Below are 44,988 nucleotides of genomic sequence, written 5' to 3'. Positions count from 1 at the left end.
AGATATCTTTGTCCGCGTGCATGACTATCGTTGCGGTGATCAACGAGCAGTCATGATTTACGGGGATCTTTTATGGTGGAACCGAGAATTTATATCTATGGCCCGCCCACGACTGGCCGCAATGCTAGAGGTAAAAGAACAACAAATTCTGTTTGTTGCCTCACACAATCACAGCGGACCGGGGACTGGAAATAGTTTCACTCCACTTTTAGAAACAGCGGATCCGGAATACATTGATTTTTTATATGCCCAGATAGAATCAGCGGTCTTGGAGGCTTGTGAAAACGGGGAGTCCGTCATTGGCACAGTGCATCGTGGCCAGTGCGCATTGAACGTATATCGCCGAGTGCATACACCCCAAGGAATTGGTATGTGTCCCAATTATGAAGTGGATGCAGATCACCATCTGACGGTGGTGAAATGGTCTAGGAAGGACGGGAGCGTAAAGGGATTGTTGGTACACTATCCCTGTCATGCCAACCTTTCTAATGGAAATGAGATTCATCCCGATTATCCGGGCGTAGCGCTGCGCACGCTAGACCAAATGTATCCAGGTAGCGTTGGTTTGTTTTTGCAGGGCTGCACTGCGGATTTGCGCCCGAACAGTGTGATAGGCGGGCAATTTGTCCCGCAGAGCTACGCAGGTGTACAAAATTTTGCACAGCAGTTTGTCAATCAATGCGAAGCATTGCTCAAAGCGGCCGGCGAAAACATGCAGGACGGGGTATCTGTTTATCAATACACGGAGAATTTGCCGTTGGAGCAAGAGAATTTGCTGGAAAAGATTGAGCAGGCACGCGAGGGCGACGAAATCCATCGTCAGTGGGCATCTGCTGTTGTTTCAAACCACTGCCGCAACACGGAACTGCTGGAAATTTCCAATCTCCGGTTGGGAAGTTTGTCGATATTTTTGTTTAATGCTGAGATGGCGCAAAAATATGCTGCCATTGCACGCGAGGCCGTATCCGGTGCATTGAGCGTGGGATATTGCAACGGAATGATTGGATATCTTTCTACAGAACATCAGATATGTCATGGCGGATACGAACCTCAGGGGTCAGCTTTGTATTTTGCATTGGCGGGGACTTATTCAACCCAAATCGAAAGTTTAATTGCAAATGGCATTTACACATTGGCAAAGCAACATTGAAAGGAGATAAAAAATGGAACAAGGACTTTTAACAGATCTGTATTACGATGAAATCTTTAAGATCATCAATGAGATTCGCGCAACTGAACGTCAAAACATTTTGAAGGCAGCTCGGATGATTTCCGACCATGTCAAACAGGACAAGCTGGTTTATGTGTTTGGACCAGGCGGCCATTCCAACTTGGCGGCTATGGAAGTGTTTTTTAGGGCCGGCGGTTTAATGCACATCAGCGCCATTCTCAACCAGGAAACGATGCTCAGCGTTGGTGCACTGAAATCTATGCAGGTCGAACGCCTGCCCGGATATGGAAAAATTGTAATAGAGGACTATGGCATTGGGCAAGGAGATTTATTGTGGGTTGTAAACGCCTACGGAATCAATTCTGCGACCATTGATGCGGCGTTGACCGCTAAGGCTCATGGCGCAAAGGTCATTGGAGTCAGCAGCCACGAACATGCAGAGACTTGTCCGCTGGATCATCCCGCGCGGCATCCGAGCAAAAAAAATTTACACGACATTGTGGATTGTAGCATTGACTGCAAAGTTAAGTTGGGCGATGCAACGTTGGAAGTGCCCGGTTTTGCTCAGAAGATTGGAGCCTTATCAACGTATGCCAATGCGTATATAATGAACTGTGTTGTGATTGAAGCTGTCAATATGTTGGTCAATGAAGGGGTCAATCCTCCTGTTTGGCGCAGCGGAAACTGTCCTGGCGGTGATGAATGGAACAATCAATTCTTGGATCGGTTCCGCGGTGCGGTTCGTTGTTTGTAATAGCGTAAAAGGCGAGTGATCACATGAAAGTATGTTATCAAAATGCCCGTATCATTCTTCCGGATGCCGTGCGTAATGGATGCCTAATGACTGAAAATGGGATGATTTCGCAGGTTGCGTTTGGCTGTGATGCACGGTTGGAAGGTGCGGACCGAACGGTGGATTGCGCGGGGATGTATCTGTCCCCCGGGTTTATCGATATACATGTACACGGTGCGGGCGGACATGATTTTATGGAAGGTGGGGACGCAATTTATGCTGCTGCCCGTTGCCATATGCTGCATGGCACCACCAGCATTGTGCCTACCACGTTGACAGGAAGTCGCCAGGATTTACTGAACTTTGTGGACTCTTTCAATGAGATAGAACTGGAACGTGAGGGCTGTCCGCATATTTTGGGGTTGCATTTGGAGGGCCCCTACTTTGCTGCAGCCCAGGCAGGAGCACAAAATCCTGCGTATCTGCGTTGCCCTGAACCAGATGAGTACGAAGAGGTATTGCGCCGCACAAACCGTGTGCGCCGTTGGTCCTTTGCCGTAGAACTAGATGGTTCTGACCGGTTTTTGCAAGTACTCCACCGACATAACATTGTCACCAGTATTGCGCATTCGGATGCGGACTGCCGACAGGTCATGCATGCCCATGATTTGGGATTGCGCTGTATGACGCATTTTTATTCGTGTATGACCAGCGTGCAGCGCAAGCACGCTTACCGATGCGCAGGTGCGGTGGAGGCAGGCTATCTGCTGGATGAAATGTTTGTAGAAGTGATTGCTGATGGCAGTCACTTGCCAGCCGAGTTGTTACAGTTGATTTATAAAGTGAAGGGTGCTCGGCGAATTTGTTTGATTACGGACAGTATGTGTGCGGCCGGTATGCCGGATGGCGAGTACTCTTTGGGTGGCGTGCCCTGCATCAAGGAGGATGGCGTGGCCAAACTATTGGATCGGAGCGCTTTTGCCGGCAGTGTGGCTACCACCGATATGCTGGTACGGACTTTTTTGCAACTGACCGGAGCGCCTGTGTGGGATGTAGTGCGTATGGCGTCTTTGACCCCCGCCGAACTAATGGGGATTGACAGCCATACTGGTTCCATCCAAGTAGGGAAAGCTGCAGACCTGCTGGTATTTGACGAAGAAATTCAGGTTTTTCATGTGGCCGTAGGCGGCCGAATCGAGTTTTCCCGCTTGTAAAAAGCGCAAATCAAAACAGCCGAGAAGTTTGAGACTTCTCGGCTGCCTTTTTATTTTGATACACAACCATTTAAACAGAAACACGGTTATAACTGAGAAGAAGGGGTTTCAACGTGTTCATTGGCTTGGATGTGGATATAGCGGGCTTTCCACTTTGAGTAAAGAATCGTTTGACTTGAATAAAGTCCTTGATAACCAGAAAACAAATTCCCCACAGCGCAGGCAAGTGCAAAATATACGAGCCCGTCTGCACCAAATAATTCTACTGCAAGAGCGGTGGCGGCGATGGGACAATTGGCAGCGCCACAAAAAACTGTAACCAGGCCGATAGCCGCGGCAAATCCGGCAGGAATTCCCAAAAGTGGACCAATCGCACATCCGAAGACCGCTCCAATGAAAAAGGAAGGAACGACCTCGCCGCCTTTGAAACCAGCGCCTAGAGTAATGGCGGTAAATAAAATTTTCCATAGAAAATCAAATGGAAGTGCCTGACCTTGCTCCACAGCGGCAGAAATCACATCCATTCCCGCTCCGTTGTATCGGGTTGTGTGGCATATGATTGTAAGCAAAATAATTGCGAACCCACCCACGAGAATGCGTATCCAAGGATTCGGGACAAATTTTTTGAATCCGTGTTCTGCGCCGTGTACTGCCGTACAAAACAATATGGATATCAGGCCGCAACCCATGCCAAGAATGGATACTCGGAGAAGCATCCAGGCATCCAGTGCAGGGGAAATCACAGAAAAACGAGTGGGTGCAACACCCAATATAAGGGAAACTCCGTACGAGACGATTGAAGCGCCTAAACTTGGAAGATAATTGGCGTGATAAATTTGTCCCACACTTACAACCATGACTGCAAACAGTGCGGCAGCCACAGGAGTACCAAACAGTGCCGAGAAGAAAGCAGCCATGCCGGTCATAGTGACCGTGCGTAAATCGCGGTCATCCAGATGAAATAGGCGTCCGGTGTGAAAACCAATGGTGCCACCCATTTGAAGTGCCGCGCCCTCGCGCCCGGCCGATCCTCCGCAAAGGTGCGTCAGAATGGTGCTGAAAAAAATTGCAGGCAGTAAAAAAAGAGAAATTCGGTCGCCTTGGTGAACTTGGTTAAAAATATCGTTGGTTCCTTGTCCTTCGGTACGAGTGATTCGATAGATTGCCACGATTAAAAGACCGGCCAGAGGCAAAAGCCATAGCATCCATGGATTGGCAGTGCGCAATTGGGTAGCGGTCTCCACACCTACATGGAAAATAGTGCCGAGTACACCACTGATTACCCCAATCAGCAGGGATAGTGAAACCCATTTTGCTAGCATAACGACATACACTCGCCATAAAGAGAGGTATGTGCAAATCAATTCTTTTTGCTTTTTCAACAAAGTCCGCCGCCTTTTGCATTTGCTGTTTTTGTATGCGCTTATTACCTTGGATACATACAAAAGCCGATTCCGCGTGGGAATCGGCAAGAAAAGCATCGTTGTTTTTCATTTTTGAAAAAATATGCTTCAAAAAAATTATAGTCAAACGGTTCGGCTTTGTCTAGATGAAAACGTTCCTTTACGAATTGAGTAAAATGTTTTAGGTGGAAGTGCTTAGTTCTTTGTAGGTGCGCCGGATTAGAAAGATGGACAAAATAAAGGTGAGAATATCTGATACGGGCATAGAATACAAAACGCCGTCCAAGCCAAACAAATACGGAAGAAATAGTGCGAATCCCACACCGAATACGACTTCACGAACTGTAGAAAGTAACGAGGAAGCCAGTGCTTTGCCCAGTGCCTGTAAGTAAATAAATGCACCTTTGTTGACACAGGCTAAAATCATCATACACAGATAAATTCGGAAGGAGCGGATCGCAAAAGTTGTGTAATAAATGCTTTCATTGGATGCACCGAAAATGCCAATCAATTGCTCGGGAAAAAACTCTACAATGAGAGTCGATATGGCACCGACAGCGGCTTCTGTGATCAAAAGGAGGGTGAACAAGTGACGTGCACGATCTTTATGGCCGGCCCCAATGTTATACCCCACAATAGGAATGCATCCTGCGGCCAGACCCACTGCAATCGAAATAACAATTTGAAAAAATTTCATTACAATGCCCACTACCGCCATGGGGATCTGTGCGTACTGTGGTTGCCCGAAAATCGGGTCAAGTGCACCATAAGTTCGAATCATATTATTAATGGCAGCCATGGCGGCTACCAAAGAAATTTGGGATAAAAGACTGCAAAGGCCTAAGGGGAGAAATTTGCACAAAAGTTTCCGATGCAATATAAAACTTCTACGAGTCAATTTTACCGCTTTTGTATGAGCCAAATATTGTATAGAAAGGACCGCGGTCAAAACTTGTCCTAAAACGGTAGCCAGCGCCGCCCCCATCATACCCCACTGAAATCCAAAAATAAATACTGGATCTAAAACAATGTTGGTACCTGCACCAGCAAGAGTGGATATCATTGCAAATTTGGGGCTTCCGTCCGAACGGATGATTGGGTTCATGGACTGACCAAACATATAAAAAGGGATGCCAAGAGTGATGTAAAAAAGGTATTCTTTCGAATAAGCAAATGTTTCCTGGTTGACTGTGCCGCCAAATAAAGTCAAAAGTTCTTCATCGAAGACAAGGTAAATCGCGGTCAATACAATGCTGCTGACAATGCACACGATAATGGCATTTCCAATGCTGCAATGAGCGTTTTCCTGTTCGCCTGCGCCTAAACAAATACTTACAAAAGCACAACAGCCATCTCCAATTAGTACAGCGATTGCCAGAGCAATCACAGTGAGCGGGAAAACTACGGTATTGGCGGCGTTGCCATAGGACCCCAGATAATCGGCGTTTGCAATAAAGATTTGGTCTACAATATTATACAAAGCTGCCACTAATAAAGAAATAATGCAGGGCAGCGCATATTTCTTCATTAATTTTTTCAAAGGTTCGGTACCCAAAAAAGCATTTGATTTTTCTTCCATTCAAATTCACCTTTCAAAAAAATAGCAAGCGTGTGGGCAATGCTGGATTTATGCCATTGGCCACACGCTTTTGAGAGTCATATTTTATTTCAAGTAGTCCCCCACAGGATTTCGATTGTATTGTTTGACGAGTTTTATAATCATGGATCCGTCCGCCTGACGCGTCTGCTGCAGAATTTTATAAAGGGTCCCTTGACGGTTCAATGTTGCTTTGTATGTTTCCACTTCGGCGTCCACAAGTTGCACTGCTTGTTCGTAAGGAACCTCATCTTTCAATTTGAAATGCAATGTCTGGCACAGACAGGCTGATTTAATTCGTTTCATAGTCTCCTCCTACTCATAAAAAATAAAAAACGTGCAGCATCAACCGGATTTACGCCGTTTCATGCTACACGTTGCATCACTTATTATAACAGTAAAAAGAAAGTTTTTGCAAAGGATGATTTGAACAAAATTCTCAACCGATAAGAAAGATTTTTTAAACAATAACTGCCAAAACAAAAGGGTGCTGTAGCCTTTAAAAAAATATTTTTGGTAAAAATGAGTAAATCTTTTCGGAACATCGGTTTATGGGAGATAAGAGAAAAGAAACCATTAAAAAGCGGGGAGCACTTTTGAAACGCAACCCCGTTCTTTATTTAAAGTAGGCCGAATGCTAAAATGAAACGTTGCCGCTTTTTTAAGAATGCGGGACGCTCCCAAAAAAGCCGCCCAATCAGTCGAAACGGATGGCTCAAATTTTGAAAATATGCCGTATCACAAAAGAAATAGAGGCTGATATTATGCAAAAATATTCCAGCACACACAAAACAAGAAAATTTTTATTGTGCAGTTCCGTCTAGATATTCCGCACAGGACAGTGCAGCAACAAGCCCGTCACCAACTGCTTTAGCCACCTGCAAGGGTTTTCCGCACATATCCCCTGCGACAAACAAGCCCGGAATAGAAGTTTGTTTTTTAGAATCCGCTGAAACGAAGCCTTCTTCGGTCAGAGAAAGACCGGGAACCAATGCCCCTGCGGGGACGCTGGCACGCAGAATAAACACACCGGCGACCGGAAGTTTTTGGTCGCCTACGTTCACGTGTTCAACGGTTTGCGCACCTTCTACGGCATCCACTCGACCCTGTAAAAATTCGATGCCGTCTGCAAGCGATTCCGGTTTCTTTTGGGCAATATAATGCACATGACATCCGATAGATGCCAAAAAAGCAGCCTCATCGGGTGCGTCGGGCCCAAGTCCCCACACTGCAATTTCCTGGCCGCGATAGAGCATTCCGTCACAGGTGGCACAGTAAGAAACGCCGCGGCCGAGAAATTCTTCTTCGCCGGGAACAGTCTTAGCCTTGGAAACGCCACAGGCAAGAATCACGCTGCGACAAGTAAGAATTTCACCGCCTGCGTTGACTAGAAAAGTATCGCCCAAGGGCATGATATTACCAGCCTGCGCTGTGCGAATCTCCACTGAAAGATGATGTGCATGGCGAAGGAATTGGTCCATCATCTCTGAACCAGTCAGGCCGGGGAGACCTAAATAATTGTCCACTTGTTCAGCTTTTCGAAGAAGATTTTCGCCTGCGCTGAGAACCAAGGGTTGTTTTCCGCGTTGACGCAAATTAATGGCGGCGGAAAGGCCGGCCGGCCCACCGCCCACAACAATGCAGTCCCATACTTTTTCCATTGTATTCGCTCCTTTATCGGCCTGATGTTATAACAGTTCGACCAAATCATAAATTTCCCAGTCCGGATGTGCGGTGCCACAATTCACCGCTCGTGCACGATTATACCAGCAGCAGGGTAGTCCCGCGCGGTTGGCTCCGGCAATGTCACTGGTCAGAGAATCTCCTACGACCAAAACACGGGAGCGGCACGTGCCTGCTGCTTTGAGGACTTTTTCGAAGTAAAGGGGATCCGGTTTTTGTACGCCAAGGTCTTCCGAAACAAAGACATCCTTAAAAAAAGGTGCTAAACCGGCTTTTTCAAGTCGGGGCCATTGAATGGATGCCGTTCCGTTGGTGATAATGTACAAATGACACGTTTGGGATAAAGTACGACATACTTCCAGTGCGTGAGGTTCCAAAATCAAACGTTCCAAACTTAGACGATGATAGCATTCAAAAAAGTCGGATGTATCTGCTGAAAGTCCAAGTTCCTGAATCAGGCGCGCAAAACGTCCGTGCTGCACCTGACTTTTAAGCATTTTTCCATTTTCGAATTCCTTCCACATTTCCCGGCTAATGGTCCGGTAACGTTTCAGTACGTCCTGGTCGTAAGGCAATTGTTTTTCGAGAAATAATGCCTTGAGCGTCAATGCTTCATTTTGCGTAGTGTCAAACAAGGTATCGTCCGCATCGAACAAAAATGTATCGAACCGCCCAGTCATTGCAGAACCTCTTTTCGAAAAAGCGATTATAGGTATTATACCAGATTTCCATAGTTTCGCACAGGTGAAATCCTTGACAGTTGGTTTATCGTTCGATAAAATAGCGGTGTATTAGGCATTGCCTCGATCCACGTTTGTCAGGGAAAATACTGGCAGACGTTTTTTTATTTTTAAGGGAGGAATCACTTTGAAAAAGAGAGCCTTCGCGGCGGTTTCGGTCATTGGTGGGAATTTTTTATATGCATTGACCGTAAAATTGTTCCTTTTGCCAGCAGGGTTGGTGACTGGAGGGACTACTGGACTTGCACTCACAGCAAACTTTCTTATGGGCATTTCGATTTCGGCGTTTGTGCTGGTGTTTAACATTTTGATGTTGATTTTAGGATGGTTGGCTTTGGGGCGGAACTTTGCTTTTACAACGCTTGCCAGCACGTTTCTATATCCGTTGGCGCTGGAGTTTTGGGGACGGCTGTTGAGTGATTTTGTACTGACCGAAGATTTATTTTTATGCACCGTATTTACCGGAATTGGAATTGGTATTTCGTTGGGTATGGTCATCCGTGCGGGTGCTTCCACTGGAGGAATGGATATTCCACCTTTGGTGATAAACCGTTTTTTTCATCTGCCGGTCTCCGTCAGTATGTATGCATTCGATGTGTGTATCCTTTTGTCACAGGCGATTTTTCAGCCACCGGAGAAACTTTTGTACGGCATTGTATTGGTAATGATTTATACGTTGGTGTTAGACAAAATGCTTCTTATGGGAACCACTCGTACGGAGATCAAAGTGGTGAGCCAAAAATCTGAAGAGATTTGCAAGGCGATTTTGAAGCAGATGGACCGCGGCGTTACCTTGATAGAAGGAGAAAGCGGCTATTTACATCACAAAACACAGGTGGTGCTGAGCGTAGTATCCAACCGGGAATTGCCAAGAGCGGAAAAAATTATTCGAGAAATTGATCCGGAGAGCTTTCTGGTCGTGAGCCGTGTCAGCGAGGTAAAGGGACGTGGATTTTCCTTGAAAAAGCATTACAGATAAAAAAGACCTGCCTTCGGGCAGGTCTTTTTTTCTTACTTTAAAATACGTGGCAAAACATTTTCCCCTTTTACATCGGCGGGAACATTTAGGTAAGCACATACCGTAGCGGCCACGGCGCCAAATCCGGAAAGCGTGCCAAGATTCGTTCCGGGAACAATGCTGTTTCCGAACATCAGAAGAGGCACATATTCACGGGTATGATCGGTAGTGGCGAGGTAACCCGGGTCGCATCCATGGTCTGCAGTAATGATCAAAACATCCTCGGATCGGAGCATAGGAAGAAGTTTTCCAAGTGTTTGGTCAAATGTTGTGGCCGCCTGAGCATATCCATCGATATTTCTCCGGTGACCATAGACCATATCAAAATCTACTAAATTGACAAAGGCGAGCCCATGAAAATCCGTCTGTGCCAATTCCAGAAGTTTCTGTTCTCCTTCGGCGTTTCCACCTGTCGGGAAGGTTTGGGTCACGCCGCTGCCCGCGAAGATGTCATTGATTTTTCCAACGGCAATTACATCGCATCCTGCTTCGGATAAATAGTTCAGCATAGTTTTGCCTGGAGGAACCAGAGAAAAATCGTGTCGGCGGGGAGTGCGTCGAAAATCTTCTCGGCAGGTGCCTTCAAAAGGTCTTGCAATGACGCGACCCACTCCATGTTTTCCAGTGAGCATGGCGCGTGCCATGCGACAGTACGAATAAAGTTGTTCGACGGGGACAACGGATTCGTGAGCCGCAATTTGGAATACTGAGTCGGCGGACGTGTAAACGATAAGAGCCCCGGTTCGAAGATGTTCTTCCCCGTAATCCTGAATAACCTGTGTGCCGGAATAAGGTTTGTTGCACAGTACGGCGCGACCGGTTTTTCTTTCAAATTCTTCAATCACTTCCGGCGGGAATCCGTTTGGATAAGTAGGAAGCGGCGAGGGGCTTTCTATGCCTGCAATTTCCCAGTGCCCGATGGTAGTATCCTTTCCCATCGAGCGTTCCTGCATTCGACCGAATGCCCCGATGGGGGATGGATAGGCGGGCAGAACGTCCACACCGTCCAAATTAAACAGGCCCATGCGAGTCAGATTGGGACAGTCAAATTTGCTGCTTTGAGCAATGGAGCGCAAAGTGTTCGAACCGCAGTCACCAAATGCGGCGGCGTCGGGTTCTTCTCCAATGCCGAAAGAATCAAGAACTACCAGGAATACGCGTTTGGCCATATCAGATACCTCTCTTTCTTTGTCAAGGACAGAGATTTTTCACACTTGGTATAAAGTCACTCCCCGTTCCAGCAGAATGCTTTTCCACTCCGGTGCCAGACCACTGTCCGTAATTACAATGTCAATGTCTGTCAAATCACAAAAATAGGCCGAGCGAACGACACCAAATTTGCTGGAATCCGCCACCAGAATGTGTTGTTTGGCAGATTGCAGAATGGCGCGTTTGATGGGAACTTCGTAATTATTTGCGCAACTGATGCCAAGATCTTCATGAACACCAGCCGCGGAAATAAACAATTTGTTGGCGCGAATGCTTCGGATGAAATTAACCCCTTCTTCGCTGGCGAATAATTGTGTGCGCGGATAGTAATATCCTCCCGCTAAAGCAATGTTTACGTTCGGATTATGGCAAAGAAGCTCCAATGTATTTCGCGTGAAGCAAAGCGCTTCAAATTCCAAGTCAGAAGGAATGTGACGTGCGATTTGTTCGGTGGTGGTTCCTGTATCCAGAATAACGCAGTCATGAGGTTCTATCATGGAAGCGGCAAAGCGTCCAATCAGAGATTTTACTTCATTCTGGACTTGTGTCTCATTCAAAAGATCATATTCTCGTTCCTGAATTTGTGCACAGGCACCAGGATTCGAAATCAGTACTCCGTTTACATTTTTTATGAGACCGCTTTTTTCGACGGATGCAAGATCGCGGCGTACTGTCATTTCAGAAACATGCAGCATTTTTGCTATTTCTTTGATGGGAATGTACCCTCGTGAATTGATGACCTCAACCAATCGGTTCATCCGCATCTCTCTTTTTCCCATTTCTGTTCCTCCCGCTTATATCCTGTTATTAATAATAACATTATATTTATTAATTTTCCATAAAATCTTGTTATTTTTTAAAAAAATAACATTTAGTGTTAAAAATGTTAAAATATCGGTCGATATAACAAAATGAAATTCCAAAATATTGTGACAGTGTTAGAATTTTATCATTTTGTATTGCGCGAGATAACCGTAACCGGTATAATTGTGACAAAGCAAACAGAAAATTTTGAAAGGCGGTGCTTTTTTTGTGGAAAAGGGGGAAATCTTGACAAAGGTAGACCACACTTGTTTAAAGCCTACGGCTACCTGGCAGGACATTCAGACCTTGTGTGAAGAAGCGATTCAACATAAAACAGCTTCGGTCTGCATTCCACCTGCTTATTTAAAACGGGCGCGTGCAGCTTTCCCAAATTTAAATCTGTGTACGGTTATCGGGTTCCCGCTTGGATACAACACCATGGCCAGCAAAGTTTTTGAGACAAAAGATGCTTTGGAACAGGGTGCGGATGAAATCGACATGGTGGTCAACTTAGGGGATGTCAAAAACGGTGACTTCGACGCAGTAACAGAGGAAATCAAGGCTGTCAGAAAAGCGGCAGGCGAGCATGTATTAAAAGTGATTATAGAAACATGTTATCTGACGCAGGAGGAAAAGATTCAACTTTGTGATTGCGTGACGCAGGCCAAAGCGGATTATATTAAAACTTCTACAGGATTTGGGACAGCCGGAGCACAGCTTGAAGACATCCAATTGTTCCGAGAGCATATCGGAAAGGATGTAAAAATCAAAGCTGCAGGCGGTATTCGTACGAGAGAAGCGATGGAAGCCTTTTGTCGTGCGGGATGCGACCGTATTGGGTGCAGTGCTGCGGTGAAGGTACTATGCGCAGAGGAATCTGCTGAGAAATGAAATGCAACATCCATGAAATAACAAAAGAAAGGTTGGGGATTTTACCATGGAACTGGAAAATGGACTGATGTATCATATTCGTCTTAAAAAAGGAGATATTGGTCGGTATGTATTGCTGCCGGGCGATCCGTTCCGTACGGATCTGATTGCAACCTATTTTGATAATCCCAAACTGATAGCTCACAATCGTGAACACAAAACATGGGTTGGTACTTTGGATGGTGTGCCTGTAGCGGTTACGTCCACTGGTATGGGATGCCCGTCGGCTGCAATCGCATTGGAAGAATTGATCAAATGCGGCGCAGATACCTTTATTCGTGTGGGAACAGCAGGACGTGTATGTGATGCGGCTTTTGATGAGACGCTGGACGGAGTAATCAATACGGCCGCTGTGCGTGATGAAGGAACCACCATCCATTACATTCCTATTGAGTATCCCGCCGTGGCGGACCGTCATGTAGTTGATGCACTGTCTGTTGCAGCCAAGAACCTGGGATACAATTACGCCGAGGGAATCACGCAGTCGAAGGATTCATTCTATGGACAGCATGAACCAGAGAATATGCCGGCTGAGGCACGTTTGAAAGAGCGTTGGGAAGCATGGCGGCGCGGAAATGTAATGACTTCTGAGATGGAAGCAGCGGCTTTGTTTGTAATTTCTTCCATTCGCGGTTGTCGTGCGGCCTCCATCATGTCGTTCAACGATATGAAAAAAACCGTCGAAGTAGCGCGTGATGCTCTCAAGATTCTTATTCATCAGGATCAAGAAAAGAAATAAATCCGAAAGGGAGGAAATCAGCGATGGCCTTTAATAAACATGCGTCGCCAGATGCGAAACAGTACCATATTCAAGTGGCACGAGGCGAGGTAGGGCGTTATGTGTTCCTTCCTGGCGATCCGTTTAGAACGGATTTGATCGCAGGTTTTTTGGATGACGCAAAGTTGATTGCACATAACCGTGAGCATAGGACCTGGACGGGTTTGCTGTGCGGAGAAAAGGTTTCTGTCACATCTACCGGAATGGGATGTCCGTCTACGGCCATCGCAGTTGAAGAGCTCATCAAGGCAGGCGCGGATACCTTTATCAGAATCGGAACCGCCGGTCCCGTACGGGATCCGGCGGACGACAAAATGTACGATGGCGTCATCGTTACAGGCGCAGTTCGGGACGAAGGAACAACGACACATTACATCCCAATCGAATATCCGGCTGTGGCTGACCGCCATGTGGTAGAAGCCTTGTCGCAGGCGGCCAGGGCACACGGAAAACACTTTGCAGAGGGAATTTCTCAGTCGAAAGATTCCTTTTATGGTGAGGTCGATCCGGATTCTTCGCCAGTCGGTGAGCGTTTGAAGGAACGCTGGAAAGCTTGGCAGCGCGGAAATGTGATGTGTTCTGAGATGGAATGTGCGGCTTTGTTTGTAATTTCAAGTATTCGTGGAAACGGGCCAGCGCCATCATGAACTGGGGAGATATGAACGAGACCATTCAAATCGCCTGTGATGCGGTGCGTTTGCTGATTGAGCAAGACAAAGCAAATTCCGTGCGGAATGATTAGGGGGAAATCATGAGGAAACCAATCATTGAATTAAAAGATTACAGCTACCGCTATGCGTCTACAGAAGAGCTGGTACTTAAAAATATTACGGTTACCATCAACGAAGGGGATTTCGTAGGCGTAGTAGGGTGCAACCGTGCGGGAAAGTCCACACTTTGCAAATCCATTGTGGGAATTCTGCCTTTTGTATCCGGCGGTGATTGGAGCGGAGAAATTGTCATCGATGGTAAAAGCTTAAATGAGACGCGTGGAAATGGCACCACGGATGTAATCGGAATTGTTTTCCAAGATGCGGAAAGTCAGTTCACGCAGCAGACCGTGGAAGATGAAATTGCTTTTGCAATGTGCAATTTCGGCTATGACCGTACACTAATGCGGGAGAGAGTAAAATTTGCGGCAGATGCTTGTGGATTGACTAGTATGCTGAATCGGTCGCCTTATCATCTTTCCGGTGGACAACAACAAAGGCTTGCAGTTGCAAGCATTCTAGCCCTCCAGCCCAGAGTGATCATCTTGGATGAATCTACTTCTCAGTTGGACCCCATTGGCAGGAATGAAATTTTCCGTTTGGTGGGTCAATTGCACGATTTGGGAAAAACGGTAATCATGGTGGATCACAACATTGAAAAGATTGCGGATACGGTAGATAAAGTCTTGGTTTTGCACGAAGGAGAGTTGGTGGCCTACGACGATCCCCATGTGGTGTTTGGAAACAAACAATTGTTGAATGAACATTTCGTGCGGGTACCTCAGGTGACAGATGCGGCCATCGAGTTGAAAAAGCAACTTGTCATCGGAGAAAAAGTGCCGATTACATTGGAAGAGGCCATACCGGTATTCCAACCGTTGGCGCGGGGAGGTGCATAAAAATGGCTCAAGTGGCAATTCGCACGGAAAAATTGGTTCACACCTATCCCCGTGGCAATGTTATGGCCCTGAAGGGCGTGGATTTGGAAATTTATGTGGGCGATGTGGTGTCCATTGTAGGGCAAAATGGAAGCGGAAAAACGACTTTGGTACGACATTTTAATGGCCTGCTTCGTCCTACATCCGGCAAAGTGTATTTGATGGGAGAGGATACTACCGGCCAGTCGGTGGCGCAGATGTCCCACCGGTGCGGCTATGTGTTCCAAAACCCCAATCATCAGATTTTCTGCACTACGGTACGAGAGGAATTGATGGTTGCTCCCAGAAACTTTGGCTTTACCGAAGAGCAGACGCAAAAGAGTCTGGAGCGTGTTTGTTCGCTGATGAATTTGGAGCATTTGTTGGATAAACACCCCATGACCATGGACTACACCACCAAGAAAATTATTACCATTGCATCGGTATTGATGTTCAGTCCGGAAGTTTTGGTTTTGGATGAACCTACTGGTGGTTTGGATGAAGTGGGAAGAAGAATGCTCACAAAAATCATCCGAATGATGCACGACAACGGACATACAGTTGTCATTATTTCGCACGATATGGATTATGTAGCAGAGAATTCCAGCCGTGTGATTATGATGGCGCAAGGACAAATTCTGGACGATGCTCCACCGGATAAAGTCTTTTTGGATGCGGAGCAACTCAAACGAGCGCAAGTCGAGCCGCCGCAGATTATGCAGCTCGATTTGGCCATCAGCGGAAAGAATGCGTCCAGTGCGGCGCTTTCCGTAGAGGATTTTGTACGCAAATACAAACGTTGATTTTGTTGGATTTTGCATCCGGTGTGAGGATGTAATAATAAAAGGAGGAATAACAATGGCTAATATGAATTCAGTGGATTCGTCGAAAGGTAGACTGCGCGGTACTTATATCGCAATTATGATCCCTCTGGGCGTGGCCATCAACTACGTAGGCGGACAGATTGCAACAAGTCTTGGATTACCGATTTATCTGGACTCCATCGGAACTGTGATTGTAGCGGCAATCATGGGCCCGTGGGTGGGCGCTCTCTCTGGTGCTCTGTTCAATGTAATCAGCTCTTTGATCAACGGAAACATTCTGGCATCCTTGTTTGCTATTTGTAACATTGGCTCTGGCTTAATTGTTGGTTTTATGGCTCGTTATAGGAAATACAATACAATTCCTCATGTGGTCATCGCCACCGTTTTGGTCGCATTGTGGAATGCTATCGTCGGTTCGCCTATTGCGATGGTCGTTTATGGCGGCGTCGATGGAAACACCGGTACCAACCTGATGATTGCTGGTTTGCAGGCCTTGGGCAACGATTTGATGGGCGCCGCATTCTTAGCACGTATTCCTGTCAACCTCATTGACAAAGGCATCGCCTGCTTCATCGCCTGGATCATTCTGCGCAAATTGCCCGAGAATATGCGTTCTCTGTCCGGAAGTAAGAGCACAGCGCAGACTTCAAACGCAAAGTGATTCGCTCCTGTGCCGGGGCAAGAGATTTTTGATGGAAGGAAACTGACATGCTGCAAGAACGTAACTTCCCTACTTTTTTGACAAAGCTCACACCGGCGCCGAAACTGTGGTTTTCGCTGGGATTGATTTTGGCGAATATTCTTTTGAAAAATCTGTATTTTTCGATTGCCATCATCATTATCAGCGTAATCATGATCATTCGGGAAAAACATACTGGACTGTTCAAGTTGATTCTTGTAACGATGTTCATTATGGGTGTTTCCATGTATGGTATCCATGGGGCAATGGCTCCGGTGATTGATCCTGCAACGGATCCGGTACTCTTTGATATTTTTGGCATTAACTATTATGCAAAGGGATTTGCCTATGCCTCTCGTTATTTCATGCGCGCTATTCCGCTCATGTGCTCGTTGTTCTTGATCTTTTTGAGCATCGATATGACGGATTTGGGCGTTACCATGTGCAAAGCCGGAATTCCTTACAATTTTGTGTTTACTTTTGTAGATTCGTTCCAAGTAATCACTCTTTTGCGTAAGGATATGGAACAAATTCGTGATGCGCAGCGTGCCCGTGGTTTGAATACGGAGGGAAATCTGATTCAGAGATTCAAGGCGTTTGTCCCGATTATTGTTCCGGTGGTAGCAAACTCAATCATTAAGGTACAGGATCAGGCAGTTGCAATGGACACAAAAGGATTTAATTCCAATTGTAAAAAGTCCATTTACCGGGAACTTGTACCCTATAAATGGGATCCCGTCTGTAAATGGTTGGGCATCTTTATGGGTGTGTTTGCCATTGTTTACAAAGTGCTGTCGGCAATGCAAATTATTCCTGCATTCCTGACCAATATCATTTGAGTCACAGATGACGCGGGGGCATGTGTGGGCGACCGCCCTGCATGCCCCTTTTTAATTTAAAGAGGAGTAAACAAAAATGTCCAATACGCCACCGCTGCAGGATGCTCAGCGCATTTACCTAAAAAAGGAATCCTTTTACAAGCGCAATTTTCTCACGTTGATGGGAGAATCATTTTTCTTTGCATTTTCGCTCACATTATTCTCACCGGAGAATGTTTTGCCGGTTTATGTGGCGTCTTTGTCGGATAAATCGGTTTACATCGCATTGATTTCTGCATTGTATTATGGTATTTCTTACAGTGCAACGGTGTTTTCGTGTGTCATTGGCGTGAATGCAAAAAGTCCAAAGTGGATCAGCGTTGCCATATGCTTTTTGCAAAGAGTAGGCTTTTTCCTGATTTATCTGTCCACCTACTTAGTGAGCGGAAACGTGCAACTGGCGCTGGTTACCTTTTTTATTTCACTTGCGCTTTATGCCACAAGTTCCGGAATGTCAAATCCCCTGTTTGCACAGATGGTTGGTACCTCCATCCATCGGAATGTTGGAACTTTTTATGGCGCATACAATATGATAGGTTCGTGCAGTGGTGTGATAGCATCTTTGGTTCTCACCCAGTGCATGGCTAAATACTCGTTCCCGTACAGTCTGCGGTATGTGTTTTTGCTCGGATTGATTGCCGCGTTAATTGCCACCGTTGTGGTAAGTGTTGGAGTCAAAGAAGTCACAGATGACCGTGTTTGCGAGAAAATCCGGTTACGGGATATCTTTCCAATCGGTGCACAAATTTTGAAAGAAAACAAGGGGTTTCGGAATTATACAATTATAAAGATTTTGGTGGGTGCCGCCGAGTTTGCGATCCCTTACTATATCATTACCGCGAGTTCTCTGGAGAATACGCCTGCAGGATTTGTGGGGATCATGTCCACGATTTACTTGATTTCAAAAATGGTGGGCTCACTTGTATTGGGACGTTTGGCCGACCGTTTTGGGGCTATTATGGTTCTTCGATGTTCTTGCATCTGTGGTGCGGCTGCGGCCTTTTTAGCAGCTTTTGCATCGGATTATCGAATTTCCTATATCATGTATGGACTGCTTTCTGTGGCAGTGAATGGTATTATGATGTCCAGCAGCATTGCCTGTGTGTCTTATTCCAAAAACGTCCGGACACCTGTTTACATGGCGACTGTAGGACTTTTGTGTGCGCCGATGTATGTTATTACTTCTTTTTGCGGCGCAGCTCTGGCAAGTTGGTTTTCTTATACGGCGCTTTTCCTTTTGGCACTGACTGTTTATGCTGTGTGTGCACTGCTGTCTTTTCGTTTAAAAGATCGACCGTAAAATTAGAAAGGAGTGTACAATGCAAAAGATTATTTTCACATCTCATTGCTTGTTGAATACCGCAGCAAAAGTGGTATTGTACAACGAGGACGAAATTGCGGCGGAAGAGGCCCTGCGTCGTCGTTTCCTTAAAAAAGCCTTGGAGCAGGGAGTACAAATTATTCAGTTTCCCTGTCCAGAGTTTACACTGTATGGTGCCAATCGATGGGGCCATGTGAGTGACCAGTTTGACAATCCGTTTTTCCGTGCACATTGTCGAAATTTACTGGCTCCCTATTTGCAGCAGATGCATGAATATTTGGCACATCCGGATCGCTTTCAAATACTGGGAATTGTGGGAATCGATGGAAGCCCAAGTTGTGGTGTGGATTATACTTCCCATGGAAATTGGTATGGCAGTTTCGGTTCAAGAAAAGATCTGGATAAAACATTGCAAAGCGTGACGCTGGCCAAAAGAAAAGGCGTGTTCATGGATGAACTTTGTAAAATGTTAAAGGAAGAAAATTTGGATGATCGAGTGAAGGTTGTTTCATTATTTGCACCAGAGCCGGAAAAATGTATGGCGCTGCTCGACTGAAAATAAAAAGCAGGCATTTCCACAAGTTGGAAATGCCTGCTTTTTTTATTTAGAAAAGAACTGCAAAAAAGAAAAAATTTGTGTGTTTGCAGGAAAAAACGAACGATATTTGCTGTGGCCGATGAATGGTTCCAAGAGGGTAATTTGCTATACTTTAGTTTGGAAAATTATAAAATAAGGTCCAAAAAGGGTTGGTGGCGCGCATTGAAACAGTATACAGTAAAAAATCGCAACGTGATTCTTGTAGCGGGCGTATTAAATTTCATGTGCTTGGGACTCATGTATTCTTGGTCCAAATTTGCGACGGAAATTCGTGAGGAATTGGCGTTAGACCATTCACGCGTGACACTCGCCTATACAATTTGTATGGCTGTATTCACTGTCGGGATTCTTATGGACGGTATCCTTGGAAAAAAGTTGTCGCCTCGAAGTTGTTCTTTGATAGGAACATTTTTAACGGTGGCAGGATATGCACTGACTTCGTGGGTTCCGGTGGAAAATCCGGCCCTTTTGTATCTCACCTATGGTCCCCTGGTAGGTTTTGGAATTGGACTTGTATACAACGAGTGGCTTAGCAACATTGTGCATTGGTTCTCGGATCGCTCTGGTCTTGCCAGTGGATTACTCTTGCTCGGAATGGGATTATCTGGCGTAACAACTACGCCGGTTATGGCCTGGTTGGCACAAACACTTGGATGGCGCTTATCTTTCCGAGTGATTGCATTGCTTTTCCTTGTAACAGGTCTGTTTTTTCGCCGCTATCTGTTACCAGCGGATGGTGTGGAAAATTCAAATCTTTCCACATCAAGTCAGTCGGCTGGGTTGGAGATGAACAGTCGGCAAATGCTGTCTCAACCATGTTTTTGGTCCTTTGCATTATGGAAACTGATCATCATTGGACTGGGACAAGCCTGTTCGGGTCAACTGGCAGAAATTGTAGTGGATATGAATGGCGGAGATTTGCTGCAGCTAGCGGCCGTATCGTTGTTTGTGGTATGTAACGGTGTAGCAAGATTGTTGTGGGGTGTTAGCTGTGATCGGATTGGAAGACTTCGAACAATGCAGGTGATTGCTTTCCTAGCGGTGATTTCGACTGCTTTGCTTGTATTTGGGTTTGAGCAAAAGGAGTTGTGGATCACGGTGTTTGCGCTTTTAATGATTGCGCTGTGCTATGGCGGAGGTGCAACATTGGGAGCAAATTACATTGTGTCAGTATTTGGAAAAAAGTATTATCGTCAAAACAACGGTGTCAGCGCGCTTACGTGTCTGCCTGTAAATATCGGGGCCACTTCTGCAATCGGTGTGGTGCGCACAGTAAGCGGAAGTTATCTTCCATTTTTCATCGCCACACTGCCGGCGGCTTTTGCAGCGCTTTTCATGGCGTTTGCAAGTGCACATTTGATTCAAAAAATGAGGCAAAATACAATCCAAACTACAAAATAATTGTAGGAAAATAGGAAAATCTCTTTTTTGCTTGCAAGTTTTACAGAATGTCAAGGGAAAAGAAAAATGATACGATATTGATAGAACTATAACATTCGATGTGACGCGAAGAAAGGAATGAAGACATATGTACATGTGCGCGCAGTGTGGTGTTCGTGCATGCAAGAAAGGTGAAAAAGAACATTGGCCAAAAACTTGTCCGATGCATGAACAAGAATTGATGCAGCGAGCTTATGTAGAGTACGAAAAACCAGAAAATCATTCGTTTTATGTCACAAGTTCTGAGCTGGAAGCACTTGGCTATGGTGTATGGCCAAGAGTTCGCGAAACCATGGAGTTATGTCGACGTATGAACTACACCAAGTTGGGCTTGGCGTTCTGCGGTGGACTTCACAGCGAAGCAAAAACGCTGGATACCATTTTACGTAAAAACGGCTTTGAAGTGGTCTCGGTAATGTGCAAAACAGGAGGGATTCCCAAACAGAAGGTTGGAATTCCCGAAGAGCATACGCTTCATCCAGAGCGTTTTGAGGCTATGTGCAACCCCATTGCGCAAGCGATGCTTTTGGAAAAGCAGCAGACTCAGTTCAACATTGTGTTGGGATTGTGTGTAGGTCATGATTCGCTATTTTACAAATACAGTCATACGCTTACAACCACGGTGGTGGTCAAAGATCGCGTGCTCGCACATAATCCTGTGGGTGCTTTGTACTGTGCGTCCGGGTATTTGTCAAATAAAATACATCTTCCTGAAAAAAGTGAATAAAAATACTACATTTTAATGAGTTATCGAAAAAAATGTGTTAATATTAATACCAGAAATGTGAGTGAGAATTCATGTACAGCGAATTGAAAAAAGGCTCTGCTTTGAAAGGGCTAAAAGTAATCGACATGGGTCAAATGGTGGCTGCCCCTTACTGTACCGCAATGTTGGCGGATATGGGAGCAGATGTAATCAAAGTAGAGGTTCCGGGTAAGGGAGATATTGCGCGGAACAGTTTGCCCAAGCAGGATGGAGTAAGTACGTATTTCATCACTTTTAATCGTAGTAAGCGAGGGATTACGCTCAATCTTAAAACTGAAAAAGGAAAAGAAGTTTTACGCAAGCTCATTCAGCAGGCAGACGTTTTGGTTGAAAACTTTCGTCCGGGCGTAATGGAGCGGCTGGGGTTCCCTTATGAAGAGGTAGAGAAGCTCAATCCTCGCATTATCTATGCGGCAATTTCTGGATTTGGGCAAAGAGGTGAATATGCAAATCGGGCGTGTTTTGATCCGATTGCCCAGGCAATCAGCGGTATGATGAGTGTCACAGGTTCTACCGGCGGAGAACATGTTCGTTGTGGTGCTTCCATTGCAGATGTTTTGGCTGGGCAAAATGCTTGCTGCGCAATTTTGGCCGCACTTCGGTATCGGGATCAAACTGGCCAAGGTCAGTACATTGATGTGGCACTCGTAGATTCCTGCATTGTTGCGCTGTCCAGCATGAATCAGATTTATTTTACAACCGGAAAAATTCCCGATGCCCGCGGAAATACCTTCGAGGCAACGGCTCCGGGCAATACGTACCATACAAAAGATGGCGTTATCAGCATTTCAGCCGGTCAGGCACGAGAGTGGCCCAAACTGGCTCGTGTGCTGGGGCACGAAGAGTGGATCGAAGATGAGAAGTTTATCACGGTAGATGCGCGTGTGAAAAATCGTCTGGAACTGGACGATTTGATTGAGAAAGAGACGATGCAGTATTCCAGCGATGAGATTTTGGAAAAGCTTTTGGAAGTGGGTCTGCCAGCAGCGCCTATTTTAAATGTTGCACAAGTCGCAAACAATCCGCATTTTAGAGATGAGCGGGCAATGTATGTGGATGTGGAACATCCACAATTGGGAAAAGTAACAATTACCAATCAAGGCATTAAAATGACGAAAACCAATCCGTATGTGCGCAGTTGTGCACCGACGCTGGGGCAACACAATTTTGAGATCCTTGAGGAGTTGGGCTATACGTCGGAAGAGATTGCTTCCATGAAAGAGAACGGAGAAATTTAACGTGTTTTGACACAAAACGAGAAAGGAGCATTTCGTGGGCACAACGGTCGCTGATTTGTTGAAATTGAATATCTATCGTGAAAATGCGCGAGTTGTAGCGCCAGAAGGATTGAAAAATGAGGTGCAATATTTCACGGTAATGGAAGCGCCGGATTTTCATTTCGATAGCTTGGCGGCTCATGTGTTCATACTGACGACTTTGTCGGCGCATCATGACAGTCTAGAAGAGATCAATCGAATCATTCGCGGACTGTGTGAGGCGAATGTAGCGGCAATCGGCATCAAATTGGGACGCTTTATCAATGAGATCGATCCATCGACCATTGAAATTGTGCAGGAGTACAACGTCCCTCTGATTACCTTTAGTCAGAACGTGCTTTTTCGTGAGATATTGAGCAGTTCGCTGGCTTTGATCTCTGATACACAGCGGGTCATTATTGATCAAATCAATATCATGAACCGAGAGTTGTTTGATGCGATTTTGCATCATTGCTCTTGGAAACAATTGATTAAGCTGCTTTGTGATAAAGTAGAGTGTTATGGGTGCTGCATGGATGCTATGGGAACGAGAATTGCAGAGGCCAGCTCGCTTACAGTAGATTTGGATGTAAACGCAGTGCGCGCTGCCATGGACCGCTTTTTTGCGCAGCAAGAAGAAGCGGCTAGACAGAATTATATGCAGTGCGGAAATATCATCATCTTTCCTTGCCGTGCACAGCAGGAATTTTTAGGAGTGTTGTGTATCGTTGTGGAGGATAACCGTACAGAGCTGGTTTTACCCCTTGCAGAGGCAATTGTAAATGCACTCAGTGTCAAATTTTTGGAGCACAATCTCAAAGTGCAAACAGAACGTGAAATGGTTGCATCTATCTTGGACGATGTTCTGTTTTCAGAGCATAAAGATGAGAATGCAATCATTGATCGTTTGGCACTTCTGAATTTTGAGCCGCAGGAACATCATGTGCTGGTGGTGATTAAGGAGCGGGATAACGATTTTTCCGACCGGAATTCATCTCGTACTTTGGATGTAATTCAAAACCTGTTCCAACAAAGGTTTGAATCTACCATCGTTTTTGTTCGAGGAAGTCGTTATATTGCGCTTTTGTCCTATAAAAACGAAAAAAAGGCCGCGACTATGAGTAAAATCATGGAGTACTGCAGTACGGCCATTGAAAAGGCAACGCACCAGCGATTGGATATTGGATGTAGCATCCCGGTCACTGATTTTCGTGAGATGCCGGAGTGTTATCAGCAGGCGAAGCATGCGTTGCAGTATGGACGCATGGTGCATCCCGAAAGCCGTGTGTATTTGTACGATGATTACTTTGAAATGGGGCTTATTTCGTACGGCCTGCACACCAATGCGGGAGACACCTTTTTTAAGCGCATTATCAATCCGATTTTAGAGTATGACCGCAAGTATAAAAGTGAATTGTGGCCAACACTGGAATGTTGCTTTTTTCACAGTACCCTGGAGAATGTTTCTGCAAAACTCTATATTCATATCAGTACTCTTCGCTATCGACTTCAGAAGATTCAGGCGTTGACCGGCTATAATTATTTTGATATCAAAGGAAGAATGTCGCTATATATGGCTTACCTTTTGTACAAAGTTTCGCAGGAACAATGAAATTAGATTTTCTGTAAAGAACGGGCAGGATCCAAAAATTCCTGCCTGTTTTTTTATATGTAGAAATGAGTGCAGAAGAAAAATTTTGTAGAAAAGCAGTAATATTTGGCCCTTTTTTTGAATGTGAAATCGGATGTTTCCTATAAAAGGAGAATGTTAGAATACAGATGCAATTTGAAAGGTGCCCTGCGGTTTGAAGGAGGAAATGCAGGAGAACAGAAATGCATGGGAGGGTTTGCTATGACGCCACAAATTGTAATTTCCTTTGCAATCATCCTTTTGATGATTGTGGGGTTTGTTTCGGAGGTTTTTCCGCTTTCTGTTACGGCAATGCTCGGATGTTTAGCATTTTTTGTAACGGGTATCATCGATTCGTCTACGGTATTTTCAGGATTCAGCAACGACATTGTTTTTATGATTGCTGGAACCATGATTGTGGGCGAGGCGATGTTTCAAACGGGTGCGGCGCAGTTCATCGGTAAAAAAATTATCAAAGCGGTGGGATACGATGAGCGGCGCATGATTTTTGTGCTGATCCTGGCGGGTGGACTGTTGTCAGCCTTCACCAGTAACTCGTCGGTCATGGCAATGTTTTTGCCGTTGATTCGTTCTGTGGCAGCCTCGTCCAATGGAAAAATCAGAGCCTCTCACATTGTGATGCCGGTTGGTATTTCCACCATGGTCGGTGGCGCTTGTACATTGGTCGGTTCTACACCGCAATTGGTGGCGCAAGGTCTTTTGGTGGAATCCGGAGTTCGTTCCTTTTCCTTTTTTGAATTGGGATATGCAGGGTTCCCGCTGTTGATTTTGTTGGCTCTTTGGTTCTCTGTCATTGCCTATAAACCTTTGTGTAAGGCAACGGCTTATATGCCAGCGGTTCCTGATTATATGGCGGATATGAAGCAAGAAGAGGAGACGGAAACCAAGGCCAATCCGAAAATGTATGTTTGCTTTGCAATTCTGATTGCAATGGTCATTGCCTTCTTGTCCGGAATTTGGACAGTGGGCGTCGTGGCTTCTTTGGCGGGCCTGCTGTGTATCGTGACAGGTTGTATTTCCGCAAAGACAGCCTACAGCAAAATGGGTTGGAATGCATTGATCATTGTTGGCGCAACACTGGGAGTGGCCAGCGGTCTGAATGCAAGTGGTGCAGCAGAATACATTGCCAATGTTTTGGTCAAGGCCATGGGTCAGGATGCGAATATCGTGCTGGTGGTCGCGGTTGTCGGTCTTATGTGCGTTATTATGTCCAACCTGTTGTCTCATACAGCGACCATTTCGTTGCTGGTTCCCATCTTTATTCCTTTGGCACAGCAAATGGGCATCGATCCGACTTTGTTGATTTATACAATTACCTGCTGTGTAATGTGCGGTTACGCTACTCCGCTTGGCGTTGCTTCTTACGCAATGACTTTGGCGGAAGGATACAGCTTCCGTGATTACCAAAAAATCGGAGGACCGTTCAATATTGTGGCCTACGTGGTGATTGTAGCGATTTGCTCGGCGCGTTTCATCTTTGGTTTCTAAAATTTTTTTGGAAAATCAAATTATCCTGTAAACATTGGAAAATCGACTCTGATTTTTGATTCAGAGTGGGAAGAAATGCAAATGGCGTTTGTGATATGTTTAAAACAACAAAAAAACGTCGAAAAAGCGATGCCTAATTGTACAAATAAACATATCCGATAAAATTCGGTTTTTCATTAATCACATTAAAGGAGTGGTTTGTTTTGAAGTGTGGGATCAAGTCGATCGGCGCCTATCTGCCCTATCACTATTTGTCAAGGGCCAGTTTGAGCAAGGCGTGGGGCTCAAAGCCCGGAAAAGGCGAGAAGAGCATTGCAGATGTGGATGAGGACAGCGTGACCATGGCGGTTGAAGCAGCAATGGGCTGTTTCCGGTTTATGAAACGTCAGGATATTGATGCGCTTTACTTTGCGTCTACCACGGGCGTTTATGCAGAGAAGTTACATAGCGCACTGATTTCTGTAGCTTGCGATTTGGACGATGACACGGTCTTTACGGCTGATTTCGGTACCAGCACCCGCGCCGGCACCAACGCGTTGAGGGCGGCTTTGGACGCTGCCGGCAGCACAGAGGGCCGCAATGTTTTGGTAACGGCTGCGGATACGCGCAATGGATTCCCGAAATCGGCTCAGGAGAGCGGATTTGGCGACGGCGCTGCCGCGGTGGTAGTCGGAAGCGGAGACGGTGTGATTGCGCAGATTGATTACATCACTTCTGTGAATGAGGAAATCAACGATTATTGGCGCAATGAACAAGAAAAATATACGCGTCACGCAGAAGGCCGTTTCTGCGATCAGGAAGGCTATTTGCGTGAAGTTGGTTTGGTGCTGAAAAAGACTTTCCGTGAGACAGGACTTTCTGCACAGGACTTCCAGAAAGTTGTATTGGTGGCACAGAACGCAAAACTATTGGGAAAAGCCACTGCAAAACACGGATTTACCCCTGAACAGATGGTGGATACGCTGCTGTTGAACGTGGGAGATACTGGTGCTGCACAGGCACTTTTGGGGCTCGTACATGCGCTGGAGTATGCTCAGGCAGGAGATAAAATCCTGTTGGTAGATTACGGAAACGGCGCTACCGCGGCTGTTTTCACAGTTACAGAGGAAATTTCTCGTTTGGGCGGTGTACACCAAATTGAGACGTATCTGGCCAATCGAAAAGAGCTGGATTCCTATGCAAGATTTTTGTCTTGGAGAGGGATTGCCTCGGCTGAACCGGGCGGCGCATTTAAGCTTCCCGCTTCAACAGCACAGACTTGGCGCGAACAGCGCATCAATCTACGGCTCCACGGAAGCGTGTGTAAGAAGTGCGGAGCTGCATTGTTCCCCATTAACCGTGTCTGCGACAATTGCGGCGCAAAGGATGAATATGAGGAATTTGCAGCGGCAGAGCACATCTGCAAACTTTATACATTCTCTGTGGACCAATATGCAGGACGTAGCGACGATCCCCTTCTGATCCAGGCAGTTGCCGAAGATCCGAACGGCGCGCGTATTTACACAATCATGACCGATTTCGAACGCGAAAACGTGAAGGTTGGTATGGATGTTGAATTTACGTTCCGGCGCATGCATGAGTTGGGGAACTTCCCCAACTACTTCTGGAAATTGCGTCCGCTGAGAAGGGAAGGGGTATAATATGGCTTATTTTGCAAACGGATTCAAAGACGATTTGGCAATCATCGGCATGGGCTGTACAAAATTTGGTGAACGTTGGGACACCGGATTGGATGACCTGATTATTGATGCGGCCTTTGAAGCATTCGAAGATGCCGGCATCGAGCCGAAAGATGTGCAGGTGTGCTACTTTGCCAACACCAACGCACCCAATAACTGTTCCGGTACACCGGTGACGGATGCGCTGAAACTTCATGGCATTCCCGTGACCCGCAATGAAAACTGGTGTACAGCCGGCCACATCGCATTGATCAATGCCTGCCTTGCTGTGGAAAGCGGCATGTGCGACATTGCCATGGCAATCGGTGCGGAAAAATTGAAGGATAAAGGCGCCGGCGGTTTGGGCGTCGGACGCGGTCTGAACCCAGTGCGTGAGACCCGGCGTGATGCGCCCGGTTCCTTTGCATTGATCGCAGAAGCCTACTTCAAAAAATATGGATTGACTTATGACGAAGGAAAGCGGCTGCTGGCCAAAATTGATGTGAAGAATCATTACAACGGTTCCTTGACGCCCCGTGCTCATTTCCACAATGTGCTGACATTGGAGCAGGTCATGAAAGCGCCTTTGATTGCTTCTCCTCTGGGCCTGTATGACTGCTGCGGAACTTCTGATGGTGGTGCCGCTGCCATTATCACGCGAGCATCTCTGGCCAAGAAATTCCGCCCGGATCCTATTTACATCAAGGGATTTGGATGTGCTACAGATATGATTACACCTCACTATCGGCCTCGTGATTTTGATTGGACGAGTTTTGAGGCCTTGCGTAAATGTGCACAGATGGCCTATGACATGGCGGGAATCAAAAATCCTCGTGAGGAGATCGACCTTGCGGAAGTACACGATTGCTTCTCCATTACGGAGATGTGTATTTATGAGGACTTTGGATTTAGTCCTCGCGGCGGTGCAAAAGAGGACATTGAGAGCGGATTCTTTGAGCGTACCGGCGGTCTGCCCATCAACGTGGACGGCGGCCTGAAATGCTTTGGACATCCGGTAGGTGCCAGCGGTATCCGCATGACATACGAGATTTATAAACAGTTGCAGGGAAAAGTCGATAATCCCGAACGTCAACTGAAAAACGTTCACAGAGGCCTTTCTCAGACCTTTGGTGGACCACCTCAAATCGCGGCATGTATGATTTTGGGCAATGAGTTGGGATAAAGGAGAAACAATATGGAATCAGCATTGGAGGGAATTCGCGTTCTTGACATGGGGCGCGTGCTTGCAACTCCGTCTGCCGGTGCTCTGCTCGGCGATATGGGAGCCGAGGTAATCAAACTGGAACAACCGGTCAAAGGCGATGATAGCCGCAACTTTGCTCCTATGAAAAATGGAGTGAGCTGCTATTACAAAAACTTCAACCGCAGCAAAAAGGGAATTACGCTGGATTTGAAAAAAGGCAAAGACGTTTTGCTGGAACTTGTGAAAAACGTGGATGTTTTGATCGAGAACTTCCGTCCGGGCACGATGGAAAAATTGGGCCTGGGATACGACGTTCTGAAAGAGGTCAATCCCCGTTTGATTTATGGAAGTATTTCCGGATTTGGAGCCACCGGTCCTTATAAAAACCGTGCTGGTTACGATACGATGTCGCAGGCGTGGAGCGGTGTAATGAGCATTACCGGTTGGCCTGATTCGGATCCAGTGCGCTGCGGTGCATCCTTTGGCGATGTAATGGGCGGCCTGAATCTGGTCATTGGTGTGTTGGCAGCTCTTCGTTATCGTGATCGCACAGGCAAGGGCCAAAAAATCGATATTTCGCTGACGGATGGCTGTGTAGTGGCAGAGGCCAGCATGATGCAGGTATATCTATCCACGGGAAAGGTACCTACCAAGAATGGTAACTGCTATACTTCCTCAGCTCCAGGCGGTGGATATCATACGAAAGATGGTTATATGGTGATCAACGGAAGCGCTCCAAAATTCTGGGCAATTCTCTGCAACACCATGGGCCATCCGGAACTGGTGGAGGATCCTCGATTTGCAACCAACGCTTTGCGTGTTCAAAATCGTGCAGAGCTTGACAAAATCGTGGAGGCATGGACCACCACCCTTACCACCAATGAAATTATTGATACGCTTTTGCCCAAGGGATTTGCTTGTGCGCCGATTCTGAGCCTGGATCAGGTAGTGGCCAATGAACAGATTGGCGGAGCACGCAACATGTTCCCGGAAATCGACGATCCGGAAGTAGGCAAGATGCGGTTTACCAATTCGGCGGTAAAGATGTCGGAGACCATGCCCGAAATTCGGTGCCCGGCGCCTCGCTTGGGAGAACACAACAAGGAAATCTATTCCAGCGTACTGGGGTATACAGAAGAGAAGATTCAAGAAATGGCGGAGGCCGGCATCATTTGATGCCGGATCCCCATAGGAAAGAGGAGGTTTTGCATGATTACCTCACGATATGTTCAGGTCAACGGGATTAAAACGTTTGTGGAGACAAACAATGGTCCCAAGGAAAATGGTGTGATGGTTTGTTTTGGTTCCGCAGGGCGTGAGACAAGACAATATCATGCCATGATGGAGTGCCTGGAGAACACGATGGAAGTGGTGTGCTTTGATATGCCGGGGCATGGAAAATCCATGCCGTTACCGGGAAATAAATGCTTATCGGAGTATCACGAGTATTGCGACTTTATCATTGATGCACTTCGTGTTCTCGAAATTGAAAATCCGCTGTGTGTGGGATGCGCATTGGGCGGAAACGTAGTGTTTTATCTTGCTCAGAGGATTCCGGTTCGTGCCATTGTAACGATGGCGGGAACCGATTACTCGCCACATGTGGATAAATCGGTTTCTGATAACTTGGATCATCCTTACGCCAGTGTGCAACATTCGCACATAGACTTTACCGACAGTCTGATCGGAAGTGCCACTGCTCCAGAGGACCGCGAGTTCATTCTATGGGGTGTCATGACGGAAATCGGACGGGTCAAAAGAGCAGATTACGGCGGAGTATACAACGGTTTTGACGTGCGTGCGGATATGGATAAGGTAACTTGTCCGGTATTGGTTTTACGCGGCGGTGAGGACTGGACGATTCGGGATGAGGCCTTCCAGCCGATGCTTAATCGTTTGACCAATGCGAAACATGTTCAATATACCGTTTTGCCAGGCATTGCACATTACAATCCGCAAGAGGCTCCTCAATTGGTATGTGATACCATTCTGGAGTTTTTGAAAAAAGTGGAAGCATGATGTGAATCAACACATCCGAAAATATTAAAAACAGGAGGTTCCTACTATGACCGATATGGAGAGACTGGAGAAATTCAAAAAGCTGCAGGAAATGATCAACGGCCCTGAGGCGGAAAACTTTTTGAACTATTGGGACGGCCGCTTTTTCACAGGCGATATGACGTTCATTTTCGACAAAGTTCCTTACAACATGTTCTTTTATAAGGGCAAGATGATTGACGTTTACATGGGCAAGCCTGCCAATGGATATTATGTTGGCATCAGTGGAAGCGCAGAGCAGTGGGAAGATTTCTTCAAACATCGCAATTTCCAACTGGCCACATCCATCAAGCACAATCCTCTGTGCTTTGAAAATCTGGGAAGTGCTCTGGCGAACCGGCAGAACAACGCTGTTATTGCACAGGTAATGCGTCTGGCTGCAAAAGCAATTTGCGATTGATGGTAAATCCGGAATAGGAAAGGAGAAAAGAACATGGCGATTACAGGCGGATATGTCATGGTAAATGGCATTAAAACTTATTACGAAACCAACAATGGTCCTCATAATCCCAAAGGAACCATTGTGTGTCTGCATACAGCAGGACGTGAGAGCCGTCAATATCATGGAATGATGGAGATTTTTGCGGACAAATACAATATGGTAGCTTTTGATATGCCCGCACACGGAAAAACTTGGCCTCTTCCGGGAAATGTAGGAATCGGCGATTATAAAGAGTACGGAAAATTTGTTTGGGATTTCATTCAGGTAATGAACATTGAAGATCCCATCATCATTGGTTGCTCTGTGGGTGGCAACATGGTTTATCACATTGCAGAGACTTATCCGGTGAAAGCGATGGTTTCCATGCAGGGCTCTCCCAAGATCAAGGCCATGGGTACTGCATATGGCACGACGGTAGATCTGCTGGATAATCCTTATGTAAGCTGCCAGCACTCTCACTGGGACTTCTCCGAAAGCCTGTGCGGCAAAAAATGCCCGCCTGAGGCACACGACTTCATTATGTGGGGTGTTTGCCAAGAGTGTGGCCGCGCGAAAAAGGCCGACCTGTCTATCTACAATAACTACGATGTAACGGCTGAATTGGGACAGATTACCTGCCCGTGCCTGCTCATTCGCGGTGAGGATGACTGGAACGTGCCAGAACATTACTATCACACAGCAATGGAAGGCATGACCAATGCCAAGAAAGTTGTATTTGAAAAAGTTCCCGGCTATGGCCACTTCATCATTGTGGAAGCTCCGGAAGTGGTTTGCGAATTGATCGATAACTTCCTGCAGGATACCTGATGCCAAAATTGGTGTGACGGATGTCCCGAACCTATCAAATATGAAGAGGAGATGTTTTTTGCATGAGAATTAAAGACATTCAACTGATTCCTCTCCAGATCCCGCAAACTTATGAGACGCACTGGGCCAATGGCCGCATCAGTGTGGCGGAACATACGCTGATCAAAATTATCGCGGAGGACGGAACGTACGGAATCAGTGAAGCGGTGCCTCGCACAGGTATCTACGGCGAAACGCAGCTTTCCATTTGCACGGTGCTTCGAAAATCCATCATCCCCGCGTTGATCGGCATGGATTCGATGAATACAGAACTTTTGTGGGAGAAAATGAGCGAGACTCCGTACAACTTTGTAGCAAAAGGTTCTGTGGACGTTGCTTTGCACGATCTGAACGGCAAGCTCCTCGGCGTTTCAACGGCCGAGCTGCTGGGTGGACCATACCGCAAGGAAGTTCCTCTGTGCTGGGTATCCGGTGGTTCTTGGTTTGAAAGAGACCATATCCTGGAAGAGACCAAGCGCATCATGGATGAAGGCTATAAGGCCATCAAGATGAAAGCCGGTCACTGTGAACAAGACATTGAGCTGGCCAAGGAAATCCGCCGTATGGCTCCAAAAGGTTTTCAAATCAATATTGATCCCAACCAGTTGTACTCGAGGGAAGAGCTAATTCGCGTAGGTAAAGAGCTGAGCGGCGTAATCGATGCGATTGAAGAGCCGGTTCCTGTTTGGGATGATGTGGCCCGCACAGAGTTTACACGTAACTTCCCGGAGATTGCACTTCTTTCCGATGAGAGTACGTTTACGGTTCCGGATACTTATCGTCAAATGCAGGTTGGCGCAATTCGTCGACTGGGCATTAAGATTCCACGCACTGGATTTACTTTGTCCAAAAAACTGGTGCATTTGGCAGAAATGAACGATATGCCGGCACAAATCAGCACACAAGCTGAAACGGACCTCGGGTGTGCGGCGGGTCTTCAGATGGCTGCCAGCAGCAAGCAGGTTTGCCTGCCCTGTGAAATTGCATACTACAAAAAGGGTATGTATCGGGAGAGCATGCTGACAAAGCCGCTTGAGATTCGAAACGGCATGATGATTTTACCGGATGAGCCCGGCAATGGCGTAGAAGTGAATTGGGATATTGTTGAAAAATACACGGTATCACTTTGAGCATATTTCAAACAACCACTGGGAAAGGCAGAATATCTCTTGTCTTGGCCAATGAGGTCGAAATCATTTATAAGGAGGCTTATGGTTTATGCAGGCTTATCTTGCATTGGGAATTTTGCTCATCACCCTGATTCTGTTTGCAACAGAGTTCTTTAAACCAGCGGTGACTGCTATTTCCGCATCCCTGGCGATGTGTATTTTGGGAATTATCACACCGGCAGATGTTGAGGCCGGATTTTCCAACACGGTTACATTGTTTTGCTTCGGTATTGCGGTGGTTGGCAGCGCGTTGGCGGAAACTGGTTGCGCGGCCTATCTGGGCAAAAAGTTGATGTCTGTGTTCCGCTTCGGTGAGAAGGGAACATTGATCGTTTTGATGGCGCTGGCTTCTGTATTTTCTATGTTCCTTTCGAACACCAGCGTCGTGGTTATCTTCATGAGCATCGCGGCCGCGATGGCAGCGAGCTCCAACGGCAAATTTAAAAAGAAGAATTTGTACATGGGCATCGGTATGGCGAGTGTCGCCGGCGGCGGCTGCACCTTGATCGGTTCCACCACACAGCTATCTATCAATGCACTTCTGCCTGAATATGGCGTTGACCAGATGGGCATGTGGACGCTTTTTGGACCTGGTATCGGCGTTGTAATCGTCATGTTGGTGTGGTATTTCCTGGTCGGTTACAAAATGCAACTGAAAACCTTTGATTTCCCGGATCCCGACGAAGCTGTTAAGACAGACAATCCGAAGGAAGTCAAAGAGGGCAATCCGAAAGATTTCCGTATGTGGGTTCCCCTTGTTGTGTTGGTGTTCTGCATTGCCTTGACATTGATCAACTGGCAGGATATCGCTATCATCGGTTTGCTTGGTGCCATGCTGGTATGCATCTTTGGCTCCATCAGCGTTAAGCGTATGTGGGAGACCACTGACTGGAACACATTGGGCGTTATCGCCGGCGGCGTGGGCTTTGCGGCTGGTGTCAAATCGTCCGGTGCTGCGGATATGGTTGCGAATGCCTGCATCAATCTGCTGGGTGCAACCTCTCCGGCAATCCTTTATCTGGCAGTGTTCGTGATTTTGGCCACAATTATGACCAACGTTATGACCAACATCGGTACTGCGTTGATTCTTACCCCCATTGCTCTGACCGTTGCCGCTACACTTGGCTTCAATGCGATGCCGTTTGTGGTTGGTGTTGTTTGGGGCGCGAATATGCCGTACTCCACTCCGATTGGTGCGTCCGTCATTACCATGACCATGCAGGGCGGCTATCGCTTCAAAGACTATACAAAAGTCAATATCGTGTGGAATGCCCTGGCTTGCATTGTGGTTATTGTGTGCACACCGATTTTCCTGCCCTTGGTGGGGTAATTGATCGAATCGTTTCCTCAGTTGTTGTTTGATAATGCGTGAATAGAAATGCCCGGGGATTTTCCCCGGGCTTCCTTAAACAGGCAAAAGGAGGGGAGCGAAAGTGCGGATAGAGTATGTGGGACATGCTTGTCTACGTTGTATTGCCGATAGCGGAGAAATGCTGGTGATGGATCCGCCGGCCGAAAAGTACGGCTATATTTTGAAAAACAGACAAGCAGATTATGTTACAACCAGTCATGAACATGAAGATCACAATGCGGTTTATCTGTTCCCGAATGCAACGCTGATTCCACAGGTAAGTGCTCAGATGCAGGCAGGACCATTTTCAATTGCAGAGATGGACAGTTTTCATGATGATGAACAGGGAGCACTTCGGGGAGAAAATCGCATTTATCAAATAAAGGCAGACGGCGTGACGTTGGTCCATATGGGAGATATTGGCCATCCGTTGTCAAAAGAACTTCAAAAATTTGCTGCGGATGCCGATGTTTTGGCCATTCCGGTGGGCGGATGTTTTACCGTTGAGCCGGAACAGGTCTTGAAAATGATTGACCAATTGTCACCGCGTTACGTATTGCCCATTCATTATAAAACGTCTCAGTGTACACTGAAACAGTTGGCACCGCTAGAGACATTTCTTGCGATGTGGAAGGGCAATATAGAAAAAAAGGATGGCATATCCTTTGAACCGGTGTCGGCACAAAAAAGTCAAAGTGCCCAATCAACGGTGGTTTTACTGGATTATGAAACCAGAGAAAAAGATAACGCTTAAAACACTTTCATCTGAATGGTGCAGGAGGACGATTATGAACAACAGTGCTCTTTCTTTTCGGGCGAAAAATGGTCAAATTGAGATTGGATACGATGGACGGATTCACATTGGCCGAAAGGGTTGGTTTGGTTTAATCTACCAGTCTGTGATGCGTTCTCCCACCGATTTTTATGCGCAAGAAGTAAAGAATGTTCGCTTTAAGAACCCGGCTTTGATGCGTGGATATGTTAGTTTTGAAACGGAAAAGGGAAACAGCACCGTTTGGCTTACCAATCCGGAAATGGCTAAGAATGCGCAGCGTGCCAAGTCGATGGTCGAAGAAATGCGACAAAGCGCAGAAGTTTTAAGCGAATGACGCACAAAACGATTCAAAGGTGTTCCCCCGCCGGAATAGGCGTGGGAACGCCTTTGTTTGATTTTGTGCTGACAAGGGAGATGGTAAAATGCAAGGATTTGCAATGATCGATTTTCATGTTCATTGTTATCCGGCTTTTTTGGCAAAGCGGGCCGTGGATTCGGTAAAAGAGAATTATTATCAGGTCGACGGCACACTGGATACACAGCGAGAATGGATGCGGCAGCACCATGTGGAAAAAAGTGTTCTATTAAATATGGCTACACGTCCGGATACTATGGCAAACGTAAACCGTTTCGCCGAACAGAGCGTTTGCGAAGAATTTGTCCCTTTCGGATCGGTGCATCCGGCGGCGGAAAATGCTTTGCAGGAAGTAGAACGTTTGTACCAACAGGGAATTCGGGGAATCAAATTTCATACAGGACACCAAAATTTCGATTTTGATGACATAAAAAATATTCCCTTGTATCGAAAAATTGGCAGTCTCGGAATGGCAACGATTGTGCATTGCGGAGATTCTGCAAAGTCCCCGGATCACCTTGTATGGCCGCATACGGTGGCACGAGTAATCGATGCGTTTCAGGGAGCCCCATTCATCTGTGCCCATATGGGCGGAATTGATTTGAATAGTCCCGAATTGGATTTGTTAAAACAGATGCCAGTTTTAGTAGATACGGCTCTTGTAATCCGAAGGATGGAGGCAAAGGAGTTTGGAGTTATGGCGCGTGAGTTGGGGGTGGAACGCGTGCTTTTTGGGACAGATCACCCATGGGGAGATTTTTTTCGAACTCGGGACATGGTGGAAAATTCGGATTTAACAGCTACGGAGAAAGAAAAGATTTTTTATGGGAACGCAATTTCTCTGCTGAATCGAATCAACCAATCCGGTAAGAGTGTTTAAAAAATGCCGCAGCGTCTACAGCGCTGCGGCATTTTTATTAAAGATGATTGGCGACTTCGAAGGCATCCCAAATCGCATACATAATATTTGCTACCCGACTTGCATCACCTACCAGATGCAGATCCGCTACGTCAAATTCCAGCTCATGATACAAGGTGTTTTCTGCTCGGTAACCTACGCAAAGAATGACATCGTCCGCAGGCAGCTTCTGTTCACCGTCCGGTGTTTCCACAAGTACTTCGCCGCCGGCGAACGAACGGACCTTGGCATTGGTCACTACATTGATTTTGCGATAGGGCAAAAGTGCTTCGAGCATTTCGCTATTGGCGTGGCACAGAGGACCATTTACGGCAAGCGGCTTCGACAACGCTTCTACCAACGTAACATTTTTACCCTGCTGTTTGAGCCAAAGAGCGGTTTCACATCCAACAAGGCCTGCACCTACAATGACAATGTCTTGGCCAATGGTCGTTTTTTCCATCAGTACATCCGCTGCAGTATGTACATGGGCATCGTCTCCCAAAGAAAAGACCTTCGGCTCACTTCCTGTAGCAACGATGACTGCATCGTAATCGCCTGCCAGAACTTCCTCTTTTGTTACAGTGTGGTTCAGCGTGACAGGAACGCTCAGACGCTCCAGCTCCTGAGTATACCAGGCGGCCAGTGCGCGGTCATCTTCTTTAAAATCAGGTGCTCCGCCTGGAATCAGGTTTCCGCCCAGACAGTCGCTGGCTTCAAATAGATGTGGCTTATGGCCGCGAATCGCCAGCACGCGAGCTGCCTCACAACCGGCCACGCCACCGCCAATCACAAGCACTTTTTTGGCTTGGCAAATTGGCCGATAGGCCATATCCCGTTCCCGGCACGCTTGCGGATTGACTGCGCAGTTCAAAAGAGAATACTCTTGGATGCGGCCCATGCAGCCCTCGTGGCAGGACAGACAGGGACGGATACATTGAGGACGACCAATGCGCAGTTTGTTGACATAATCCGGATCGGCCAACAAAGGACGGCCCAAGCTGATGATGTCACAAGTGCCATTTTCGATGCACTCAGAAGCCATGTCCGGATTGTCCATGCGCCCGGCCATGAGGATAGGAACATCCACTGTCTCCTTCATGATTTTGGCGTATTTGCGGTACAATCCTTTTTCCTGATACATGGGCGGATGGTTCCACCACCAAGCATCGTATGTGCCTACGTCTACATCCAGCGCATCGTATCCGTACTGGACCAGCAATTTTGCAGCTTCGATGCCCTCATCCAAGTCGCGGCCTGCCTCTACAAAATCTTCGCCGGGCAGTGCACCTACGCGCCAGTCTTTCATCATGCTCTTGGGGCTGTAACGCAGCGCTACCGGAAAATCTTTTCCGCAGCGCGCTTTAATTTCTTCCACAATCTCACGGGCAAAACGAAGCCGGTTTTCCAGGCATCCGCCGTATTCATCCGTGCGGTTGTTGAAAAGAGAAATAGCAAATTGATCGATCAGATATCCCTCGTGAACAGCATGAATTTCCACGCCGTCGAATCCGGCACGTTTGGCGTTGTATGCACCGTCGCCAAATTTTTTGACAATGTAATGAATTTCGTCTTTGGTCAGTTCCCGGCAAATCTTATCCAGCCAGCGATGGGGAATGGGGGAAGGAGCTACCGGAGGAAATTCTCCCAGGTTGGTGGGAATGGTCACGCGACCAAAGCCGCCGGACATCTGCAAAAATACCTTTGCCCCATAGGCGTGAATGCGCTCGGTCATCTCCCGTGAGGTGCGTACAAACTGCACCGGATTGTAAGTAGAGCAAGGGCAGTTGGGCATACCATGCTGTTCCACTTCGTTTTCCACAAACGTCACACCGGTGATAATGAGCCCGGTGCCGCCTTTGGCACGTTCCGTATAATAGTCAATACCGCGCTGATTAAATCCGCCTTCGGCATCGCCCAATCCCAAAGGACCCATAGGGGCCATGGCAAAGCGGTTCTTGATTTCGCAGGAACCGATTTTTACCGGTGTGAACAGGTTTTTCCAGTTCATAAAACTCCTCCTTATGAAAAATAAACAATTGGCACAAGAACGGACCTTTTCAAGTTTTGAATCGGCCAAATATATATAATATAAGTATATTGTAGTGCACAATTATTTTTTTTACAAGAAGAATACTCGCTCATACGATGAATAAAATACCGCTTGTCGGTTTGCCCGATTTTTTATGAAAGCTTTGTCCATTTTACACATTGATAAATTTATAACATGGTTTTATACTATTTTTATGAACACGTTCATAAAAATTGGAAAGAAGTGAAATCATGCCCAAAATCATCGAACATCCACGGGAGAGAATTTTGCAAACGGCGCGAGAGAAGTTGTTTGCACAGGGGTATGCCGGAATTTCGCTGCGGGATGTAGCGCAATCTTGCGGAATCGCAGTGGGTACCATCTACAATTATTTTAAAGACAAAGATACCTTGATTGCCAGTGTAATGTTTGAGGACTGGGCAAAGGCCTTAAAAGAGATGGAACTTGGTTGTGAAAGAGCGCAGACAGCGGCGCAAGGAATTTTGGAAGTCTACGATGCCATCCGCCGCTTTGCCAGTTTGTACGAAAGTGTATGGGAACAGTTTTCCCGTGCGGGCGGTTCATCGGGGGTTGTGAGCAGTCGTCATGGGATGTTGCGGGGACAAATTGCCCAGCAGTTAGAAACTCTTTTAAAAAGGCTGGGAAAAGAGGATGCGAAGCTGTCACCTTTGCTGGCCGAGACCGTGTTATCTGCCGCTATGCAGTACGATATCGCTCCGGAACAACTTCGTGTTCTGGCCGAACGTCTGCTTTAATGGAAAAGGAGAGTGGAATCATGAGCAGTTTTAAGGATTTACGTATTGTCGATAACTTTTATCAAACTTCGGCTTTCTTTCCGATGCCAACCATTATGGTCGGCACGCTGACGGACGATGGAAAGACGACCTTTGGCCCCTATTCTCTTTGCCAGCCCTATTACATCGCTGGCAAGGAATACTATGCCATGCTTTTGTGCTGTCGCAATTCATCCAATACAGCCCAAAACCTTTTAAAGCATAAAAAGTGTACTTTAAATTTTATTCCGGATAAACGTAAATATTTTAAAGAGGCTGTACGGATGGGTTTCCCCGGTGACACTCCGGAAGAAAAGATGAAAGATTGTATTTTTACTTTGGAGGACGGTCTGCGTAAGGCTGCGGACCCGACGGGAACATATCCGCAGGTAATTGCGGAGTGTTTTCAGGCGTTTGAATGTACCTGGGTAGATACATTGGACAATGCCCAAAATGATCAACCAGGTCAATTGAATGGTTACCCGGGCCCTTACCATGATTTTAATGGAATCACCTCAGAGTTTGGTGCCCATTTTATTTTAAAAGTTGAAAAAATTCTTATGAAGGAAAAGTATTACAACGCAATTGTCAACGGAGTGCGTGCGGGAGATTTTCCTCGGGTTCCGGTGGACTACGGATACCGAGATTCGAAAAATTTCTGGTACACTCGGTTCCGCCGTCCGATTCCAGAATTGTTACCCATGCGGCAGACGACAGTGGAGTCCGTAAAATATGCCGCGGATCGCATAGATGACAAAATCAAGTTTACCGATGAAGCATGTGCCAAATTGGTAAAGGTACCGCGTATCTTTTTACCGGCGGCACTAAAAGGATGTGTGGCCTGGGCAAGAGAACACGATGTCACTCTCATCACCGCAGAACATATGGATATTATCAATGACAAACGTGCAAAGGAGAAGAAAAAATGAAGGTAGTACTTGCAGGAGCGTTCGGAAATCTGGGCGTGGACATTCTCAAAGCACTTGTACAGGACGGGCAGGAAGTGGTAGCTGCTGATATGGCCGTCAAGGAGATTGAGGGGATTCATTGTGAAACCCGCGTGATTGATGTGACGCGTCCGGAGACATTAAAAGGGCTATGCCAGGGCGCAGACGTGGTAATCACCACGGTGGGTCTGACCCGAACCAGCGCGACTACCACCAATTACGACATTGATTATCAGGGCAATTTAAATTTGTTGGAAGAAGCCAAACGCGCCGGGGTAAAACATTTTACTTATATTTCCGTTATTCAAGCGGACAGCGATCCCAAGGTGCCCATGCTTCATGCCAAAGCATTGTTTGAGCAAAAACTGAAGGAGAGCGGACTCTCTTGGGTGATTCATCGGCCTACTGGGTATTTTTACGACATTGCCAAGGTGTTTATGCCCATGATTGAAAAAGGGCAGGTAACGCTGTTGGGAAAGCAGAATGTACATGCGAATGTCATCGATACGCCGGACTTTGCGGATTTTATTGTTCGGCATATGTTGGAGGATAATAAAACTTACAATGTAGGTGGAAAGGAAACGTATTCTTACGAAGAGATTGCCCGTATGTTTTTTGCGGCGGCCGGAAAGCCGGTGGTCATCAAGCGGGCGCCGGTATTCCTGTTCGATGTGCTGGCTTTTGTGAACAAGTGTAAAAAGAACGGAAAAGAGGCCATTATCCGGTTTTCCAAATGGACTCTGACCCATGAACTTGTAGGGAAAGATGTGTGGGGGGATCACAGCTTCAAGGCCTACATTGAAAGCTGTTATCGAAAATAAGGAGGCGTATTCCATGGATACAGCGCAAGCGGTACAGGCGGCGTTTCCGTCTGCAATCTGGATTGTTTTAGCGGTATGCGCGGTGCTCAGCGCCGTCGGATTTTATAAATTTGTTTACTTTTTGTCGGTCGGCTACGGCTTTGCGGTCAGCGGTGCAGGCGTGGCAATTTGGATTCTGTATGGCCCGAGCATGGGTGTGTGGGAAATGATACTGTGCCTCCTTTTGTTGGTATACGGTATCCGATTGGGTGGTTTTTTGTTGTGGCGCGAAATTAAAAGCGCGTCTTATCGCAAGACCCTGAACGAGGCGACTGGCGGCGGAAAGCCCATCCCCATTTTTGTGAAAGTTGTAATTTGGGTGTGCGTCGCAGTGATGTACGTTTTGCAAGTATCGCCTGTATTTTATCGGGCGGCCAACGGAGAAAGTGGCGGTGCGTCCATTGCAGGCGCTGTCCTCATGGCGCTGGCACTGGTGCTGGAAAGTTTGGCAGATAAACAGAAATCGGCAGCCAAAAAAGAAAATCCCCATCGCTTTTGCGACCGGGGCTTGTACAAATGGGTGCGCTGTCCCAACTACTTGGGGGAGATTCTGTTCTGGACAGGTGTTCTGATTTCTGGCGTCGGTGCACTGCATGGATGGGTGCAATGGCTGATTGCCGTGCTCGGGTACGTTTTGATTGTGTATGTAATGTTTAGCGGTGCCAAACGCCTGGAAGTGCGTCAGAATAAGAATTATGGAGACGACCCGGAATACAGAGCGTACACGAAAAAAACACCCATTCTGATCCCGTTCATTCCGCTGTACCATTTGACGGATGTGAAGTTTATTGTGGTGTGACCGGTTTTCCCGGGGAAAAGAGGATGTGAATCATGAACGGCATTACCGTGACAATGGCATTGGTGGATTTTGTGCCTGTGCTGCTGTTTTTTGCTGCCGCTGTACTTTTGCAGCGCGATTTGTATGACAAAATGGTCAAAGGCGCGTATGCGCTTTTGGCTACGGGCTCGATTATGGTGTTGATCAGCGGTATTTTTAAAGCATTGTGGAAGATTTTGTACGCTTTGGGAGTTTGCGATTATCAGGCATTGGATGTTAGCTTTTTCCCCATGCAGGGACCCGGATTCCTTTTGGTGTTTTTATCTCTTGCTGGAATGTTCACTCGGTACAATCAAAAGAAAAAAGCACTCTACAGTGCGGCCGTGGTGCCAGTGTACACGAGCACAATGCCCTTTGTAATTCTTCAGATTATTGGCTGCGCCGGTTCTCAGTGGTCGTTGTTTGCTATTGCAGTTAAAATGCGGCGCAAAGCGGCAGCGGCGCTGTACGTAGTATCTTTTGTGTTTATGTTAGGTATGGGATACCTCAGCGCAACGTTTGATGATTCGTCGTCTATGCATTGGATGGCGCAGTGCGTGAATATTGTTTCCCAAGGTGCTTTTCTGTGGGGAACGGTGCTTTTGCACCGCGCAGGACTTGCAGAGTGTGAATTGTTTTCAAAGTCCGGTGAGGGCGTGCGCGTTTAGATGGATGTTAAGAAAAAGCCAATTTGGGCAAAGCCCAAATTGGCTTTTTGATTGTTATGAAGGGGGCAGTCAGGACTCCGGATGATATTTATGTCTTGTAGCCATACCGCCGCGCAAATGACGTTCTTCCTTGTTTACTTGTAAGATACGGCGAACTTCCTGATACAATCCTTTGTTCTGGCGTGCCAAGCGCAGGGTCACGTCTTTATGTACGGTGCTTTTAGAGATGCCGAACGCCTTGGCGGCTGCCCGCACGGTGGCGTTATGCGTTGTAATATATTCACCCAGCGCAATGGCGCGTTCTTCGGGGTTCCCTTTCATGCACATTCCTCCAAACACATGATTTGGTACACTTTATGCAAAAAAGAGGCAAGTTATGAGCAGCCAACCAAATTTTATGAAGCATGTGGGAAAAAGCGCGCTTTTTAAAGCAGTTCGTGGTACAATTTAAAATAAAGGAGGAGTACGTTATGAATTTTCACACTACAGGTGTTTTTTTTAGTCCCACAGGCGGTACAAAGCACGCGTTAGAGTGTTTTTTGAATTTGTTCGATCCGAATGCGGACCGGTTGGATGTTACTTGTTCGCCTTCACATGCAAAGCAGGTGGATTTTGGCCCCACGGACGTGTTGGTACTTGCTTTCCCTGTGTATGCCGGACAGATACCTGCTGTGCCGGAACTGTTTTGTAACCTGCACGGGAAGGAAACACCCTGTGTTTTGCTCGCCTGCTACGGAAACCGTCACTACGACGATGCTTTGGCGCAACTCTCGTTTCGTTTGCACAAGCAGGGATTCATATGCATAGGTGCGGCAGCCTGTATTACTCCACATATTTTTGCTCTTTCTCTTGGCAAGGACCGTCCGGATGAGACGGATAAGAAAGTGCTGCAAAATTTGGCGCAGTCTGTCTGGAAAAAGTTAGATGTGGCGGATCATACACCGGTTGTTTTGCCCGGAGAGAAACTTCCGCCGCACAAGGATGCAAAACCTGTGCCCAAGTCAAGAGATGAGAAACTTTGCACTTATTGTAAAAGTTGTGTTCGTTCTTGTCCGGCGCAAGCCATTGACGAACAACTTCAAGTGGATGAGAGTAAGTGCATCCATTGTATGCATTGCGTCAGCATATGTCCTGTTGGTGCGCTGAGTTATGATGCAAGTGCGCTGCAAGCAAGGTTAACGCAGAATTTTTCGGCAAGACGAGAAGTAGAATTGTTCTTATAAAATTTTGTGTGGTAAAATAAAAATCAATTGGCAAAACGGAGGATAAGAGCATGAAGAAAAGGACCAGTTTAAGGCGTACATACTATCGTGCTTTTTTTCTCCTAGCGGTACTTCCCTTGCTGGTTGCGGCCTGTGTTGGTCTTGGATTTTTTTATCGGATGCAAATTTCCGATGCAAAAGCAACCATTGAATTGCAGCAGAATACCGTTTCGGATACTCTGCGCCAGGAGGTACAGCAAGCATCGCTTCAACTGGCCCATTTCCTTTTGTCGCCCGAAGGAGATGCTCTTTCTTTGGTAAGACAGATTCCTGAAACGGCCGGCCGTCGATATGAAATTCAGTCTGATTTGGACGAGATGTTTGGATATTATCGTCTGACAGGAAAGCGTTTGGCTGCACTTCACCTTTATTTAAAGGATGGAAGTGCTTATGAGCTTTACACAGCGTTGGCGGTTCCAAGACAAGAAGTAGAGCAAATGGATTGGTATCAAAAGGCTTTGGAAAATCCGGAACAGGTGGTAGTGGGGGCGGCTGCGCCGGATACTTTGATCCATGCCACAAACCGTCAGGGAGATGTATTGTTAACGGCTGCAATGAGTATGGGCGATGAAGGCGGTGCTTTGGAAACTGCATGTCTATACTTTGAGACAGATGCAGAGATATTGATGCATGAATACGATGTTCAGAATCCTGCTACCAGAATGTTTTTGGTGTTAAATGGACAAGTATTGGCAGGGGATCAAACGTATCGTGATACGGCGATGAAATTTTTAACCGACCCGGATGCCGCGTATGGCGACATGGATTGGTGCATCACGACCCCTGTGGCCAATACCGGTTTGTGTGTTTTAACATTGGTGGATAACCATCGGCTTTTGGCGGGAGTCTACGGAGCAGGAGCGTTGTTGCTGTTTGTGTTTGGAGTCGTTTTGGCACTGTATCTGGCTTTTTCTATTTTGTTTTTGAAGCGTATTTTAGACCCTTTAAATAGTTTGCACGATGGAATGATACGGCTTCAGGCGGGAGATTTTTCCCATCGCCTGGCGCCAAATGGGCACCGTGAGTTGCGGGAATTGATGGAGT

General features: G+C 46.7%; 45 protein-coding genes. 36 read left to right on the top strand and 9 right to left on the bottom strand.

The window, feature by feature from the left end; genetic code table 11:
• The 3 genes from AB5H98_RS04625 to AB5H98_RS04615 all read left to right on the top strand — a co-directional run.
• Positions 1–1,150 (top strand): alkaline ceramidase (locus AB5H98_RS04625; protein ID WP_367924752.1); only part of this gene is annotated, 1,150 nt, incomplete at its 5' end.
• 13 nt (positions 1,151–1,163) lie between these two features.
• Positions 1,164–1,925 carry a sugar isomerase domain-containing protein gene (locus AB5H98_RS04620; RefSeq protein WP_367924751.1) on the top strand — a complete coding sequence of 254 codons (762 nt, stop codon included), beginning with the start codon at positions 1,164–1,166 and terminating at the stop codon, positions 1,923–1,925.
• A 23-nt stretch (positions 1,926–1,948) separates the two neighbouring features.
• A complete protein-coding gene (locus AB5H98_RS04615; protein WP_367924750.1) occupies positions 1,949–3,118 on the top strand; it encodes an N-acetylglucosamine-6-phosphate deacetylase in 1,170 nt (389 codons plus the stop codon).
• A gap of 86 nt (positions 3,119–3,204) precedes the next feature.
• Here the strand turns inward: AB5H98_RS04615 and AB5H98_RS04610 are convergent, their stop codons facing one another.
• The 5 genes from AB5H98_RS04610 to AB5H98_RS04590 form a co-directional block, all read right to left on the bottom strand.
• A complete protein-coding gene (locus tag AB5H98_RS04610; protein WP_367924749.1) occupies positions 3,205–4,440 on the bottom strand; it encodes a chloride channel protein in 1,236 nt (411 codons plus the stop codon).
• Between the two features lie 262 nt (positions 4,441–4,702).
• The gene (locus AB5H98_RS04605; RefSeq protein WP_367924748.1) at positions 4,703–6,100 is read right to left on the bottom strand and encodes an MATE family efflux transporter; all 1,398 of its coding nucleotides are present in this window, start codon (positions 6,098–6,100) and stop codon (positions 4,703–4,705) included.
• Positions 6,101–6,184: 84 nt separating this feature from the next.
• Positions 6,185–6,424 carry a hypothetical protein gene (locus AB5H98_RS04600; RefSeq protein ID WP_367924747.1) on the bottom strand — a complete coding sequence of 80 codons (240 nt, stop codon included), beginning with the start codon at positions 6,422–6,424 and terminating at the stop codon, positions 6,185–6,187.
• A 497-nt stretch (positions 6,425–6,921) separates the two neighbouring features.
• Positions 6,922–7,779: an NAD(P)/FAD-dependent oxidoreductase gene (locus AB5H98_RS04595; protein ID WP_367924746.1), complete on the bottom strand. Its 858-nt coding sequence runs from the start codon at positions 7,777–7,779 to the stop codon at positions 6,922–6,924.
• Between the two features lie 27 nt (positions 7,780–7,806).
• A complete protein-coding gene (locus AB5H98_RS04590) occupies positions 7,807–8,481 on the bottom strand; it encodes a YjjG family noncanonical pyrimidine nucleotidase (RefSeq protein WP_367924745.1) in 675 nt (224 codons plus the stop codon).
• 187 nt (positions 8,482–8,668) lie between these two features.
• On the opposite strand from AB5H98_RS04590, the gene AB5H98_RS04585 reads away from it, so the two are divergent.
• Positions 8,669–9,520, top strand: a complete 852-nt coding sequence (locus tag AB5H98_RS04585) for a YitT family protein (protein ID WP_367924744.1) — start codon at positions 8,669–8,671, stop codon at positions 9,518–9,520.
• Positions 9,521–9,552: 32 nt separating this feature from the next.
• Here AB5H98_RS04585 and AB5H98_RS04580 read toward each other — a convergent pair whose 3' ends face one another.
• The gene (locus tag AB5H98_RS04580; protein ID WP_367924743.1) at positions 9,553–10,728 is read right to left on the bottom strand and encodes a phosphopentomutase; all 1,176 of its coding nucleotides are present in this window, start codon (positions 10,726–10,728) and stop codon (positions 9,553–9,555) included.
• 39 nt (positions 10,729–10,767) lie between these two features.
• Positions 10,768–11,547: a DeoR/GlpR family DNA-binding transcription regulator gene (locus AB5H98_RS04575; protein ID WP_367924742.1), complete on the bottom strand. Its 780-nt coding sequence runs from the start codon at positions 11,545–11,547 to the stop codon at positions 10,768–10,770.
• Between the two features lie 253 nt (positions 11,548–11,800).
• On the opposite strand from AB5H98_RS04575, the gene deoC reads away from it, so the two are divergent.
• The 25 genes from deoC to AB5H98_RS04450 all read left to right on the top strand — a co-directional run bounded on the left by deoC (position 11,801) and on the right by AB5H98_RS04450 (position 36,546).
• On the top strand, positions 11,801–12,463 hold the full coding sequence (deoC, locus tag AB5H98_RS04570; protein WP_367924741.1) for a deoxyribose-phosphate aldolase: 663 nt from the start codon (positions 11,801–11,803) through the stop codon (positions 12,461–12,463).
• A 46-nt stretch (positions 12,464–12,509) separates the two neighbouring features.
• Positions 12,510–13,241: a nucleoside phosphorylase gene (locus AB5H98_RS04565; protein WP_367924740.1), complete on the top strand. Its 732-nt coding sequence runs from the start codon at positions 12,510–12,512 to the stop codon at positions 13,239–13,241.
• A gap of 23 nt (positions 13,242–13,264) precedes the next feature.
• Positions 13,265–13,927 carry a nucleoside phosphorylase gene (locus tag AB5H98_RS04560; protein WP_367924739.1) on the top strand — a complete coding sequence of 221 codons (663 nt, stop codon included), beginning with the start codon at positions 13,265–13,267 and terminating at the stop codon, positions 13,925–13,927.
• Positions 13,928–14,031: 104 nt separating this feature from the next.
• Positions 14,032–14,889, top strand: coding sequence for an energy-coupling factor ABC transporter ATP-binding protein (locus tag AB5H98_RS04555; RefSeq protein WP_367924738.1), 858 nt, complete (start codon positions 14,032–14,034; stop codon positions 14,887–14,889).
• Positions 14,890–14,891: 2 nt separating this feature from the next.
• On the top strand, positions 14,892–15,710 hold the full coding sequence (locus tag AB5H98_RS04550) for an energy-coupling factor ABC transporter ATP-binding protein (protein ID WP_367924737.1): 819 nt from the start codon (positions 14,892–14,894) through the stop codon (positions 15,708–15,710).
• A gap of 55 nt (positions 15,711–15,765) precedes the next feature.
• Positions 15,766–16,392, top strand: a complete 627-nt coding sequence (locus AB5H98_RS04545) for an ECF transporter S component (RefSeq protein ID WP_367924736.1) — start codon at positions 15,766–15,768, stop codon at positions 16,390–16,392.
• 47 nt (positions 16,393–16,439) lie between these two features.
• On the top strand, positions 16,440–17,249 hold the full coding sequence (locus AB5H98_RS04540; protein WP_367924735.1) for an energy-coupling factor transporter transmembrane protein EcfT: 810 nt from the start codon (positions 16,440–16,442) through the stop codon (positions 17,247–17,249).
• Positions 17,250–17,325: 76 nt separating this feature from the next.
• On the top strand, positions 17,326–18,588 hold the full coding sequence (locus AB5H98_RS04535) for an MFS transporter (RefSeq protein WP_367924734.1): 1,263 nt from the start codon (positions 17,326–17,328) through the stop codon (positions 18,586–18,588).
• Between the two features lie 19 nt (positions 18,589–18,607).
• Positions 18,608–19,165 carry a CD3072 family TudS-related putative desulfidase gene (locus AB5H98_RS04530; RefSeq protein WP_367924733.1) on the top strand — a complete coding sequence of 186 codons (558 nt, stop codon included), beginning with the start codon at positions 18,608–18,610 and terminating at the stop codon, positions 19,163–19,165.
• A gap of 204 nt (positions 19,166–19,369) precedes the next feature.
• Positions 19,370–20,608, top strand: a complete 1,239-nt coding sequence (locus tag AB5H98_RS04525) for an MFS transporter (RefSeq protein WP_367924732.1) — start codon at positions 19,370–19,372, stop codon at positions 20,606–20,608.
• A 127-nt stretch (positions 20,609–20,735) separates the two neighbouring features.
• Complete coding sequence (locus AB5H98_RS04520; RefSeq protein WP_367924731.1) at positions 20,736–21,374, top strand: DUF1847 domain-containing protein; 639 nt, start codon at positions 20,736–20,738, stop codon at positions 21,372–21,374.
• 71 nt (positions 21,375–21,445) lie between these two features.
• Complete coding sequence (locus AB5H98_RS04515) at positions 21,446–22,651, top strand: CaiB/BaiF CoA transferase family protein (RefSeq protein ID WP_367924730.1); 1,206 nt, start codon at positions 21,446–21,448, stop codon at positions 22,649–22,651.
• Between the two features lie 34 nt (positions 22,652–22,685).
• Entirely contained in the window at positions 22,686–24,281 is a 1,596-nt protein-coding gene (locus AB5H98_RS04510; protein WP_367924729.1) for a PucR family transcriptional regulator, read from the top strand.
• Positions 24,282–24,521: 240 nt separating this feature from the next.
• Positions 24,522–25,808, top strand: a complete 1,287-nt coding sequence (locus tag AB5H98_RS04505) for an SLC13 family permease (protein ID WP_367924728.1) — start codon at positions 24,522–24,524, stop codon at positions 25,806–25,808.
• Positions 25,809–26,011: 203 nt separating this feature from the next.
• Positions 26,012–27,448 carry a hydroxymethylglutaryl-CoA synthase family protein gene (locus AB5H98_RS04500; protein WP_367924727.1) on the top strand — a complete coding sequence of 479 codons (1,437 nt, stop codon included), beginning with the start codon at positions 26,012–26,014 and terminating at the stop codon, positions 27,446–27,448.
• Position 27,449: 1 nt separating this feature from the next.
• Entirely contained in the window at positions 27,450–28,649 is a 1,200-nt protein-coding gene (locus AB5H98_RS04495; protein WP_367924726.1) for an acetyl-CoA acetyltransferase, read from the top strand.
• Positions 28,650–28,661: 12 nt separating this feature from the next.
• Positions 28,662–29,846, top strand: a complete 1,185-nt coding sequence (locus tag AB5H98_RS04490) for a CaiB/BaiF CoA transferase family protein (RefSeq protein ID WP_367924725.1) — start codon at positions 28,662–28,664, stop codon at positions 29,844–29,846.
• 33 nt (positions 29,847–29,879) lie between these two features.
• Complete coding sequence (locus AB5H98_RS04485) at positions 29,880–30,689, top strand: alpha/beta fold hydrolase (protein WP_367924724.1); 810 nt, start codon at positions 29,880–29,882, stop codon at positions 30,687–30,689.
• A gap of 46 nt (positions 30,690–30,735) precedes the next feature.
• A complete protein-coding gene (locus AB5H98_RS04480; RefSeq protein WP_367924723.1) occupies positions 30,736–31,128 on the top strand; it encodes a hypothetical protein in 393 nt (130 codons plus the stop codon).
• A 33-nt stretch (positions 31,129–31,161) separates the two neighbouring features.
• A complete protein-coding gene (locus AB5H98_RS04475; RefSeq protein WP_367924722.1) occupies positions 31,162–31,977 on the top strand; it encodes an alpha/beta fold hydrolase in 816 nt (271 codons plus the stop codon).
• 62 nt (positions 31,978–32,039) lie between these two features.
• Positions 32,040–33,146, top strand: a complete 1,107-nt coding sequence (locus AB5H98_RS04470) for a mandelate racemase/muconate lactonizing enzyme family protein (protein ID WP_367924721.1) — start codon at positions 32,040–32,042, stop codon at positions 33,144–33,146.
• Positions 33,147–33,234: 88 nt separating this feature from the next.
• On the top strand, positions 33,235–34,515 hold the full coding sequence (locus AB5H98_RS04465) for an SLC13 family permease (RefSeq protein WP_367924720.1): 1,281 nt from the start codon (positions 33,235–33,237) through the stop codon (positions 34,513–34,515).
• Between the two features lie 103 nt (positions 34,516–34,618).
• On the top strand, positions 34,619–35,290 hold the full coding sequence (locus AB5H98_RS04460; protein WP_367924719.1) for an MBL fold metallo-hydrolase: 672 nt from the start codon (positions 34,619–34,621) through the stop codon (positions 35,288–35,290).
• 34 nt (positions 35,291–35,324) lie between these two features.
• The gene (locus AB5H98_RS04455; RefSeq protein WP_367924718.1) at positions 35,325–35,645 is read left to right on the top strand and encodes a hypothetical protein; all 321 of its coding nucleotides are present in this window, start codon (positions 35,325–35,327) and stop codon (positions 35,643–35,645) included.
• Positions 35,646–35,733: 88 nt separating this feature from the next.
• Positions 35,734–36,546 (top strand): amidohydrolase family protein, encoded by an 813-nt coding sequence (locus tag AB5H98_RS04450; RefSeq protein ID WP_367924717.1) that lies wholly within the window; start codon positions 35,734–35,736, stop codon positions 36,544–36,546.
• A gap of 37 nt (positions 36,547–36,583) precedes the next feature.
• Here AB5H98_RS04450 and AB5H98_RS04445 read toward each other — a convergent pair whose 3' ends face one another.
• Entirely contained in the window at positions 36,584–38,575 is a 1,992-nt protein-coding gene (locus tag AB5H98_RS04445) for an FAD-dependent oxidoreductase (protein WP_367924716.1), read from the bottom strand.
• Between the two features lie 272 nt (positions 38,576–38,847).
• Between AB5H98_RS04445 and AB5H98_RS04440 the strand changes: the two genes are divergently transcribed.
• Genes AB5H98_RS04440 through AB5H98_RS04420 form a run of 5 tightly spaced genes read left to right on the top strand, consistent with a single transcriptional unit; the run spans position 38,848 to position 42,682 of the window.
• Positions 38,848–39,372, top strand: a complete 525-nt coding sequence (locus AB5H98_RS04440; RefSeq protein WP_367924715.1) for a TetR/AcrR family transcriptional regulator — start codon at positions 38,848–38,850, stop codon at positions 39,370–39,372.
• Positions 39,373–39,392: 20 nt separating this feature from the next.
• Positions 39,393–40,319: a hypothetical protein gene (locus AB5H98_RS04435; protein ID WP_367924714.1), complete on the top strand. Its 927-nt coding sequence runs from the start codon at positions 39,393–39,395 to the stop codon at positions 40,317–40,319.
• Positions 40,316–41,158 carry an SDR family oxidoreductase gene (locus AB5H98_RS04430; RefSeq protein WP_367924713.1) on the top strand — a complete coding sequence of 281 codons (843 nt, stop codon included), beginning with the start codon at positions 40,316–40,318 and terminating at the stop codon, positions 41,156–41,158. Before AB5H98_RS04435 ends, AB5H98_RS04430 begins: the two co-directional genes overlap by 4 nt.
• Positions 41,159–41,171: 13 nt before the next feature.
• Entirely contained in the window at positions 41,172–41,996 is an 825-nt protein-coding gene (locus AB5H98_RS04425; protein ID WP_367924712.1) for a DUF1295 domain-containing protein, read from the top strand.
• Between the two features lie 32 nt (positions 41,997–42,028).
• On the top strand, positions 42,029–42,682 hold the full coding sequence (locus AB5H98_RS04420; RefSeq protein ID WP_367924711.1) for a hypothetical protein: 654 nt from the start codon (positions 42,029–42,031) through the stop codon (positions 42,680–42,682).
• Between the two features lie 69 nt (positions 42,683–42,751).
• On the opposite strand, the gene AB5H98_RS04415 is transcribed toward AB5H98_RS04420, so the two are convergent.
• Entirely contained in the window at positions 42,752–43,003 is a 252-nt protein-coding gene (locus tag AB5H98_RS04415) for a sporulation transcriptional regulator SpoIIID (protein WP_367924710.1), read from the bottom strand.
• Positions 43,004–43,152: 149 nt separating this feature from the next.
• Here AB5H98_RS04415 and AB5H98_RS04410 point away from each other — a divergent pair, with 149 nt between their 5' ends.
• Complete coding sequence (locus AB5H98_RS04410; RefSeq protein WP_367924709.1) at positions 43,153–43,905, top strand: 4Fe-4S binding protein; 753 nt, start codon at positions 43,153–43,155, stop codon at positions 43,903–43,905.
• 50 nt (positions 43,906–43,955) lie between these two features.
• Positions 43,956–44,988: HAMP domain-containing protein (locus AB5H98_RS04405; RefSeq protein WP_367924708.1), on the top strand; the 1,033-nt coding region annotated here is incomplete at its 3' end.

Source organism: uncultured Ruthenibacterium sp. (assembly GCF_963558415.1).
Classification (GTDB): domain Bacteria; phylum Bacillota; class Clostridia; order Oscillospirales; family Ruminococcaceae; genus Ruthenibacterium.
Note: the sequence above shows the minus strand (reverse complement) of the source record. Positions and strands in the feature narration are given on the sequence as shown.

Coding starts and splice junctions, on each gene's coding strand:
- AB5H98_RS04610 (WP_367924749.1), bottom strand. CDS start 4,440: ATGCTAGCAAAATGGGTTTCACTATCCCTGCTGATTGGGGTAATCAGT.
- AB5H98_RS04515 (WP_367924730.1), top strand. CDS start 21,446: ATGTACAGCGAATTGAAAAAAGGCTCTGCTTTGAAAGGGCTAAAAGTA.
- AB5H98_RS04535 (WP_367924734.1), top strand. CDS start 17,326: ATGTCCAATACGCCACCGCTGCAGGATGCTCAGCGCATTTACCTAAAA.
- AB5H98_RS04555 (WP_367924738.1), top strand. CDS start 14,032: ATGAGGAAACCAATCATTGAATTAAAAGATTACAGCTACCGCTATGCG.
- AB5H98_RS04415 (WP_367924710.1), bottom strand. CDS start 43,003: ATGAAAGGGAACCCCGAAGAACGCGCCATTGCGCTGGGTGAATATATT.
- AB5H98_RS04475 (WP_367924722.1), top strand. CDS start 31,162: ATGGCGATTACAGGCGGATATGTCATGGTAAATGGCATTAAAACTTAT.
- AB5H98_RS04450 (WP_367924717.1), top strand. CDS start 35,734: ATGCAAGGATTTGCAATGATCGATTTTCATGTTCATTGTTATCCGGCT.
- AB5H98_RS04505 (WP_367924728.1), top strand. CDS start 24,522: ATGACGCCACAAATTGTAATTTCCTTTGCAATCATCCTTTTGATGATT.
- AB5H98_RS04590 (WP_367924745.1), bottom strand. CDS start 8,481: ATGACTGGGCGGTTCGATACATTTTTGTTCGATGCGGACGATACCTTG.
- AB5H98_RS04560 (WP_367924739.1), top strand. CDS start 13,265: ATGGCCTTTAATAAACATGCGTCGCCAGATGCGAAACAGTACCATATT.
- AB5H98_RS04445 (WP_367924716.1), bottom strand. CDS start 38,575: ATGAACTGGAAAAACCTGTTCACACCGGTAAAAATCGGTTCCTGCGAA.
- AB5H98_RS04425 (WP_367924712.1), top strand. CDS start 41,172: ATGGATACAGCGCAAGCGGTACAGGCGGCGTTTCCGTCTGCAATCTGG.
- AB5H98_RS04455 (WP_367924718.1), top strand. CDS start 35,325: ATGAACAACAGTGCTCTTTCTTTTCGGGCGAAAAATGGTCAAATTGAG.
- AB5H98_RS04620 (WP_367924751.1), top strand. CDS start 1,164: ATGGAACAAGGACTTTTAACAGATCTGTATTACGATGAAATCTTTAAG.
- AB5H98_RS04540 (WP_367924735.1), top strand. CDS start 16,440: ATGCTGCAAGAACGTAACTTCCCTACTTTTTTGACAAAGCTCACACCG.
- AB5H98_RS04595 (WP_367924746.1), bottom strand. CDS start 7,779: ATGGAAAAAGTATGGGACTGCATTGTTGTGGGCGGTGGGCCGGCCGGC.
- AB5H98_RS04440 (WP_367924715.1), top strand. CDS start 38,848: ATGCCCAAAATCATCGAACATCCACGGGAGAGAATTTTGCAAACGGCG.
- AB5H98_RS04550 (WP_367924737.1), top strand. CDS start 14,892: ATGGCTCAAGTGGCAATTCGCACGGAAAAATTGGTTCACACCTATCCC.
- AB5H98_RS04490 (WP_367924725.1), top strand. CDS start 28,662: ATGGAATCAGCATTGGAGGGAATTCGCGTTCTTGACATGGGGCGCGTG.
- AB5H98_RS04465 (WP_367924720.1), top strand. CDS start 33,235: ATGCAGGCTTATCTTGCATTGGGAATTTTGCTCATCACCCTGATTCTG.
- AB5H98_RS04545 (WP_367924736.1), top strand. CDS start 15,766: ATGGCTAATATGAATTCAGTGGATTCGTCGAAAGGTAGACTGCGCGGT.
- AB5H98_RS04435 (WP_367924714.1), top strand. CDS start 39,393: ATGAGCAGTTTTAAGGATTTACGTATTGTCGATAACTTTTATCAAACT.
- AB5H98_RS04600 (WP_367924747.1), bottom strand. CDS start 6,424: ATGAAACGAATTAAATCAGCCTGTCTGTGCCAGACATTGCATTTCAAA.
- AB5H98_RS04615 (WP_367924750.1), top strand. CDS start 1,949: ATGAAAGTATGTTATCAAAATGCCCGTATCATTCTTCCGGATGCCGTG.
- AB5H98_RS04605 (WP_367924748.1), bottom strand. CDS start 6,100: ATGGAAGAAAAATCAAATGCTTTTTTGGGTACCGAACCTTTGAAAAAA.
- AB5H98_RS04565 (WP_367924740.1), top strand. CDS start 12,510: ATGGAACTGGAAAATGGACTGATGTATCATATTCGTCTTAAAAAAGGA.
- AB5H98_RS04580 (WP_367924743.1), bottom strand. CDS start 10,728: ATGGCCAAACGCGTATTCCTGGTAGTTCTTGATTCTTTCGGCATTGGA.
- AB5H98_RS04495 (WP_367924726.1), top strand. CDS start 27,450: ATGGCTTATTTTGCAAACGGATTCAAAGACGATTTGGCAATCATCGGC.
- AB5H98_RS04530 (WP_367924733.1), top strand. CDS start 18,608: ATGCAAAAGATTATTTTCACATCTCATTGCTTGTTGAATACCGCAGCA.
- AB5H98_RS04575 (WP_367924742.1), bottom strand. CDS start 11,547: ATGGGAAAAAGAGAGATGCGGATGAACCGATTGGTTGAGGTCATCAAT.
- AB5H98_RS04520 (WP_367924731.1), top strand. CDS start 20,736: ATGTACATGTGCGCGCAGTGTGGTGTTCGTGCATGCAAGAAAGGTGAA.
- AB5H98_RS04410 (WP_367924709.1), top strand. CDS start 43,153: ATGAATTTTCACACTACAGGTGTTTTTTTTAGTCCCACAGGCGGTACA.
- AB5H98_RS04430 (WP_367924713.1), top strand. CDS start 40,316: ATGAAGGTAGTACTTGCAGGAGCGTTCGGAAATCTGGGCGTGGACATT.
- AB5H98_RS04485 (WP_367924724.1), top strand. CDS start 29,880: ATGATTACCTCACGATATGTTCAGGTCAACGGGATTAAAACGTTTGTG.
- AB5H98_RS04420 (WP_367924711.1), top strand. CDS start 42,029: ATGAACGGCATTACCGTGACAATGGCATTGGTGGATTTTGTGCCTGTG.
- AB5H98_RS04480 (WP_367924723.1), top strand. CDS start 30,736: ATGACCGATATGGAGAGACTGGAGAAATTCAAAAAGCTGCAGGAAATG.
- AB5H98_RS04470 (WP_367924721.1), top strand. CDS start 32,040: ATGAGAATTAAAGACATTCAACTGATTCCTCTCCAGATCCCGCAAACT.